Origin of the sequence: Actinoplanes sp. NPDC051859, assembly GCF_044452725.1 — a bacterium.
Taxonomy (GTDB): Bacteria; Actinomycetota; Actinomycetes; order Mycobacteriales; family Micromonosporaceae; genus Actinoplanes.
In genome coordinates, this window is record NZ_JBITBX010000012.1 from 57,672 (window position 1) to 113,472 (window position 55,801).

The window sequence follows — 55,801 nt, forward strand, 5'->3', positions numbered from 1 at the left end:
GTTGCTCATCCAGCGGTTCGGCCATGCTCCCGACCCTAGCTCCTTCAAATTTTAAGCAAAAGAGCCAGTTCTCGAAGATCTTTGATTCGTACGTCCGCAGCAAGCCCCTTGAGCCCCGCGACCACGGCTCCCGCAGCCCGGCCGGCGACCACCCCCACCTCGGCGTCTTCGACCACGAGGCAGCGTTCCGGCGGCACCCCGAGCAGGGCCGCGCCCCGCAGGTAACCCGCAGGATCCGGCTTACCTGCCGGGACGTCCTCGACCGTGACCAGCACCGGCGCGGCAATGCCGGCCGCACCGAGGCGGGCTTTGGCGAGACGGACATCCGCACTCGTCACCACCGCCCACGGCAGGGTCAGCCTCGCGAGGAGCTCGTCCGCACCGGGCGCCGCGACGACATCGGACAGATCGTCGTACTGCAGGGCGAGCTGGCGTTCGGCCGCATCGGCCACCGCGGCATCGTCCAGGTCTGGGCGGATCAAGCGCACCGTGCGCTCAGCGGGGGCGCCGTGCGCAATGGCGATGACGGCGGCCGGGTCGACGCCGTACTCGGCGGACCAGACGCGCCAGGCCCGCTCGACCGCGGCGTCCGAGTCGACGAGCGTGCCGTCCATGTCGAACAGCACGCCGGCGAGCTGACGGAGATCAAGCGCGGACACGACGCCGAGGATAAGCCGTGGTCCTGAGAGGTGCCTGCGAAGACGTCAGGAACGGTGGTAGACGCGGACCTCGTAACCGGTGCGGGTGGGGTGCCAGCCGAGGTCGTCGACGTCGAGCAGCTCGGGTCGCCCCGCCAGCCAGTTCGCTGCCATGCCCAGCGTCTCGGCCGGGGTGGCCCCGCGGAATGTCATGCAGTGCGTGGCGGTGTCGCCTGCTGCGGGCGCGTGCCGGGGGAATGTCTCGGCCGTCATGGTCGGCTCCGGGCCGGTGACGACAGCGGTCGCGCCGATCGCCTGCCCGTCGCGGACGCCCTGGACAAACCAGTCGTTGATGGTTTCGTCGTGCTCGACGGTCCAGCCGCTCACCGGGCCGACGTCCGCCGCGATGGCGTGCTTGGCGTTATCGAGGGCGGCATCCAGAGTGGCGAGCTCGATGTCCTCGCCGTTGTACTCGACCCGGTACGTCATGCCGCCCCCGATACCCGCCTACCAGGGATTTCAGTCCTAGGGCACGGGCGCGTGCAGGGACCGGACGAGGTCGGCGCGCAGCTCTGCGGTGTCGACGCCGCGATCGGTGAGGAGTTGGGCGCCCAGCCCGCGGCCTTCGCGCAGGACGCCGAGCATGATGTGCTCGGGCGCGATGAAGGAGTGTTTGAGGCGGATAGCCTCCCGGAGCGACAGCTCCAGCACCTTCTTGGCCTGGGGCGAGAACGGGATGTGCGCGTCGCCGGTGAGCCGCCGGAAGAGTCCTTTGCGCTTCGGTGCCGCGCGGGGCAGTTCGAGTGCGCCCGGCCCGAAGTTTTCCTCGATGGCGCGGCGGACCGCGTCGAGGTCGATGCCGATGGCGCGGAGCGCCTCCCGGTCGGCGGCGTCGGCATCGGCGCCCGGACTGGCCGTGCCGGTGCCGGAGCGGCGCGTGATCTCGGCGCGGGCGTACGCGGCGTCGACCTGCTTGGCGCGCAGTGCCGGCACTTCGGCGAGGGGGCCGGTGAGCAGGGCCAGCAGGACGTGTTCCGTGCCGATCGGCGTGTGGCCGAGGTCGCGGGCTTCGGCCTGGGCGCGGACGACAACTTCGCGGGCGGGGCGGGTGAATCGTTCGAACATGTCAGTCCTCCCGGGGGTCCTGTGCCGGCACACGGCCTGCGTGCTTTTTGTGTACGCCCTGGCGGGTCACCTCGAGGGCGTCCGCGATTTCCTGCCAGGACCAGCCTTTCCTGCGTGCGTTTGCCACCTGGAGGTGCTCGAGGCCCTCCAGGAGACGGCGCAGCGCGACCACGGCACGCAGTCCGACCCGAGGATCGGTGCTGCCGGCGGCGGCGGCGAGATCGGTCGCTTCGGTCATGCTGTCAACCTACGTTGACACGACCGTACTGTCAACCCGGGTTGACACGGCGGGCACAAGAAAGCCCGGGCGGTGCCCGGGCTTTCTTGAGAAGGGGATCAGCGGCCGCGGCCGGTCTTCTCCTGCAGTTCGTCGATTCGCTCGGACGCTTCCGCCTTGGTCAGCCCCTCGGGCGCGTCCTCATGCGCCTCCGCGGCGAGCGTGTGCAGGTAGGACTCTTGCGCTCCGGTGGCCGGTTCGTCGCCGGTCGTCCAGTCCGCCGGGTCCTTGATCGTGTTGGAAGCCGTATCCATGGCGCCCCTCCTCGAAGTCATTCGAACAGGCGTACCCCTACCCGCCGAAGGTCAGCTCCATGCCTCGACTGCGGGTGATTGACATGGTGAGCTCGATCGGGATCGCCGCGGGGGAGGCGATCGAGAACGGCACGCCGGCCGGGTCGAGCAGCTCCGCATACGTGCCGAAGCCCAGGTCGCGGGCCCGGGAGACGACGGTGGCGCCATAGGCCCGGGCGTCTTCGAGCGTCTCGACGCAGTCGGCGACGTGGAAGGCGGCCCGCCACCAGCTGCCGCCCCGGCTCGGCGCGAGGCCGGCCATCGCGTCGTGAGCGGTGGTGATCCATTCGCCGCGGGTGCCGTCGCTGCCGAACTCGTCGCGCAGCAGCCAGCCGAATGCCTGGCCGTAGAACTTGGCCGCGGCAACCGCGTCGTCGGAGAGCAGCTCCGGGAAGGTCATTGTGCCGGCCTCGCCGCCGACCTGCGCGCCGGTGAAACCGCGAGGTTCCCAGATGCCCAAGCGGGCGCCAGCCGGGTCGGCGATCACGGCACTGCGGCCGCCGTTCGCGTCGGCCGGCGGGCTGACCACCGAGCCGCCGGCCTCCTGCACTCGCAGAAGGGACGCCTCGACGTTGTGCTCGGTGAGGTACGTCATCCAGCCCACCGGGCGCTCGGCGTGCACGCTGGTGAACCCGGCGACGGCTTCGCCGCCCAGCGTGAACCGGTCACCGGCGGTCTCCCAGCCGAAGAGGCGGGTGTAGAAGTCCGCCGACCGGGCGGGATCCGCACTTGCCAGCTCAACCCAGCAGGGTGTCCCCGGCGCAAAACCCCGTAGACGCATCGGCCGCACCTTTCGTCGTTCCAACGTGGAATGAGGGTCGTCGGCGCACCCTCACCGTCGACCTGGGGGGAGGTGCCAGCCACCTTACTGCCATGAATACGCTCCGCCACCATACGCGGGTTCAATGTCCTCAATAAACCACGATTTTGCGGAGGACTTGATTACTCGGCGTGAAGTCGATTACTGAGCGTGTCGCTCTTCCGGGGTACGCGACCGTTCGTTGTATCGGTCTAGAAGCCGCATCACGGGCGTGACCGCAACGCCGTGCAACAGCACGCTCACCAGAACGACAAAGCCTGCTGTCGCCCATACGACATCCACGTTCGGAAACGTGGCGTGACTCATTGCATACGCGAGGTAATAGAAGGTGCCGATGCCGCGGATGCCGAAGGCCGCGATCACCCAGTGCTCAGCCGGATGGCCGGGAGCGCCGCGCAGCGACAGGAATCCGGACAGGGGTCGCACCACGAAGACCAGCGCGAGGCCCACCGCCGCGGCAGGCCAGGTCAATGGTCCGAGCAGGCCGCCCACGATGGCACCACCCAGCAAGAGGAGCAGCAACACCGTGAGCAGCCGCTCGATCTGCTCGGCGAAATCGTGCAATACCTGGTGATATTCATGCGATCGTTGTGCCGCTCGGATGCCGCGGGCCGCAACAAACACCGCCAGGAAGCCGTAACCGCCGGCCACCTCCACTAATCCGTACGCAAGAAAGGTCGCCGCCAGGGCAAGAAAGCCCTCGGAATGGTGCGCAAGCCGCAGTTTGCGGTTTCTCGCGCGAAAGAACAGCATGCCGAGCAGCTTGCCGATCAGCCAGCCGCCGGCGAGCCCGATGACGACTTTGTAGAAGGCGTCGACCAGAAGCCACTCGCCGAACCAGCTCGTCGATGTCGTGGCGGCCGCGGCCATGGCGATTGCCGCGTACACAAAAGGAAAAGCCAGACCGTCGTTGAGCCCGGCTTCCGAGGTCAGCGCGAAGCGCACCTCGTCCTCGGAATTCTCCTCGTCGGTCGGCTCACCCACCTGGACATCCGAGGCCAGCACCGGGTCGGTCGGGGCGAGGGCCGCACCCAACAACAGCGCCGCCGCCGGCACCAGCCCGGCCCACCACCAGCCGAGCACCGCGACGGCCGCGATGGTGACCGGCATGGCAATGGCAAGCAACCGCCAGGTCGACGTCCACCGCCGCCCGCTGAGCGGGCGGTCCAGCTTCAGCCCGGCGCCCATCAGAGCGACGATCACACACACCTCGGTGAGGTGCTGCGTCAGCTCCAGGTGGGCGAGGGGATCAGCTTCCGGCAACCCGATGGGTACGGCGAACAGCACCATGCCCAGCGCCAGGAAGACGATCGGCATGGAAAGCGGGCGGCGCTCGAGGAGTCGGGGCAGGATGCCCGCGAGGAGGGCGCCCACCCCGAAGATCGCGAAGAGGAGATCGGGCGTTTGCACGCGCCCTCACTGCCCCCGGCCGACCGAATCCATGCCGCTCAGTCGAGGAGTTTCTTGATCACCGATCGGTCCAGGGCGGCCAGCAGCGCCGCCGGGTCCGGATACGTCTCGACCGCACCGGCCGCGGCCAGCTCGTCGGCGCTGGTGCCGCCGCAGGCGAGGCCGATGCACGGTATCCCCAGTTTCCCGGCCGCCTTGACGTCCCACACCGCGTCACCCACGAAGACGCTGTGCTCGGGGTCGACGCCGGACTGGTCCAGCGCGGCCTGCAGGATGTCGGGTGCCGGCTTGCTTTCCGCCGCGTCCGCCGACGAGGTAGCCGCGGTGATGACGTCGTCGGCGTCGATGACCTTGCGGAGTTTGCCCAGTTCCGCGCCCTGTGCCGACGAGGCCAGCACCACCGCGAGGCCGCGGTCGGCGCACGCCCGCAGCAGATCCGCGGCGCCGGGCAGCGGGCGCAGCCGCTCCCACCAGGCGCCGTAGAGCACGTCGTGCGCGGTGGACATGCGCTCGTCGTCGGAGGTGTCGCGGTCGCCGCCGAGCAGGTGATCGAGCAGCTTGTCGGAACCCATCCCGATCGCCCGGTGGATCTGAGCCATCGGTACGTCCTCGTCGTGCTGCCGCAACGCCTCCCACCACGCGACCGCGTGCAGGTAGGTGGTGTCGACCAGGGTCCCGTCGACGTCGAAGAGCACTCCGCGCTTGGCTGTCATGCGTCCCGGATACCCCGTTATGCCGGGGGTATGACCATCTCGAACCAGACCGTGGAGCCGCGGACGGAGGGGTCGGTGCCCCACGCGTCGCTCAGCTCCTCGATCAAGCCCAGGCCGCGGCCCCGGCTGCTCATCGTGTCCGTGTGGGCGCGGGTGACACTGCCCCGGGTGCCCGTATCGGCTACCGACACCAGCAGCCGCTCGGGGCTCAGGTCGATGTGCACCTGCGCCGGCGTGCCCGCATGCAGCAGCGCATTGGTGGTCAGCTCGCTGGTGCACAAGATCGCCGCGCCGATCACCGGCTCCGGGACCGCCCACTCGCGCAGCCGGGCCGACATCCATTGCCGGACCCGGCTCGGTCCGGTCGGCTCCGCCGGGACCTGCATCGTTGCTGCCCGGCTCTGCGCCATGGCCCGCTCGACGGCCAAAACCGCGACGTCGTCATCCGTACGCCCGGGCACGGCCGACGTCGCCAGCGAGCACAGGTTGCGCGGATCGCCGCCCGGCGCCGCGGCAGCCGCCGCCACCAGATCGGCCAGGCCGGCGCTCAGGGTGCGACCCCGGCGCTCGACCACGCCGTCGCTGAACATGAGGATCGTGTCGCCCGGCTCGAGGACGATCGTGCTGGTCTGCCAGGAACCGCCCAGCCCCAGCGGTGCCCCTGGCGGCACGGCGACCAGGTCGGCCGTCGGCCCGTCCCGCCCGGCCCGGCGCAACACCGGCGGGGGATGGCCCGCGCTCGCCAGCGTGATCGTGCCGTCGCTCTGGTCCAACACGCCGTACACGACGGTCACGAAGATTTCTTCGTTGCGCGACTCCGCGCCGAGCGAACCCACGAGCCGGTCCAGCCCCGCCAGCACCGTGCCGGGCGCCGGTTCGGTGAGCGCCAGCGCTCGCAGCGCCGCGCGGACCTGGCCCATCACGGCTGCCGCCCGGACATCGTGGCCGGCCACGTCGCCGAGGACCATGGCAAGCCGACCACCGGACAGCTCGAACGCGTCGTAGAAGTCGCCGCCCGCGGCGTTGCCGTCCACGCCGACGTCGTAGCGCGCGGCGATCCGGAACCGGTCCAGCTCGGGCAGGTGCTCCGGAAGCATGCTGCGCTGCAGCAGCTGGGCGGTGCCGTGCTGGGCCTCGAAGCGTCGCGCTCGTTCCGCCGCCTGGGCGACCAGCTCGGCGGCGGCGTACAGCAGGGCGCGCTCGGCGGGCAGCCAGGTGTGCGCGGCGCGGTAGCCCATGGTCAGGGCGCCGTGCAGGGACGGGGTGCGCAGCGGCATCGCGGCGAGGGCCCGGACCCGGCGTTCGTGTCGGTCCGTCGCCACGTGCTGCAGCGGCGCGCCGTCGGACTGGAACGAGGGGCGGCCGGTTTGCGCGGCGACCACCATCGGGGCCTGCGGGTCGTCGCCGATGCGTTTCCACAGCGGGGGCAGCCGCTCGTCGACCTCGTCTACCATTTCGCCGCGGATACGCCGGACGTAGCGGAACTCTGCGCCGTCGTCGACCGCGAACACGCAGTGGTCCACGTCGAAGGAGTCCATGGCGTACGCCAGCACGACCCGCGCCACGTCGTCGATGGTGAGGGTGGCGGCCAGCCGGGCGGTCAGCTCGCCCAAGCTCTGCAGCCGTCGGGTGACCTGGGTGGTCTCGGCCGCCACGGTGAGGACGCCGACGACGGTGCCGCTGCGGTCGCGGACCACGGAGTGCCCTCGGGTGAAAGAGGCCTGTTCGACCTGGGCCCCGCGGGGGACGGCCACCTGGGCCTCGGCCTCGAGGAAGGGGCGTCCGGTGCGGTAGACGCCGTCGATCACGCCGCCGATGCCGGGTGCGTGCCACTGGTCGCCGAAGACGTGTGCCGCAGGGCAGCCCAGCGCTGCCGGGTGTTTGGCGCCGATGACCTCGGCGTACCCGTCGTTGTAGATCAGGAGGTGGTCGTCGCCGTAGGCCAGTGCCATCGGGACGGGGGAGGAGAGCACGACCTCGACGGTGGCTCGGACGACCGGATCCCAGCTCGCCATCGGGCCGAGCGGGGTGCTCTCCCACGGGTGGGACCGGACGAGCTCGGCGCAGTCAGGGACGCTGGGCACCGTTTCTCCGCTCTGCGCGGGGAGCGCTGTCGCCGAAGGGCTGCCCATGCCAACCATGGGTTGAGCGTAGCCCGCCTCCGCCATTCGGACGATGGTGGCACTGTACGGACGTCCGACGCGCCTGGTACTCATGGGCGAGCGCCGGAGAATGACGAGGGCCGGCGCCAGATGCGGCGCCGGCCCGGAACGGTCGGTGTGGCCCTACGGAATGAGGCGAGCGGTCAGCGGGAGGCGGGCAGCGTGCGGGACAGCGTGCAGACCGCGAGCAGGCGGGTCAGCACCCAGTCGTCGCCGGCCCAGTCGATGTCGCCGACCGGCGGACGCCAGCCGTGCTTGAAGGCCGCGTCCCGGACACCCTCGGCGTACGCCGCCAGGATCACCGGGGTGAGCGGGCGCACGTCGGTCGAGAGGCTGTCGCGGATGCCCGCCTCGTGCTGGTCGACGGCGGCCAGCAGGCCGGGGGACTGCGCGACGGCGTCGAGGCCGCTGACGCCGACGGTGGTCATCAGCTCCGCGAGGCAGGCGTGAGCGGACTTGAGGGCAGCACGGGCGGCAGCGCCGCTGAACAGACCATTCATGAGAGGAAACGTTATGGAGCTTGGGGTAGCCGACGGGTCGCTCGCTGGTGCAGGTCGGTTGAACCCGGGCCGGGCGGGGAACTGGCCGGACATGACTGACGGTCCCGACGAGGCACACCGCCGCCCGCCCGGCTTGGACGGCGCGACGGTGGAAGCCCTCGGCAAGCTCAGCGAGGCCCTGGAGATGGTGGAACGGGTTCGCGGCCACCTCTACTCGGTGCACCAGCTCATCGGCGAGGCCGACTTCAAGCTCGACGATGCGGTGGCGCTGTTTGAGCGTGCGGGCCATCCCGAGTTCGCTCGGCGGATCCAGCACGAGCTCATCGGCCGCAACGTGCTGCCCGGCCGCTGGACTTTCCAGGTGGTGGAGGAGTTCGACGACGGCTATTACACCGAGTTCCGGGAGCTGGAAAGGGACGCCCGGGACGAGTTCGCCCAGGGGCGCCGCCATGTGTACGAGGCCGAGCTGAAGGAACTGCGCCGGACCCGAGGGCGGGCGGGGCACGAGGCCCTTCCGTGAGGGTGGCTACTCGACCTCGGCCTGCGGGCGCCGCCGCTGGGCGTCGTCGGCCATGATCACGGTGGCGACCAGGAGCGCCACCACGACCGCGAAGAGCCAGGAGGCGTCGTCGATGAGCGATGCCGCCACCGGTGCCTGGAACGCGGCAAGCAGAAAGCCCACCCAGGCGAGACGGCGCTGACGCTCGGAGAGGAAACCGGCAGATCGCATCCGGCCAGTCTGGCCGGATTCGGGCGGTTCGCCGTCACCCTTTCGGCCGATCAAGGGTTGTCCGATGGTGCCAACTGCGCAGCGTTTCCCCCGGTCCACAGTCGGTAGGTTCGACGTGTTTTCGCTGGTCACAGCGTTTTGTCTGGCGGGTTTTCGCCAGCTCGCCGCTGCGCTTCCCAAGGTCAAGAGTGCTTTGATGTTTTTTCTGGCGTTTATACCTTTCGTGGGTAAAACTCTAGGTTGGTCCGCCGCTACCTTCATCGTCCTGACGCTCGCCGCCTGCTCCCCGGCCACGACGCTCGGCGCCCGACAGGTCCCCGCCGACGACGGGCCGCAACCGCACGTTCAAGCCGGTCCGCTGCACGGCCGCGACGCGGCCTACCTCAGCGTGCGGGATGCGGCCTCCCGGGTGGAGGTACGGCTGACCGAGCTGCCGGGCCTGCTCTATCGCATCACCACTCCGGCCGACTCGGGCCTCGCCCCTCAGGTCACCGGCGCCCCCGGCCGGGTCCGGCTCGCCCTCGTGCCGACCGGGGCAGACGGCCCCGACACGGTGGAGGTCCTGCTGAACAGGCGAGTTCGCTGGGATCTGCGGCTCCCGGCCGGGGCGGGGGAGCAGCACCTGGACCTCGCGGCCGGCGACGTCCGCCGGCTCGAGCTGGGCTCGGGCGCCGGACTGGTCAGCGTGCGGCTTCCCGCCCCGAGCGGCGCAGTGCCCATCGCCTTGTCTGGCTCGGTCGGCGAACTGGCGGTTGCCGTACCCGCCGGAACGGCGGTCAAGCTGCGGCTGCGGCGCGGCGCGGACCTCGTCGCAGTCCCGTGGGCTGACCGCACCCGGGCTATGCCCGGAACCGCCGTCATCCCGCCCGGCTGGAGCGCCGCCCAGAACCGCTACCTGGTCGATGCGGAAGCAGCCGTGGGCAGCGTGACTGTCTGGGGCTAGGCACAGAAAAGCCGCCGGGCTACCGGCGGCTTTCTGCACGGCTGATCCGACCTGCCTACGGCTGCGGGCGGTCCACCTCGCCGCGCCAGGCGCCGGTCTCGACACCGCCGCGGCCCTCGATGTACTCCTTGAAGCGCTTCATGTCGCCCTTGACCTGGCGGTCGAGGAAGCCCAACAGGTCGCCGGCCTGCTCGACCATGCCGTCGGGCTCGAAGTCCATCTGGCAGGTGACCCTGGTGTGGGTCTCGTCAAGCCGGTGGAACGTCACGACGCCGGCCTGCTTGCTGCCCTCGATGGTGGTCCAAGCCACCCGCTCGTCCGGCAGCTGCTCGGTGATCTTGGCGTCGAACTCGCGCTTCACGCCGTCGATGTTCGTCTTCCAGTGGGTCGTCTTGTCGTCGATCTGGCGGATCTCCGTCACGCCGCCCATGAACCGGGGGAACTCCTCGAACTGGGTCCACTGGTTGTACGCGGTGCGTACCGGCACGTCGACGTCAACGGACTCGGTGACTGTACTCACGGTGTTTCCCTTCCTAGTGGCTTTCCCGCCTGAGCAAGGGGTTCCCGGAGCCTTGAGCGCTAAACCGCCCGGTCGTCGTCCGCGGGCTCCTTGGGCGGTAGCGCCGGCTCCGGATCGGGCTTGCCCGCCTGCAGCTGCCGACCGCGCTGCACCTCTGCGTTGATCTCCACACCCAGCATCAACGCGGAGTTGGACAGATAGAGCCACACCAGGAAGGCGATGACCGCGCCGAGGCTGCCGTACGTCTCGTCGTACGAGCCGAAGTTGGCGACGTACAGGCCGAAGCCGAAGGAGGCGAGGGCCCAGACCAGCAGGGCCACGACGCCGCCCAGAGTGAGCCAGCGAAACCGCGGCTGCTGGACGTTCGGAGCGATCCAGAACAACAGTGACAGCAACAGCATGAGGATCATCACCAGCACCGGCCAGCGGCCGATCGACCAGGCCAACCGGGCGGTGCTACCGGCGTGCAGGGCGTTGCCGACCGCGTCGACCACCGGTCCGCTCACCACCAGCCCCAGGGCAACCACCGCCATGAGGACCAGCGCCACAGCGCTCAAGCCGATCTGCAGTGGCCGCAACTTCCACACCGGGCGGCCCTCCTGGACCCCGTAGATGCGGTTCGAGGCACGGGTGAAGACGCCGACGAAGCCCGACGCCGACCACAGCGCGCCGACCAGACCGAAGCTCAGCAAGGTCTTGGGGGAGCCCTGGTCGATGATGATGGCGTCCAGGACGGCTTGGAAACTGTCGTTGCCGACCACCGAACCCGCGCCGAGATCCTCCAGGATGCCGATGATCGTGGTCACCGCAGTGCGGCCATCGGAGACCAGATTGACCAGGGCGACGACCACGATCGCCACCGGAAACACGGCCAGGACGGCGTTGTAGGTCAGTGCGGCGGCCAGATCGGCGCAGTCGTCGTCGAGGTAGCCGTTGACGCTGCGCCACAGCACGCCTCGCCAGGTGGACCAGCGCAGATCGCGAAAGCCGCGCGGCAACGGTGTCACATCCGGGCGGGTGGTGGCGGCAGTCATCGGCTCCGGGCTCCCATCCGTCACTGAATGCACATTGGTCACTACCCGAGGTGGGTTTGCCGCAAACGAGGACGGGTACCGGACGGCGCGTGGAACGAGCGGACGCGATCGTCATCGGAGCGGGTCACAACGGTCTCGTGGCAGCGAACCTGCTCGCCGACGCGGGCTGGGACGTGCAGGTGCTCGAAGCGACCCCGCATCCCGGCGGCGCGGTGCGGTCCGGATACGTCACCGCCCCCGGTTACCTCAGCGACCTGTTCAGCTCCTTCTACCCCCTGGGCTTCGCCTCGCCCGTGCTCCACGGGCTGGACCTGGGCGCGTACGGCCTGGACTGGACGCACGCCCCCGACGTGTTCACCCACCTGCTGCCGGACGGTCGGGCCGCCACGGTCAACCGTGACCTCGCCACGACCATGGCCTCGATGGAGCAGTTCGCGGCCGGCGACGGAGAACGCTGGAAGCACGCGTACGACGACTGGCGCGACGTCTCCGCCGACATGCTGAAGGTGCTCTTCACGCCGTTCCCGCCGGTGCGATCCGGGCTCGGCCTCGCCCGTACGCTCGGCGTGGGGGGTTCGCTGCGGCTGGCCCGGCGCCTGGTGCTGTCGGTCCGTGAACTCGGTGCCGAACTGTTCCGCGGCGAGGGCGCACAACTTGCCCTGGCCGGCTGCGCGCTGCACACCGACCTGTCACCCGAGGAAGCCGGCGGCGGTGTGTACGGCTGGCTGCTCGCCATGCTCGGCCAAGAGGTCGGCTGGCCGGTCCCCGTCGGCGGCGCCCAGCGCATCACGAGCGCGCTCGTCGACCGGCTCCTCGACCGCGGCGGGCGGATCGACTACGAAACCCCGGTGTCGCGGGTGCTGGTCGCGGGCGGGCGGGCGTTGGGCGTACGCAGCGCCGACGGCCGCAACTGGCGGGCCACCCGGGCGGTGCTCGCCGACGTGCCCGCCCCCTCGCTCTACCTCGACCTGGTCGGCAGCCGCTGGCTGCCCGCGCGCTTCGCCGAGGACCTGGAGTTCTTCCGCTGGGACGGTGCCACGGTCAAAGTGGACTGGGCGGTCGACGGCAAGGTGCCGTGGAAGAACCCGGCGGTGGCCGGCTCCGGCACCGTCCACCTGGGCGCAGACCTCAACGGCCTCACCCGGTACGCCGCACACCTCGCCACCAACGCCATGCCCGAGCACCCGTTCCTGCTGCTCGGGCAGATGACCACGGCCGACGCCTCGCACTCGCCGCCGGGGACGGAATCGGTGTGGGCGTACACCCACCTGCCGCACCGGGCGCACTGGGAAGCTGACGAGATCCAGGCCCACGTCGCTCGGATCGAGGCGGTGCTGGAGGAGCACGCTCCGGGCTTCGGGCGGCTGGTCGTCGGCCGCAACGTCTTTTCCCCGGCCGACCTGGAGGCCGAGAACCCGTCCCTGGTCGGCGGCGCGCTCGGCGGTGGCACGGCCGCCGCCTTCCAACAGCTGTTCCTGCGGCCGATCCCCGGGCTGGGCCGCGCGGACACGCCCGTTGACCGGCTGTTCCTGGCCAGCGCCTCGGCTCACCCGGGCGGTGGCGTGCACGGTGCGCCGGGCGCGAACGCGGCGCGTGCGGCGCTGTCCCGCAACCGCCGGGTGACCGGCCGCGCCTACCAGGCCGTGATCGACGCGGCGCACAACGCGATCTACCACTAGCAGGGGTTTCGTCAGCGGCGCCGCAGAACGCCGACCGCTGCCAGGCCTAGTCCCGCGCTCAGCGCGCCGGTTACCAGGGGCTTGTGCATGGTCGCCCAGAGCGCGAACGAACGCGTCCGGCTCTGGTCGTCGAAGATGCCGTGCGCCCCGAAGTCGCGGTGCTCGTCCACCGGCTTGTCGACGTTGTCCTGCCAGGTGGCCGGATCGATCCGCTCGTCGGTCTGCTGACCCTGATAGCCGCGCTTGTCCTTGGACAGCAGGCGGTCCAGGAAGCCGGGCGCGACGATGTTGCCCAGCCGCGTCTTGAGGGTCGGACCGCCCACGTTGACCTCGCGTTTGCCGGTGTCGGCGGCCCACAGCACGGCCCGGGCCACCACCTCCGGCTGATAGATCGGCGGCACCGGCTGCGGGTGGCGGGGCAGCCGGGTGCGAACCCAGGAGAACTGCGGGGTGTTCACCGCCGGAAGCTGCACCATCGACAGCTTGACCCGGTCGCCGTCGTGCAGCAGCTCCGCACGCAGCGAATCGTTGAAGCCCTGAATCGCGTGCTTCGACGCGCAATAGGCCGCCTGCAGCGGAATTCCCCGGTACGCCAACGCCGAGCCGATCTGGACAACGGCGCCGTGCCCAGCCGGACGCATATGGCGCAGGGCGGCCAGCGTGCCATGCACCGTACCCAGGAAGTTGACCTCGGAGACCCGGCGGTATTCGTCCGGAGTGATCTCCCAAGCCGGGGCGAACACCGAGGCCATCGCGTCGTTCACCCACACGTCGATGCCGCCCCAGGCGGCCACCACATCATCGGCGGCGTCCTGCACCCCGGACGCGTCCGCCACGTCGACCCGATAGGTACGGACGTCGCAGGCGCCGGCAGCACGGACCTCCAGCGAGGCACCCTCGAGACCGGCGCGCCCCCGGGCGATCAGCGCGATGCGGGCGCCCCTGCGGGCGTACGCCACAGCAATGGCCCGGCCGACGCCCGCGCTGGCGCCGGTGATCACGATGCGCTGGGTCACGCGTGGCTCTTCTCTCGGGTGGCGATATCGCACAGCCGCCGCAGCGACTCGATGTTGCGACGGTGCAGGACCAGGTCGTTCAGCTTGGTGTGCACCCAGCGCAGCGGCCCGGCGCGGAAGGTCTCCTCCATGGTGATCCGGGTTCTGCGACCGCCGTCGACCGGCTCGAGCAGCATCCGGACGTGCGCCTCGCCGAGTGGCCACAGCCCGGCCCGGATCGTCAACTCCCGCTCCGGCACGCAGGAAAGCACCTCGGAGCTCTCGTGCAGCGACAGCGGCCACGGCCCGGCCTTGTGGTGCAGCCGTGCGCCCGGATCCGGCCAGTTCGCGTCGACGTCGCGGATGTGCACGGTGCCGACAACCCAGTCGCTGTAACTCCAACCGTCGGCGAGGACGGCGAACACCTGATCCGGGCGGGCCGGGACGATACGCTGCACGATAGCCACGAGCCCGACATACCCCACCAGCCGATGTTTACGCTTGGGGGGCCCGGGCAACAAGGCTCCGCGTATCGCCCTCTCGACTCCGGTCTTCTCCCGGAACCACGATGTCGCCAGGAGGACCAGTTGCGTATCGCGATGATCTCCGAGCAGGCGAGCCCGCTGCCCGCGGGCGACGCTCCCGCCGGCGCTCAACGGCGCCACATCGCCGAGCTTTCCGCGGCGCTCGCGGAGCTCGGCCACGACGTCCGGGTCTACACCCGGCGCGACGACCCGAGCCTGCCCGCCGAGGTCGCGCTCCCGAGCGGCGTCCGGGTGCTGCACGTGCCCGCCGGCCCGCCCCACGCTCTGGCCGGCGCCGAACTGCTCCAGCACATGGGCGACTTCGCGAAATGGCTGCGGACCGACTGGCACGACACCGACTGGCTGCCCGACGTGGCGCACGCGCACTTCTGGACCAGCGGCCTCGCCGCCGTCACCGCCGCGAAGGAGATCGGCGTCCCCGTCGTCCAGTCCTTCCACGAAATCGCCGTGGGCGAGCAGCCCGGCGGCCCCGGCGCCTCCCGCACCGGCTACGAGCGGGCGCTCGGCCGGGCCGTCGACCGGGTGGTCGCGCAGAGCCAGGACGAGCTGCGCGGGCTGGTCCGGATCGGGGTGCCCCGGTCCCGGCTGACGGTCGTCCCCGCCGGCGTCGACAGCGACCGCTTCACCCCGGACGGCCCGGCGGCCGACCGCGATCCCGACCGCCCCCGCATCCTCAGCGTGGGCCGGCTGGTCGAACGCAAAGGCTTCGGCGACGTCATCGAAGCCCTCCGCTACGTGCCGGGCGCCGAATGCGTCGTCGTGGGCGGCCCGCCCGCAGCCCAACTCGACACCGACCCGCAGGCGAAGAAGTTGCGCGCCCTCGCCGAACGCTGCCAGGTCGCCGACCGGGTCCGGCTCGTCGGCGGCGTGCCTGCCACGGACATGCCCGGCTGGTATCGCTCCGCCGACCTGCTCGTCGCCGCACCCTGGCAAGAACAGTTCGAACTCGCCCCGCTGGAGGCCATGGCCTGCGGCGTTCCGGTGGTGGGCACCCCGGTGGGCGGCATCAACGAGACCATCGTGGACGGTCTCACCGGCGACCTCGTTCCGGCCCGCGACCCGCGCGCCCTCGGTAGCGCACTGCGCCGCCTGGTCAACGACAAAGTCCGCAGATTTGCGTACGCGACAGCGGCGCTCGACCGGGCCCGGCAGGCGTACTCCTGGAAGCGGGTCGCCTCCCAGGTCGGCGCGGTCTACGACACGGTGTCCGGCCGACGCACCTCCGAAGCGGAAGCCGTCGCCTGACCGCTGGGAGCCGTTCCCGCGGCGAAAGCCGTCGCCTGACCGCTGGGAGCCGTTCCCGCGGCGGAAGCCGTCGCCTGACCGCTGGGAGCCCTTCCCGCGGCGTGCTCGGGCACGCCGCGGGTCAAGCCCGTCAGCCTGCGAGAGCTTTCGCCAACTCGTCGCGGAATGCGCGCTCATTCTCGGTGACCTGGTCGCCGCCGATACCCAACACACCACCGGTCGAGGCGGCGCCGACCACACTCTCGGCAATTTCCACCAGCCAATGCTTGTACGTCTCGGCGTCGGCGGGCTGAGCCTTCGCGGCCAACAGCGCAGCCGCCTCCCCGGCCCGGGTGACCACGTCCTGGGCGTACCCGACCGGGTCGGCCGGCTCGATGGCGGGCAGTTCCTCGCCACGGTCCGGGTCGCCGGTCGCGTCGAGCACCGCACCCGCGACCGCGGTCACGAGCGGGCTCGCCGACGCGCGGGCATCGGCGATCTGGTCGAGGCCGGCGGCGGTCTCCTGCCGAGTCTTGCGGGCGCTGTCGTGGGTTGCCACGCTCGCCGCGGTCAGCACCGACTGGGGCAGGCCGACAAGCAACCCCCATTCGGCATCGGTGAACCCGAACTGGGCGTACAACGGTTCGTCCGTCACGAATGTCCTCGCTTCTCTGTCAGCGACCAGGTTCCCTCGACGAAGGGCACGCAGGGTCTATTACCCAACATCATCGAAGCGCACCCGAGCCCTGTCCCTCGCACGAGGGTCTGACGGCATCGATGTATGACGAATGGTCAGGGTGCAGTCGCGGACAGTCGCGCCGCGCGGTGGTCGACTATCGTTCGTGGGCGAAGCACGTGTCGACGGGGGAGTCATGCAACCAGAACTGGAAGTGGATGCGAGGCTGCTGCACAGCATCGCGGCAAAGGTGGAGGAAGCTGCCACCGCGTTGCGGCTCGCGGAGCAGGCCGCCGGCTCCGGGCTCGCACCGCCCCCACAACCCGGCTCCGCCGCCGCAGCGGCGGCACAGTCCGTGGCGCAGAGCTGGTCGACCGACTTGCGTCAGTTGCACCGGGAACTCGACGCCCTGGCGGTGAACCTCACCGGCGCGGCGAAGGACTACCAGGCCACTGATCAGGCCGGTGCCCGCGCACTCCGAGATGCCGGAAAGAGCCGGCCATCATGAGCGAACTGACCTTGCAGGATCTGCTCAGCGTGCAAGCCGCTCCCTGGCAGGCCGCCGCCGACACCTGGAAGCGCCTCGCCGACAGCATCGACCACACCGATGAACAACTGTTCCGCAGCACCCGCGACCTCCCGGAAGCGTGGCCCAGCGGCGCCGGCTCGCAGGCGGCGGTCGCGAAAGCCGGCACGCTGTGCACCCGCGTGAGCAGTGCCCACGGCCCGGTGAAAAGCATCGGCGACCAACTTCAGCTGCACGGGTACGCCATGGAAGCGCTGCGGCACCAGGCCGAACAGATCATCGCGTCGGCCCGGCAGGCCGGCTACACCGTGGACACCGCGGCCGGCACGATCACCGCGCCAGCATCGGCCTACACCGGCGGCAACCTTGATCGCACCGGCCGAGAGACCGGGGCGCTGCTCAACGACCTGCGTACGCTCGTGGAACGGGCCCGGGCCCAGGACGACCAGACGGCCGGAATCCTGAAAGCCGCCACCCCGTCGGCCCAGAACAGTGCCGGAGCCCGCCCCGCCGGCGCGATCTCCCGCGCCGAGGAACTGGCCCAGAAGCTCAAAGACCCGAACTATCAGCCCACCGCCGCGGAGCTCGACGAGCTGCGCGACCTGGTCACGTTGTACGGCAAGAACAAGGCCTTCGCCTTCGAGCTCCTCGACATGCTCGGGCCCCAGGGCTTGCTCCAGCTCAACGGCACCCTGGCGACCTACCAGCTCGACTTCGTCGGCAAGGAAGAAGACGGCTTCCTGTTCGACCGCGACACCGCCGACATGGTGCGCGACCTGCAGCTCGGCCTCGGCGTCATGCTGGACACCGCCACCGAGCCGAGCGGCACCAGAACCGGCCCGCGCGGCGACATGTACGTCCCCGGCCAGTACGAGCTGCCCAGCCAGTGGGTCGCCGATCTGATGGTCGCCGGCCGCAGCAAAATGGACATCGGTGACCCGTCCAGTCCCCGCCGCTATGTGGAAGACGTGTACGGCTACCAGCTGCTCGGCCCACTGCTGCACCACGGTGACTTCGACCCCAAGTTCATCTCCATGGTCGGCGGAGACATGATCGACTTCGAGATGCAGCAGGGCAAGAACAGCGCCCTCTGGACCGAAATGCGCAGCGAAGACCTCCGCCTGGACTGGACCCAAGGCCACGACGACAACACCACCCCGGCCGGCTACGACCCGGTGAACGCCCTCATGGACGGCCTGTCCCACAACGGCGCCGGCACCCAGGACCTCCTCACCAACACCAGAACCTTCGGCGGCGACTCCCCCGAAGGCGGTCGCTTGCCCCGGCTCGACTATTTGCTCACCGACCGCAACTGGGACCCGAAGGCCGACATCCCCGGCGGGCCGGCCTGGACAACCGAGCTGATGCAACACGGCGGCGACTACAAGAACGGCGCCCTCGAAAACTTCGGCAAAGCCCTCGAACACGCCACCACCGACCACCCCGGCGAAGACGCCCGCCGCCTCGTCGAAGCCATCGTCTACGAAACCAACGTCGACGAACAGGCCAAGGGCTACGCCAACGGCGAGCGCCCGCCCGGGGAGGGGGAAAAGGGCAGCAAGACCACCGACTTCACCAAGAGCGACCTTATTAAACCGGAGCTCCGCGACTCCATGGGCAACATCATGGCGGCGTACATCTCAGACGTGAACGCCAACCTTTCCCCTGGGCAGACAGTGGTCAGCGGACAGATTAGCGTCGACCAGACCCACCTCACCCGATTTATCGCTGACCTGGGCAAGGACGAGGGTGCACACCGGTCTGTCGCTACCGCAGAGGCGATTTATGCCGCCGGAATGTACGACCACGTCCTCTCTGGTCGGCAGAATCCGAACGACGACCTCGACGCCAACTTGCGCTCAATGGAAAACATCTCACACAACTACGGCAGCGTCCTGGGCGCCCTCGATCTCGGGGCAGCCGCGGCGCAGCATGCAACCAGCGCCGATCTGGATGAGAAGTACAACAAGGACATCGAGAACCGCTACAAGATCATCGGTCCGTTGGTCGAAGGAGCCGTGGGCGCGGCGACCGCGAAGGTTCCGGGCGGTAGCGACCTGGCTAACGGGTTCGTCGGCGACTTCATGGACGATCTCGAAAAGAATGCCAAAGTCGACAACCAGGGCCAGGTCAACTACGACGTCGGCACCATGCTCGGCGCCAGCCGCACCACCATGGTCGACCTCACCGAGGCTTCGCTCTATTACAGCGGCAAGCTTCCCGACTTACCCGAGCGGTTCATCCCGGACGGTCACCTCAAGCCTCTGACTGAGTGGAACGAGCGAGATATACAGGAGTGGCAACGCTACAAGGCCGAGCAGGGGCAGAGCACGGTGGAGAACGCCGCAACCCAAGCCGCAAACTCCTACAAGAATGGTCACGAGTGGGCGAGAAACCTCTTCTACTCGCAGTATGGGAAGGCTCCCGAATGAGGATGCTCGCGCCGACAGCTTTCGCCTTGGCGCTTGGGCTCATGGCGGCTGGCTGCACCAGTAATGAGCCGCCAGTCGTCAATCCCGTGCAGTCGGCAGCGCCGGCCAGCCCTACCGCGCCTGCCATGACCTTCGAAGAGGCGGTCCAGAAGCTGCCAATGAACGGGACCGATAAGCTGCCAATTACCTGGGACCAATCTGACGTCCGAGAGGCTGACGATGTCCTTGCGGCTCGGCGCGGTTTGGTCTTCCTCTACTGGGAGAGGAGCGCCACCGATTGGGTGACCATTATTCCAATCGGCCAGTTCGTCTATACGGAGCGGTTCTATAACGAGTTCTTGGCGCCGTTCGCGACGGCGACCCCGGACAATCCGTCGATTGGTCCGATCTGGGTCAAGGTTATGGGTGTCGAGAAGGCTGGCGCGGACCAGTCAACAGTGACGTTCTGCACCGACCTCGGCTATTGGAACGAAGCCGAGCAGAAGAATCCCCCGATTCGAGAAGGACGGGCAAACTTGGAGTCCTATGTCGTTGAGCATGTCCCGACCGCTGAGGGGGAAGGTCGGTGGCTAGCCGACCGGGTGATCGACAAGGACGGGAGTCGCGAGGGGCAATACGGCGCGGAGTGTAAGAAGTGGGCGCAGCACAAGCCCTGACGGGACAGCCGGTCATTGCGTGGTGAGCAGATTTTGTTCCACCACGACGGGGACGGAGAGGGTCTTGTAGCCGACCTCTTCGAAGAGGATGGTGACTCGGTCCTCCTCGTAGCCCATCACCATGCCGGGACCCCATTCCGGATGGCGGACGGTGCTGTGTACGGCGAACGGCTCGTCACCCGTGGCTTCTTCCACCTCTTCGGCGACACCCTCGACGCAGTTGTCGCAGTGTCCACACTGCTTCTTCACCTCCTCGCCGAAGTAGGCGAGCAGCGTCTGAGTCCGGCATGCGCGGGTCTCGGCGAGCCCGCGCATCATGTCGGTGCGGGAGCGTTGGACGACCTGCTGCCGCTCGTGCAGCGCGACTGCAGCCTCAGCCGCAGCGGCGGGCAGGGGCGCGAAGACCGGCACTGTCCACGTGTTGCCGCGACCCGCGGTGGCGGCGCCGACCTGTTCCAGCAGGCCGAGGAACTGGCCGAGCTTGCGGGGGCCGAGGCCGGTCTTTTCTTTGAGTGCGGTCTTGGTGGCTGGTCCGGCGCGGAGGGCCGCGGCTAGCTCGCGTAGTTCGGCGAGATCCGGGGCGCCGCCGGTGAAGAAGCGTTGGATGGCCTCGTCTTCGGCGCGCCAGAGCAGGAGGGCGCGGCCGGGTTCGCCGTCGCGGCCCATGCGGCCGATTTCCTGGAAGTAGCTGTCGGGGGAGTCGGGGAGGGCGACGTGGGCGACCCAGCGGATGTTGGGCTTGTCGATGCCCATGCCGAAGGCGGAGGTCGCCACCATGATCTCGATCTTGTCGTCGGTGAAGTCTTCGTGCCGCTGCTTGCGGACCCCGGCCGCCATGCCGCCGTGGTAGAACTCCGCCGCGTAGCCGGCGCTGGTAAGCCGGTCGGCCAGTTCCTCGGCGGCGCGCCGGGTGGCGACGTAGACGATGCCGGGCCGGGACACCTCGTCCAGCAGTGCGGTGAGCCGCCGCCACCGGTAGTCCTCGTCCGGGCAGTACGCGACCTCGAGGAACAGGTTGCGCCGGTCCAGTCCGGACACGTGGATCTCGGGCTTGCGCAGGCCCAGCCGTTCGATGATGTCGTCGCGCACCGGCGGGGAGGCGGTGGCGGTCAGGGCGAGCACTGGTGGGCGGCCGAGGCCTTTGACGAGGTGGCCCAGGGACAGGAAGTCGGGGCGGAAGTCGTGGCCCCACGCGGAGATGCAGTGTGCTTCGTCGATGGCGACCAGGCCGGGGCGGAGGGCTTTGACTTCGGCCAGCCGCTCCGGGTCCGCAAGTTGCTCGGGCGTGATGAAGAGGAACTCGGCGCGGCCCTCGCGGAGTTCCTGGATGGCTTCGCGTTGCTGCGCCGGCGTTTCGGCGCTGCTGACGCGTACGGCGCGCAGCTTGGGGTCGTTGCGGTCGTTGAGGGCGGCGATCTGGTCCTGCTGCAGGGCCAGCAGCGGTGAGATCACCACTGTCGGCCCGGGCAGCAGGACGGCGGGGATCTGGTAGATCGCCGATTTTCCGGCCCCGGTGGGCAGGACGACCAGGGCGTCCTTGCGGCGCAGGACGGCCCGCATGGGCTTGAACTGGCCGGGGCGCAGCGACGGCCAGCCGAAGTGTTTGCGGGCGACCCTGCGCAGGCGTGGCCCGTAGACGGGGATCTTCATCGAGCGGCCATGGTGCCTGGGCGGGTCGACACCGAAACGCCTACAGCTTCGGCAGGACGCTGTGGGCGTACATGTCGAAGAGGCCTTGGTAGTGCGGCCCGGAGTTGGCGACGTAGATCTCGTCGAAGCCGGCCTTGGCGTAGGTGTCGATCATCGCCAGGTGCGCTTCCGGGTCGTTGCCGCAGACGAAGGCCTTCTTGACCATGTCCTGGGTGACGAGTTGGGATGCCTGCTCGAAGTGCTTGGGCGAGGGCAACACCTGGGACAGTTCGCCGGGCACTCCCGCATTGGGCCACTTCTCGTACGCGATCCGCGCCCCCTCCTCCTCGCTGGTGGCGAACGCTGCCTTAAAGCCACCCTGGCAGGTACGGCTGTTGCCGCCGCCGGAGCGGAAGCGCTGCACCATCTCGGCGTCCGGCGCGACGCTGACGAAGCCTTCGCCGATGCGCGCGGCGAGGTCGACCGCCTTGGGTCCGAAGCCGGAGATCAGCACTTCGATCGGCTGTTCGGGCAGCGTGTAGACCCGGGCGTTTTCCACCGTGTAGTGCTTGCCGTGGTGGGAGACCACGCCGCCTTTCCACAGTTCGCGCATGATGTGGATGGCTTCTTCGAGCATGTCGAGGCGGATCTCGGCTTCGGGCCAGGCGTCGCCGAAGATGTGTTCGTTGAGGGCTTCGCCGGTGCCGACGCCGAGCCGGAACGTGCCGCCGGTGAGGACCGCGCTGGTGGCGGCGGCCTGGGCGATGACGGCCGGGTGGATGCGGACGGTCGGGCAGGTCACGGCGGTCGTGATGGGCAGGGTGGTGGCCTGGCTCAGCGCGCCGATGATCGACCAGACGAAGGCGCTCTGGCCTTGGGCGTCGACCCAGGGGTGGTAGTGGTCGGAGATCCACAGTGCCGAGAAGCCGGCGCGTTCGGCGCCTTTGGCCTGTTCGATGAGTTCGGCGGGGGTGTATTCCTCGCTGGACAGGAAGTATCCGATTCGCATGCCGGCGGGATACCCCGGTTACTTGCCGCCGAACATGCGTTTGATCGCCCAGAGCAGGATCAGCGCTCCGAGGGCGACCCCGAGTAGGCGTACGGCGTGCACCTCGGACCAATCGACTCCCGACACGGATCGGAGCGTACCGGGTGCAATAGGAAGGTTTGTTGACTGAATCGGGGATCCGGGAGACGATGGGTCCGTTGATCGTCACCGGAGGTATCCGCACTCATGCCGATTTCTGGCGAACTGCCCGAACTTGCCGCCACGGTGTTGCAGCCCGGTTTCACCGGCACCACGGCGCCCGACTGGGTGCGCCGCCGGCTCGCCGAAGGGCTGGGCGGTGTCGTGCTGTTCGCCCGCAACGTCGAGACGCCCGCGCAGGTGGCGGCCCTGACCGCGCAGCTGCGCGCCGAACGGCCCGACGTCATCGTGTCCATCGACGAGGAGGCCGGCGACGTCACCCGGCTCGAATCGCGGCACGGCAGCTCCCGGCCCGGCAACCTCGGACTCGGTGCCGTCGACGACCCGGACCTGACCGAGGCGGTCGCCCGCGACCTCGGGATCGAGCTGGCTCAGGCCGGCGTCACCCTGAACTACGCCCCGGACACCGACGTCAACAACAACCCCCACAACCCGGTCATCGGGGTACGCGCGTTCGGCGCCGACCCCCATCTGGTCGCCCGGCACGGCGCCGCCTGGATCCGCGGGTTGCAGTCCGCCGGGGTGGCGGCGTGCGCCAAACACTTCCCGGGCCACGGTGACACGGCCATCGACTCGCACCACGACGTTCCGGTGATCACCCATGACCACCAGCGTCTGGCGGAGTGCGAGCTGGTGCCGTTCCGTGCCGCCATCGCCGCTGGCGTGCAATCGATCATGACGGGTCACCTGGTGGTCCCGGCGTACGACCCGGATCAGCCTGCCACGGTGAGCCGGCGCATCCTGACCGGCCTCCTTCGCGAGGAACTCGGCTTCGCCGGGCTGATCGTCACCGACGGCATCGAGATGCAGGGTGTGCGTCGCGCCTACGGCCTCGAGGGCGCTACGGTCCGGGCTCTCGCCGCGGGAGCCGACGCCATCTGTGTGGGCGGCGACCACGCTGACGAGCGGACCGCCCTGCGTCTCCGCGACGCGATCGTCGCCGCGGTGCGGGCCGGTGAGCTGTCGGAGGAACGGCTGTGGGACGCGGCTGCGCGGGTCCGCGGGCTGGCCGCTTGGACAGCGGCCGGGTCGGGGCCGGCGGTGGGCAACCCCCGGTCCGGAGCGGGTGGCTCGCTCGTGGGACTGGCCGCGGCCCGGCGCGCCGTCAAGGTGACCACCACCCGGTACGCGCCAGAGCTTCCCCTCACCGTCGCGCCGCACGTCGTGGAGTTCGCGCCGCCCCGCAACATCGCGATCGGGGCCGAAACGCCGTGGGGCGTCGGTGCGCCACTGTCACGGCTGTTGCCGGGCACGACGTCGGTCCGGCTCGACGCCGCCTCTCTCGACGGCGTGCCCGACCCGGCCGCCCGGGTCCTGGCCGGGACCGCCGCCCGGCCGTTGGTCCTCGTGGTCCGCGATGCGCACCGGCACCCCTGGGTCACCGAGGCCCTGCGCCAGACCTTGGCCGTGCGGCCGGATGCGATTGTGGTCGAAATGGGCGTGCCGGTGGCGGTCAGCGGCGGTGTGCACGTCGCCACTCATGGCGCCACTCGAGCCTGCGGCGTCGCCGCGGCTGAGATCATTGCTGGACTACCCGTCGCCGACCGCACCGCACAGGCACTCGCTGCCTGATCGGCCGCGCGTCCCGCCCGGTCCCGGGGTGGGACGCGCGGCCCCTCTGCACTTGCGCGAAATGTGCCCGGGACCTGCGGGAATCCGGGCTCGCGCGGGCACCGTAGAATCGATCACGTGACGAAGACTGTGGGACGCCCGCTTGCCGCCCTGTTCACCGCCGCGTTCGGCCTGGCCCTGCTCACCGGGTGCAGCAGCGACAACGTCTCCTGCGGCCTGGACCAGTGCACCGTCACCATCGACCGCACCGTCAACGCCAGCGCCGAAGTGCTGGGCGTGGAGGCGAAGTTCGTCAGCGCCGACCAGAACACCGTCACCCTCGAGGTGGCCGGCGAACAGATCCAGCTCACCAAGGGCCAGCAGGCGATCGACGTCGGCGGCCTGCAGGTCTCCCTGGACAGCATCGGCGCCGACACGGTGAGCTTCCAGGTCGCCCGCTAGCACATCCGGCCCCGCCCGGGGCAGGTTTCAAAAAAGTCGTCGCCGGTCACATGTACGGCTATGACAGCCTCCTCACATGTGCGCAACACGGCCTCGCGCGCGGCCGAAAGCAAGCCCCTCGAATACCTGGCCCGCGGCGGCTTCGTCGCGTACGGAATCATCCATCTGATTTTTGCCTGGATCGCCCTGCAGCTCGCTTTCGGCGGGCGGTCCGGGGACGGCGACCAGTCGGGTGCCCTGCAGACGCTCGCGCAGCAGCCGATGGGCAAGACGCTCGTCGTCATCACCATCGTGGGCATGATCGGGCTGGCCTTGTGGCAGGCGTTCGAGGCGGCCATCGGGCAGAGTGGCGAGCAGGACAAGACCGCGATCGCCGAGCGCTTCATCTCCGGTTGCCGCACGATCCTCTACCTCTACTTCGCCTGGATCGGCATCAAGGTGCTGAGCGGCGCCAACGCCTCCAGCGGCGACAGCTCCCAGCAGAGCGCCTCCAGCCTGATGGACAGCTCCGGTGGCCGGTTCCTGGTGGGACTTGTCGGCGTCGTCGTTTTCGGCGTGGGCGTCGGGCTGGTGATCTACGGCGTCAAGAAGAAGTTCGAGAAGCACCTGAACACCCAGGAGATGAACGCCAAGGTGCGCAAGACCACCCAGCGGCTCGGCATTGCGGGCTACTCCAGCAAGGGTGTCGCGTACGCCATCTCGGGCGGCCTGATCGTGACCGCCGCGGTGAACTACGACCCCGAGAAGGCCCGCGGCCTCGACGCGGCGCTGAAGACGCTGGCCGGGCAGCCGTACGGCAAGTGGCTGCTGGCTCTGATCGCGCTCGGCATCGCTGCATTCGGCATCTACTGCTTCTTCCAGACCCGGTACCGCAAGGTGTGATGAAAGTCTGACCTATCCCGACGAGGGTTGAACCCAAGGGCGGGCGGGGCAAGCTGGATCGCTGGCAACGAACCCTGGTGAGGAGAGGGAACCGTGACCAGCCTTCTGAGCGCCCTGCTCGCCGTCGTCGTGGCGGCGGGTGCGGCCATTCTGCTCGTCGAGTCCGCCCATGCTGTGACGAAGCGCCTAGGTAGGCGCTCGGCTCTGCTGTGCGACCTGGCAACTACTGCGCATCGCCCGTTCCTGGCCACCGCCACGGTTTTTGCCGTGCAGGTGGCCGTTCGTGGTTTCGCGGGCAACTTCCCGGGCCGCAGCGCCGTCCTGCACACCCTGGTGATCCTGGTGATCGCCTCCGCGGCCTGGCTGGTCGGTGCGCTGCTGCTCGTGGTCGAGGACGTGGCGCTCGCCAAGTGGCGGATCGACGTGCCGGACAACATGAAGGCGCGCAGGCTCAAGACCCAGGTGCAGATGCTGCGCCGGGTCACCGTGGCCGCCATCGTAGTGATCACGCTCGGCGTGGTGCTGATGACCTTTCCGGGCGTACGGGCGCTCGGGGCCAGCGTGCTCGCCTCGGCCGGCCTGATCTCGGTGATCGCCGCGCTGGCCGCGCAGAGCACGCTGGGCAACGTGTTCGCCGGGCTCCAGCTTGCTTTCAGCGACGCGGTGCGGATCGACGACGTCGTGGTGGTCGAGGGCGAATGGGGTCGCATCGAGGAGTTGACCCTGACGTACGTGGCCGTGCAGATCTGGGACGATCGGCGGCTTATCCTGCCGACGTCGTACTTCACCACCAAGCCGTTCCAAAACTGGACTCGGACCGGTTCGGCCGTGCTGGGCACCGCGGAGATCGACGTGGACTGGTCGGCGCCGGTGGAATCGCTGCGCGCCGAGTTGCGGACGGTGTGTGAAGGCACTGAGCTGTGGGACGGCCGGGTCTGCGTGCTCCAGGTGACTGAGGCGGTCGGCGGCATGATCCGGCTACGGGCCCTGATGAGCGCGCACGACGCGGGCTCGCTGTGGGACCTGCGCTGCCTGGTGCGGGAGCGGTTGGTCGATTGGATCTTCGTGCACCGGCGCGACGCGCTGCCCCGGAATCGGGCCGACGTGGGCTTCGACCGTCAGGATCGGCGTCTTTCTGCGCGGCTCGACGGTGCTGCGGCGCACGATGCCGAGCCCGCCGACGACGCCCGAGTTTTCAGTGGGCCGGATGACGGGGACGAAAGGGCAGCGGCTTTCTCCGGACCGGACGACAATGAGCAGGATCCGGCCGCCGCTATGGAGCGTCCGGTGGCGGTCGTTCCTGCCCGCTGACCTGTCTGGCGAACCGAGGATTGATTCTCCCCTGGGCAGGGCATACAGCGGTTCAGGGAAAGGAGGACACCATGGCCGATGTCCTGAACGGTAGCCCGGCCCGTCCGGGGACCGACCAGTCCACCTCGGAACTGGTGCAGAAGGCGAGCGAGCAGATCTCCCGCCTCGTCCGGGACGAGATCGCACTCGCCAAGGCGGAGCTCGCGGAGAAGGGCAAGCACGCCGGCATCGGTGTGGGTCTGTTCGGCGGGGGTGGTGTGCTCGCCCTGTACGGCGTGGGCGCGCTCGTCGCCACTCTGATCGTCGTGCTGGACCTCTTCCTGCCGCTGTGGCTCGCTGCTCTGATCATCACCGTGGTGCTCTTCGCCGGTGCGGGCGTTCTGGCGCTGCTCGGCAAGAAGCAGGTGACCCAGGCGGTTCCTCCGGAGCCGAAGTCCGCCATCGAGAGTGCGAAGGCGGATGTCGACGAGGTTAAGCATGCGATCAGGAACGCGAGGAGCCGGGCATGAGCGACAAGAACGGTGGATCGGGGACCAAGCCCGACGTGGACGCACTTCGTGCGGACATCAAGCAGACCCGTGCGGAGCTGGGCGAGACGGTCCAGGCGCTCGCCGCGAAGGCGGACGTGAAGGCGCGGGCGAAGGAGCAGGTCGAGATCACCAAGGCGAAGGCGAAGGCTCAGGTGCACGAGGCGACCGAGAAGGTGCGCGACGCGGCGGCGACCGCTGCGGCCGTGGCATCTGACAAGGTGCGGTCAGCCACGGCACAGGCCGGTGACAAGGTCGCTCCCGCCATCGACAAGGTGCGCGAGACCGGCGCGATCGACAAGGCGTACGAGGCCCGTGATCAGGTGCAGCGCAACCCGATCCCGTTGGCGGCGGTGCTCGCCGCGGGCGTGGCGCTGGTCGGCGTCATCCTGATCGTGCGGGGGCGGCGCCGGTGAGCAGCAAGCTGCAGAAGGTCGCCTACAAGCCGGTGGGTCTGCTGCTGGGTGTCGGTGCTGGTGCTCTGGCTGGCTTCTTGTTCAAAGAGGTCTGGCGATTGGCCGCCGGGGACGACGACGCTCCTAACGCCACCGATGAGGACCGCGGTTGGGGTGAGGTGCTCGCTGCCGCGGCCCTGCAGGGCGCGATCTTCGCGACGGTGAAGGCGCTCGTCGATCGGGGCGGGGCCGCGGGAGTCCGCAAGATTACCGGCTCCTGGCCGGACTGAACCGAGTCGACTGTATCGACATCCATCGAGGCCCCCGGCGTTGTCGGGGGCCTTTTGGACGTGGGTAGCGGTCAATGGGATTTCGGTCAAGGGGAAGCTTTCCAGGCCCTTCTTCGGGTACAGTGTGCCCAGTTTTCATGTACGTGGTTCAGGTGGTAGGTCTTCTGCCGGAGACCGCTCCTTCTGAAAGGCCGTTCGCGGCACCGCTGCTCGAAAACGACCATCGGCCCCGCATCACCGGGCCGGCATTTTCAGAAGGAGAGTTCAGCATGGCGCAAGGAACCGTGAAGTGGTTCAACGCAGACAAGGGCTTCGGCTTCATCACCGTCGACGGCGGGGGTGCTGACGTGTTCGTCCACTTCTCGGCCATCCAGACGAGCGGCTACCGCACTCTGGAAGAGAACCAGCGGGTCGAGTTCGAGATCGCCCAGGGCCAGAAGGGCCCGCAGGCGGAGCAGGTTCGCCCCCTCTGAGACCTACCGGCCGGCTGTTGCCGGCAGCCGATCGCCTGGCCGGAGATCGGCTCTAGAGAGAAGACCCCGCGTTCTGGTTCCTCAGGACGCGGGGTCGACTTCTATGTCGACGTTCCCTTGTGGGCAGTGCGCTTCGCGTGGGCGCGGATCCGCACCCCGAGTACCAGGGCGGCGAGGCCCGCTGCCGCTACGGCCGGACCGATCAGGGCCATGGCGAAGACGTCGCTGAGGACGCTGTCGTGGGTCAGATCCAGACCCTGTGCCGTCCAGAGGACGCCCACCACGAGGGCGAGCAGTCCGCCGGTGAGCCAGGGCCAGCCCGGCATCGGCGTCCCCGAGTCCGCTTGTTCTTCCACATCGTCAGCCTAACCGTCCGGTGGTACGCTTCCAAAAAAAGACGTACGTACGGTTTGGAGGAAACCAATGTGGGATCCCGCCGTTTACCACCGCTTCGACACCGAGCGGTCCCGTCCGTTCGTCGACCTGATCTCCCGGGTCGGCACTGAGCACCCGCGCGCCGTCGCCGACCTCGGCTGCGGCTCCGGCGAGCTCACCGAAACCCTCGCCACCCGCTGGCCCGCCGCCCGGATCACCGGCCTCGACTCCTCCGTAGAGATGATCGCCAATGCCGCCGCGCAGGGCACCCGAGTCGACTACCACCTCGGTGACCTCGCCCAGTGGCAACCCGAGCCGGACACCGACGTCATCGTCACCAACGCCGCCCTGCAATGGGTCCCCGGCCACGAAGAACTCATCACCCGGTGGGCTCGCGCGCTGCCGCCCGGCGCCTGGTTCGCCATGCAGGTCCCCGGCAACTTCGCCGCCCCCTCGCACCGACTGCTCCGCGAAGTCGCCGCCACCGAGCCGTACGCCGCGGTGCTCGGTGACATCGTGCGGGAGGCGCCGGTCGACGACGCCGGCGGATATGCGGCCCGTCTCCTCGCCGAGGGCGCGCGGGTGGACGCGTGGGAAACGACGTACGTGCACCTGCTCGCCGCGGACGGCGCCGACCACCCGGTCCTGCGGTGGATGGAGGGCACCGCCCTGCGCCCCGTCAAGGCCGCACTCGACGACACGGCGTGGCGCTCCTTCCGGGCCACACTCGATGCGAAGCTGGCAGCGGTCTACCCTGCCCGGAGCGGACGGGTGGCATTCCCCTTCCGCCGCATCTTCGTCGTGGCCCAACTCCAGGAGGAAACGTGACCGAGCTGGCCTCGTTCATCGCCGGCCTGCCGAAGGCCGAGCTGCACGTGCACCACGTCGGCTCGGCCTCGCCGCGCATCGTCGCCGAGTTGGCGGCCCGGCACGAGGGCGACTCGCCCGTCCCGGCCGATCCCGGCGCGCTCGCCGACTACTTCGCGTTCCGCGACTTCGCCCACTTCATCGAGGTCTACCTCAGCGTCGTCGACCTCGTCCGCGACGACGAAGACGTGCGCACGCTCACCTACGAGGTCGCCCGGGAACTGGCCCGCCAGCAGGTCCGGTACGCCGAACTGACCGTCACGCCGTACTCGCATGTGAAGCGCGGCATCCCGGCTCCGGCACTGTGCGCGGCCATCGAGGACGCTCGCGCCGCGGCGGCCCGCGACTTCGGCATCGACCTCGCCTGGTGCTTCGACATCCCCGGCGAGGCCGGCCTCGCCGCCGCGGAGGAGACGCTGCGGATCGCGCTCGAGGAGCGGCCGGACGGGCTGGTCAGCTTCGGGCTGGGCGGGCCGGAGATCGGGGTGCCGCGGCCGCAGTTCAAGCCATACTTCGACAAGGCACGGGCGGCCGGGCTGCACAGCGTTCCGCACGCCGGCGAGACCACCGGCCCAGGCACCATCTGGGACGCGCTGCGCGACCTCGGCGCCGAGCGGATCGGCCACGGCATCGCCGCCGCGCAGGACCCGCAGCTCATGGCCTACCTCGCCGACCACCGGATCACGCTCGAGGTGTGCCCCACGTCGAACGTCCGGACCCGGGCGGTGGCATCGATCGAGGAACACCCGCTGCCGGCCCTGGTCGCCGCCGGAGTGCCAGTCACCATCAACTCGGATGACCCGCCGATGTTCGGCACCACACTCGAAGAGGAATACGCCGTCGCGGCGCACCTGCTCGACCTCGACGCGGCCGGCGTGGCAGACCTCGCGAAGACGGCGGTCAGCGCGTCGTTCCTGCCGCACGCGGCCAAGGAGAAGCTGCTCGCGGAGATCGGCGACTACACCGCTGCCAACGCCTGACCTGCCTGTCGTACGCGTCGGACAGCGCCGGCGCGTACGGCACGGTCAGAAGCGGTCCGCGTAGAGCGGGTCCTGCCAGATCGCCAACACCGCGAGGATGCCGATCGTCAGGATCGCCACCACGCGGACGGCACGGCGCCGATTGAACGGCTTGCGCTCGTCCTCGTCCGTCTCCGGCCGGGTCCGTACGTCTGTATCGAGCATCGTCTCTCCCTCGCCCCGGCCCTAGCCGGGCACCGCCGTCCAACTCTGGTGCCGGGCCTGCTCCGGGGGTTGCAGCACGAGCAGCCGGGCCGCACCGAAGCGCTGAGCGCCCACCCCGGCGGTCAGATCACCCGCAATGGTCCGCAGGCTGAAGCCGTAGTCGGCGGCGAACAACTTCCACCGGCCGGGACCCGCGCAGTCGCCCTGCACCAGCGGCGCCCCGGCAACCGGGTTGCCGCCGAGCGGGACGACACACTTGTTCGTCGCCCGCGACTGCAGCGAGTACGTGTCTGTTCCAGCGGGGATGAGTTTCCACTGCTGCTGCGAGCCGCCGTCCGCGCCGCCAAGAGTGACCGGGGTGCCGTCCGCGGTGCGGGCCGCGTACAGGTCGGCGGCCCCGCCGGTCAGCGAGTTCCGCAGCACGAACCAGGTGTTGGCCGCCGGGCGGGCCGCCGGCGCCGACTGAGCGACGGCCTTGGCGGCGTAACCGGCGGTACTGCGGATGGTCACCTCGTACTTGGTGTCCGGCCGCAACCCGATCAGCCGCGCCCGGGTTGCCCCCGTGGTCGCGACCTTCTTACCGTCGACCTCCACGTCGTACTGCGCTTGCGGTGCCGCCGCGCTCCAGGTGAGCCGCACCGAGGTACTGGACGGCTCGCGGACTTCGAGCACGGCTTGCACGGCCCGGGCGGCCGCCTGGTTCGCGGTCCGGATGATCGGCGCGGACACCGGCACCTGCGCGACCGGCGCGTCGCCGCCACCGTCTGACTCGTCGCCGCCGGTCGCCGGGGTCTCGGTGACCGCGGCGGAGACCCGGGACTGCGGGGTCTCGGGCGCCGTCGTGGCGGCCGGAGTCGCGGGTGCCTTGGTGGCGGCGTCCGGGGCACCCGTCGGCTCGTCGCCGCCGTCACTGCGCAGGAGGAACTCGCTCTGCGCCACGTTCCAGTTCTTGGCGAGGTAGCTGTTCGGCTTCGGATCGGTGCTGAAGTAGTCGTCGTGCCCGCAGTCGAGGCGGATCTCCGGCCGCTCCGGGCACACCGTCCGCATCGCCTTGCCGGAGCGGTCGGGATAGCAGAGCGGATCGTGGCCGTCGGTGCAGCTGCCCACGCCGGTCGAGTTGGGGGAGTCACGCAGCAGTGCGCCCAGCATGTGGGTCGTCTCGACGGCGGCCACCGTGGAACTCCAGCAGCCCGAGTCGACCCGGCCGTACGACGGTCCGCCGTTGTTGCGGTTGCCGAGTCCCGGCCGGTTGTCGGCGATGTACGTGCCGATGCCGCAGTACACGTTGGTGTCCGCGAAGATCAGATATTTGCGGTCGTTGCGGTTGTAGCCGAGTTTCTGCAGCTCGGCGATGGTCTGCGGGAAGGTCGTGAGTCCGCCCGCGGGAAGTTGCACCTCGGCGACGTCGACCTGGCACTGCGGCGTGGTCACGTACCGGAGGTGTCGCGAGCCGCCCGTCTCGGCAGCGCTGGCGTCGAAGATCCCGTCGGCGCCGGCCGCCCAGGCGCGCAGCGAGTCCAGATACTCCGCAAAGCGGCTCGGGGTGCCGAACTCGTGCAGGTACAGCGGCTGGATGCGGTTGCCGGAGCGGCCGTCGCCGTCGCAGGCCACGCCGTGCGTACCCATGATGAAGTCGGCCTGGCCCGGTGCGGCGTCGGGGATCAGCGCGGGCGCGCCCGCGGTGAGGGAGTTGCCGCCTTCGTCTCGGACGATGTCCGCGTCCTGCGGCACCGCGGCGGTCTCGCGTTGGGGTTGCTGCGGCTCCACCCACTTGCCGGTCACCGGGTTGACATCCCGGGCGACCGTCAGCCAGGTGGGTGCCGGATCCGGCCCGTGGGTGCAGGTCTCGTCGTCGATCTCGAACGTGCCCGCGCAGAGCGCGTCCGGCCGGGCGGGGACCAGGCCGACATAGACCATGCCGCGGCTGGGATCGGTGGCCGGCAGCGAGGTGTAGGTGAGCGGGTCGCGGTTGTCGTCGGCCGAGAACAGGGTCGGGACGACGACGCCGCCCACACCGAGCAGGGTGACGCCCAACAACACCAGCAGAAGCCGGCGCGAGGTCGTCGGCCCTTTCCGGCGGCCGCGGCCGGGGGCTGAGCGCCGCCGGGTCGGCGCCTCCCCGGGCGTCGCGGGCCGTCGGTGCGCGGGCAAACCGCCTCCTCGTGCTTCGGGAGCGCGATGGGAGGGGGTCACGGGTTTACCACCTCCCACCGCCAAGGGCTGCGCCGGTCGGCAAGCCGGATGGGATCGGGCTCGAGCCTGACAGACCGATTCGTCCGGCGGAACGCCCTTAATGCAGATCTAAGCAATACTTCTACCCTCCGGGGTAACCGCTGGTCGCGGTTCCGCCGGGGCCGTTTCACGCGTCATCCGTACGCTGATGCGGCCATTTGCGCTTCGCCGGGTCGCGTTCCCGAGACAGCCGACCCACCAGCCCGAACCGACTCGCCTGCTTGGGCGGCGCGTCGGCGTCGGCGAGCAGCATCACCACGCTGGCCCCGCCGAGACCGGCCCGGGCCAGGCTGACCGAGCCGCCCGCGGCCTGCGCGGCCCGCCGGGCGATGTCCAGGCCCAGCCCGGTCGAACCCTGCTCACTCTGCCCGCGCTGCATGGCCTTCTCGGGATCGTCGATGCCGGCGCCGGCATCGTCGATCCGCAGCGCCACCCAGCCGTCGCGGCGCGACAGGCTGACCTCGAACGCGGTGCCCTGCGGGGTGTACCGGAAGACGTTGCCCAACACCGCGTCCAGAGCGGCCGCGAGTTCCGCGCGGGCCACCGGCACCGGGATGCGCAGTTGGGCGCCGACCACCCGGTATTGCCGATTCTGGTCGCCGGCCAGGGCAGACCAGAACACCATCCGGTCCCGGACCACCTCGGCGGCGTCGGACAGGCCCTCTTCTGGTGCGTCCGCCACCTGCGCCGCGACCGCGGCCCGCGTGGTGTTGATCAGCTGGTCGACCTCGCCTTCCAGGGTGACGATCGCCTGGCGGATGCGCCGAATGCCGCGCCGGCGGTCCAGCTCTGCTGCCGAGAACTCCCCGATGTGGGTGTCGTCCGGGTCCAGTGCCTCGGCGTCGAGGCGCAGCACGGTCAGCGGCGTCCGCAGCCGGTGCGACAGGTCGGCGACCAGCTCCCGCTCGCTGGTGCGGGAGGTGACCAGGCGGTCGGCCATCCGGTTGAAGGCGTACCCGGCCTCGGCCAACTCGCGCGGGCCGGACGGCTGGATGCGCACACCCAGGTCTCCGCCGCCCACGGCCATGGCGGCGTGCACCAGGTTGCGCACCGACGCGACAGCGCCGCGGGCCAGTCGGTCCACCACGATCACCGAGCCGGCGACCAGGCCCAGCATGATGCCGAGCAGGATCCACCAGCCCTTGGCGGTGCCGGCGGCCAGCTCGGCGTCGGGCACGAACACTTCGACGACCGAGGTCTTACCGGCCACGGTCACCGGCTGTAACAACACGACGCCGCCGTCCACACCGGCCTCGGTCGTTCCCTTGGCGCGACCGGCGGCGCCCAGCTCCTCCGCGGAGACCCGGCTGTTCTGGGTGGTGCCGGGCGGATGCACCACCACGCCCCCGGCCGCCTTGGCCGCCGCGTCGATGCCCTTCTTCGGGGCACTCGCGGCGATGGCACCCGCCACTGCCGCGCTGCGCTGTCCGGCGGCGGCGATGGCGGCTTCCCGGTGGTTTCCGCGCAGCTCCCAGCCCAGTGGGATGAGGAACGCGAGCGCGGCGACGGCGGTGGTAGCGGCCGTGACGCAGGCCAGGCGGGCCCTTAGTCCGGGGCCACCAACCTGAATCCGACCCCCCGCACGGTGCGCAGGTAGCGAGGTTTCGCCGCGGACTCGCCCAGTTTCCGACGGAGCCAGTACAGATGCACGTCGATCGTCTGGTCCTCGCCGACTGACGGCTGTCGCCATACCTCCTCCAACAGCTCACGACGGGAGACCACCCGGCCCGGGCGCGCGGCCAGGTAGGCCAGCAGGTCGAATTCCTTACGAGTCAGGCTCAGCTGCTCGTCGGCAAGGGTGGCGCTGCGCTCGCCGACATCCACGCGCAGGTCGCCGACCTCGTGCACGGCGGGCTGCGCGGTACGGCTAGCCCGGCCGACCCGACGCAGCACCGTGGTGATCCGCGCGTCGAGGTGGGCGCCGGTGAACGGCTTGACCATGTAGTCGTCGGCGCCGGCCCGCAGGAGCTTCACGACGGTCTGCTCGTCGTCGCGGGCGGTCGCGATGATGATCGGCACGTCGGTGATGCCGCGCAGCATCCGCAGCGCGTCCGAGCCGTCGAGGTCAGGCAGGCCGAGGTCGAGCACGACCAGGTCCGGGGTCTCCGCGGCCACCCGGCGCAGGGCGTCGAGCGCCGTCCCAACGGCGTGCACGGCGTGTCCCCGATCGGCCAGCGATCGGAGCATCGCACCGCGCACGACGTGGTCGTCCTCGACGAGCAACACCGTGGCCATGCGAAGAAGGTACTGCCCCTGGCAAGGGTTACCGAATTCCTCATTCAACGGCATCGCTTGCCTACTCAGAGTGACCGGGAATCCGCCAGGAACGACGCAGGTCACCACGCCGACCGGCAATCCCGGCACGGGGAACGGGACCGCCGGATCGGGTGACCGCGTCGTGTGAGGGTGCGGAAACGGACCTACTAGCATCGAGGGCGAATCTGCTCGTCAACTGAAGGAGAACCACCGTGTCCGCAGCTCTGGTCGTGCCGGCGGGGACGACGGCGGCCGACGCGGTGGCAGCCGCCGGTCTTCCGCAGTCCGGTCCCAAGGCGATCGTCGTGGTCCGGGAGGGTGACGGCCGGCTGCGCGACCTGGACTGGACGCCCGGCGCCGACGCTGAGGTGACCGCTGTCGCGATGGACGAGCCGGACGGGCTGGACGTGCTGCGGCACTCGGCCGCGCACGTGCTCGCGCAGGCCGTGCAGGACGTGTTCCCGGAGGCGAAGCTGGGCATCGGCCCGCCGATCCGGGACGGCTTCTACTACGACTTCGACGTCGAGAAGCCGTTCCAGCCGGAGGACCTGACGAAGCTTGAAAAGCGGATGCAGGAGATCGTCAAGGCGGGGCAGACGTTCCGGCGCCGCGAGTACGGCTCGCTCGACGAGGCGAAGGCGGAGCTGGACAAGGAGCCGTACAAGCTGGAACTTGTCGACATCAAGGGTGATGTGGACGCGGAGGCCGCGGCGGTCGGCGCCGGGGAGCTGACTCACTACGACAACATCAACAAGGACGGCGAGCGGGTGTGGGGCGACCTGTGCCGCGGGCCGCACCTGCCGAGCACCCGGATGATCCCGGCCTTCAAGCTGATGCGCTCAGCCGCCGCTTACTGGCGGGGGAGTGAGAAGAACCCGCAGCTCCAGCGGGTGTACGGCACCGCGTGGCCGAGCCGCGACGAGCTGAAGGCGTACCTGAACCGGCTCGCCGAGGCCGAGCGCCGCGACCACCGCAAGCTGGGCACCGAGCTGGACCTGTTCTCGTTCCCGGACGAGATCGGCAGCGGCCTGGTGGTGTTCCACCCCAAGGGCGGCGTGATCAAGCGCGAGATGGAGGACTACGTCCGCGCGCGACACATCGAAGAGGGCTTCCAGTACGTCGGCACGCCGCACATCACCAAGGAGGCCCTGTTCCAGACGTCGGGTCACCTGCCGTACTACGCGGACACCATGTTCCCGCCCATGCACATGGAGGGCGCGGACTACTACCTCAAGGCCATGAACTGCCCGATGCACAACCTGATCTTCAGGTCGCGCGGGCGGTCCTACCGTGAGCTGCCGTTGCGCCTGTTCGAGTTCGGCTCGGTCTACCGTTACGAGAAGTCCGGTGTGGTGCACGGCCTGACCCGGGTGCGCGGCCTGACCCAGGACGACTCGCACTCCTACGTCACCCCCGAGGACGCCCCGGGTGAGATCAAGCACCTGCTGAACTTCGTGCTGTCGCTGCTGCGCGACTTCGGCCTCGACGACTTCTACCTGGAGCTGTCCACGCGCGACCCGAAGAGCGACAAGTTCATCGGTACGGACGAGCAGTGGGAGACCGGCACCCGGGTCCTCGCCGAGGTGGCGCGGGAGTCCGGCCTGGAGCTGGTGGACGACCCGGGCGGCGCGGCGTTCTACGGTCCGAAGATCAGCGTGCAGGCGCGCGACGCGATCGGCCGGACCTGGCAGATGTCGACCATCCAGTACGACTTCAACATGCCCGCCCGGTTCGGCCTGGAGTTCCAGGCCGCCGACGGCACCCGGCAGGAGCCGGTAATGATCCACTCGGCGAAGTTCGGCTCCCTGGAGCGGTTCTTCGGCGTGCTGGTCGAGCACTACGCGGGTGCGTTCCCGGCCTGGCTGGCGCCGGTGCAGGTGGTCGGCATCCCGATCCGCGACGACCACGCCGGCTACCTGGAAGAGTTCGTCACCAAGCTGCGCAAGGAAGGCATCCGGGCGGAGGTCGACCACTCCACCGACCGAATGCAGAAGAAGATCCGCACCGCCCAGCAGCAGAAGATCCCGTTCATGGCGATCGCCGGGGACGACGACGTGCAGGGCGGCACGGTCTCCTTCCGCTACCGCGACGGTTCGCAGCGCAACGGCATGGCGATCGACGAGGCCGTGGCCCACGTGGTCGAGGTCGTGCGCTCCCGGGTCAACACGGGACCGTCTGCCGCCTAAGGTGAACGGGTGACTGACGTAGGGGAACCGGACGGTCTCGAGCGGCTCTGGACTCCGCACCGGATGGCGTACATCTCCGGTGCGGACCGGCCCGAGGGCGGCTACGAGCAACCGTCCGGCTGCCCGTTCTGCGTGGCACCCGGGCTGCCGGACGACCAGACCCTGGTGGTGGCGCGGGGCGAGACGGTGTTCGTGGTGCTCAACCTGTACCCGTACAACCCGGGACATCTGCTGGTCTGCCCGTACCGGCACGTGGCCGACTACACGGACCTGACCGGGCCGGAGACCGCCGAGGTGGCCGCGTTCACCCAGCGGGCGATGCGGACCATCCGGAAAGCCAGCAGCCCGCACGGCTTCAACCTCGGCATGAACCAGGGCGCGGTGGCCGGTGCCGGCATCGCCGCCCACCTGCACCAGCACGTGGTGCCGCGGTGGGGCGGCGACGGCAACTTCATGCCGGTGATCGGCCGCACCAAGGTGCTGCCGCAGCTGCTCGGCGACACCCGCGAGCTGCTCGCCAAGGCCTGGGCCTCGACGAGCTGACACGGCCTACCTCGCGGCGGCGTGCTCCTTGCGGACCGCTTCGGCCAGGTGGGCCGGCATCGGCTCGTGTCGTGCGTACGCCCGCGTGAACGTCCCTGAGCCCGAGGTCAGCGCGCGCAGCTCGACGGCGTACCGCAGCAGCTCGGTCGCCGGGACCTCGGCACGGACCAGGCTGTGCTCGCCGTCGTCGTCGGTGTCGCTGCCCATCGGGCGCCCGCGCCGGCCGGAGAGGTCGCTCATCACGGCGCCCACGTAGGTGTCGGGCACCCGGACCACGATCTCGTCCACCGGCTCCAACAGCGTCATCTGCCCCTGCTCGGCGGCCTCTTTCAGGGCGATCGCACCGGCGGTCTGGAAGGCGGCGTCGGAGGAGTCGACGCTGTGCGCCTTGCCGTCCACCAGGGTCACCCGCAGGTCGACCACGGGGAAGCCCGCGACGATGCCCTTCTCGAGCTGGGCGCGGACGCCCTTCTCCACCGAGGGAATGTAGTTGTGCGGGACGGCGCCGCCGACGACCTTGTCTACGAACTCGAAGCCGGAGCCGCGGGGCAGTGGTGTCACCTCGATGTCGCAGACGGCGTACTGGCCGTGGCCGCCGGACTGCTTCACGTGCCGGCCGTGGCCCTTCGACGCGGCGCCGAAGGTCTCCTTGAGCGGGACCTTCACCGGCTCGGTGTCGAGGTCGACGCCGCCTGCGCGGAGCCGGTCCAGCACCACGTCGGCGTGCGCTTCGCCCATGCACCAGAGGACGAGCTGGTGGGTGATCGGGTTGCGTTCCAGGCGCAGCGTCGGATCGCCGGCGACCAACCGGGCCAGGTTCTTGGCTAGGGCGTCCTCGTCGGAGCGGGTCTTGGCGACCACGGCGATGGGCAGCAGCGGCTCGGGCATGGTCCACGGCTGCATGAGCAGCGGCTGGTCCTTGCCGGACAGCGTGTCGCCGGTCTCGGCGCTGCCCGACTTGGTGATCGCGCAGATGTCCCCGGCGGCGCAGGCGGGCACCTCGCGCAGCTGCGCGCCCAGCGGCGCGTACACGTGGGCGATCCGTTCGTCGGCGTCGTGGTCGGGGTGGCCGCGCTCGGTCAGGCCGTGCCCGGAGACGTGCACGGTCAGCTCGGGCCGCAGGGTGCCGGAGAACACCCGGACCAGGGAGACCCGGCCCACGTGCCGGTCGATTGTGGTCTTGACCACCTCGGCGACGAGCGGGCCGGCCGGGTCGCAGGTCAATGGCGGGCGGGGGCTGCCGTCGATGCCGGTGACCACAGGCAGGTCGTGTTCCAGCGGGGAGGGTGCACTGGTAGCCAGGCCGTCGATCAGCGCGTCGAGGCCGACGCCGGTGGCCGCGCAGACGGGGACGACCGGATAGAAGTTGCCCCGGGCGACCGCTTTCTCCAGGTCGGGGATCAGGGTGTCGGTGCTGATCAGCTCGCCGGCGACGTACCGATCCATCAGGGTCTCGTCCTCGCTCTCGGCGATGATTCCCTCGATGAGCAGGTCGCGGTCGTCCTTGATCGGGTTGAGATGGGCCTGCTCCGCCTCGGCCTCGCGCGGCGGGTAACCCTGCGAGTAATCCAGGACCCGCAGGGTGACCAGGCCGATCAGGCCCTCGACGCTGGTGCCGTCATCGCCGAGCATCGGCTGATAGATCGGCATGACGTTCTCGCCGAACGCCTCCTGGCAGTCCTGCAAGGTGCCGTCGTAGTCGGCGCGCGGATGGTCGAGCCGGGTGATGGCGACCGCGCGGGGCATCCCGACGGCGGCGCATTCCTCCCAGAGCGCCGTGGTGGCGTCGTCCACTCCGTCGACCGCGGACACGACGAAGAGCGCGGCGTCCGCTGCTCGGAGCCCAGCGCGCAGTTCACCGACGAAGTCGGCGTACCCGGGAGTGTCCAGGAGGTTGATCTTGATCCCGTCGTGCACGACCGAGGCGCAGGCGAGCGAGACGGACCGCTGCTGGCGTACGGCCGCCGGATCGTGATCGCAGACCGTGGTGCCATCGGTCACCGTGCCGGCGCGCGGAATCGTGCCGGTCGCCGCGAGCAGCGCCTCGACCAGCGTTGTCTTGCCCGCGCCGGAGTGGCCCACCAGCACCACGTTGCGTACTCTGCCGGGCTCGGTCACCACCGGCCCTGTCGCGTTGTCCTGGTTCTTCTGCGCCATCTCTGCCGCACCTCCTCGTCGCCCCGGGTCGGCGCGCCGCACCACCCGGCCGTGCCGAAGGTGAGTTTCCCGGCTGTTACGACGCTGTCCTTGGATCTGACACCCACCGCAGTCGCCTGCGCAACCCCCCGTAATCGGGCGGGTACCTGACCAGCATCCCCTGTGACGATTCGGCGTCGCGTGACCGGGGCCGTACCGCGCGTCGCCGGGCGCCGTTATGGTGGGACGGCCATGGCAAAGATCGTCAACGTTACCGCCCGTGCCGTCGTCGCGTACGGGGTCGACCCGACCGCGCGTTTCCTGCTGCGCTGCGGCGTCACGCCCAACGCCGTCACCGTCGCCGGCACCCTCGGCGTGTTCGTCGGCGCTTGGTTCGGCGCCCAGGGCATGCTCTTCTGGGGCACGGTGATCGTCACCGCGTGTGCGCTGACCGACGCCCTCGACGGCACGATGGCCCGCATGCGCGGCCCCGCGGGCAAGTTCGGCGCCCTGCTCGACTCGTCAATGGACCGACTCGCCGACGGTGCGGTCTTCGGCGCGGTCGTCTACTACCTCGCCACCGAGGGCAACCCGTACGGCGGGGTCTGGGCGGCGCTGATCAGCCTCGTCGGCGGCCAGGTCGTGTCGTACGTGAAGGCCCGCGCGCAGAGCCTCGGCCTCAACGCCGACGTCGGCATCGCGGAACGCCTCGAACGGCTCCTCATCCTCGGCGTGGGCGGTCTGCTCGGCAGCGCCGGCCTCGAGTGGGGCCTGCCGGCCGCGCTCTGGGTGCTGTCGGCGCTGTCACTGATCACCGTCTTCCAGCGGCTCATCCACGCCGCCCGCTCGGACCGCCCGGACGCCGAGCCGACGGGCGATGCCGCGTGAAGGACCGGCTCACCGAGCTCGGGTACGCCGCCGGGTGGCGGCTCGTGCGGATGCTGCCACTGTCCGCCGCTCGGGCGGTCTTCAACACAGCGGCCGACCGGGCTGCGCGCGGCAACGGGCCGGGCACCCAACGGCTGCGCCGCAACCTGCGCCAGGTGGTCGGACCGGAGCTGGGCGACGCCGAGCTCGACGAGCTGGTCCGGGCCGGGCTGCGCTCGTACGCCCGGTACTGGATGGAGGCCTTCCGGCTACCTTCGCAGTCTCGGGAACAGTTCCTGGACGGCTTCGACCTGATCAACGAGGACGAGCTGCACGCGGCCATGGCGGACGGTAACGGTGCGATCCTCGCGCTTCCGCACGTCGCCAACTGGGACGCGGCCGCGGCCTGGCTCGTGTCCAGCGGCCACAAAATGATCACCGTCGCGGAGCGGCTGCGACCCGAGGGGCTCTTCGAGCGCTTCGTGGCCTACCGCGAACAGCTCGGGATGGAGGTCCTCCCGCTGACCGGCGGCGAACGGCCCCCGCTCGACGTGCTGGCCGAGCGGCTGCAGCAGGGCTGGGCGGTGGCGCTGCTCGCCGACCGCGACCTGTCCGCCCGCGGGGTCGAGGTGCAGTTCTTCGGCGGTCGCACCCGGATGCCGCCCGGCCCGGCGTTGCTCGCGCTGCGAACCGGTGCCCCGCTCTTCGCCGTCGACCTGTGGTTCGCGCCGGAGCGCACCATGGCCCGGGTCCGCCGGATCGAGCCGCCCGCCGAGGGAGCGCTGGACATCCGGGTGAAGGCCATGACCCAGTTGCTCGCCGACGCGTTCGCGACCGGTATCGCCGAGCACCCGCAGGACTGGCACATGCTGCAGAAACTGTGGCTCGACCAGAGCGCCCGGGTCTGAGGGGCGGGTCGACGTGCGGATCGGGATCGTCTCGCCGTACTCCTTCGACGTGCCGGGGGGCGTGCAGAACCACATCGTCGACCTCGCCGAGGCGCTGATCGGGCTGGGCCACGAGGTCAGCGTGCTGGCGCCCGCCGACGAGGACGCCGAGCTGCCGCCCTACGTCGTGCCGGCGGGGCGGGCGGTGCCGCTGCCCTACAACGGGTCGGTCGCCCGGATCGCCTTCGGCCCGGTCTCGACCGCACGGGTACGCCGGTGGCTCGCGCGGGGCCGGTTCGACGTCCTGCACGTGCACGAGCCGATGACGTTGAGCCTGTCGCTGCTGGCCGTACTGTCCGCCCGCGGACCGGTCGTCGCCACCTTCCACACCGCTATGACCCGGTCGCGGGCGCTGTCCGCCGCGCAGGGGCTGCTGCAGCTGGTGGTCGAGAAGATCACTGCCCGGATCGCGGTCAGCGAGCTTGCCCGCAAGGTGCAGGTCGAACACCTGGGCGGCGGCGCGGTGGAGATTCCCAACGGCGTCGCGGTGGCGAAGTTCGCCACCGCGGAACCACTGCCAGGCTGGCCCGGCGAGGGCGGGACGCTGGGCTTCCTGGGCCGCTTCACCGAGCCGCGCAAAGGCTTCGACCTGTTGCGTACGGCGTTTGTCACGCTGGCCCGTCAGCGGCCCGGCCTGCGCCTGTTGGTGGCCGGGCCGGGCGACCGTGCCGACCTGTTCTCCGACATTCCGCCCGACCTGCACGACCGGGTCGAGTTCCTCGGTCTGGTCAGCGAGGCGGACAAGGCGCGGATGCTGCGCAGCGTCGATGTGTATGTGGCGCCGAACACGGGCGGCGAATCGTTCGGGATGATCCTGACCGAGGCGATGGCCGCCGGTGCCACGATCGCGGCGAGCGACCTGGATGCGTTTCGCCGGGTCCTGGACGGCGGGCGGGCCGGTGCGCTCTTCCCGAACGGCGATGCGGACGCGCTGAGCACGCTGCTCGGCGAGTTGCTGGACGACCCAGATCGTCGCGCTGAGTTAATTACGTGTGCACGGAGTGTAGTCACTATTTTCGACTGGCCCAGCGTCGCCCAGCGCGTACTCGAGGTATATGCCACCGCGATAGAGGCAACCGACGGACGAGTCCTCGACGAAGAGTGGGCGGAACCACGCCAAGGTACGTAACTCTCCGACACCTCCAGGCACTACGATCCCCGGAATGTGGTGGCTCCTGGGTGCGCTCGCGGTGGTGGCTGTGCTGGCGTACCTCGCCTGGACCGACCACCGGGTGGAACGCGTCCACGTCCGGGCCCAGTCAGGTGCGCGCGCTCTCGACGCCCACCTGCTGCGCCGCGCCGCCGCGGCCGCCGTGGTCGGTGAACACCTCGACTCCGTCGAGCTGTACGCCGCCGCGCGCCTCGCTCTCGACGCCGGGCCGGACGAGCGCGAAGCGGCCGAGAACGACCTCACGAGGCAGTTGCAGGCCGCACCGCTGAACGGCACCGACCCCGCCACCGTCATGCTGATCGCCACCAGCCGCCGGGTCGTCCTCGCCCGCCAGGTGCACACCGACCTGGTCCGCGACGCCCTGACCGCCCGCCGTCGTCTGCTCGTCCGCGCCCTGCGGCTGGCCCGCCGCTTCGAACGCCCCCGCTACTTCGACATCGTCGACCCGACCCTGCTGGTGCCGGTCACGCCCCGCCCCGCGGAACCCGCCGACCTGCGCATCCCCGCCGCCTGAGGCTGCTGCGCCGGGATGTGCCCGGTGGATACCGGTGCAGGCCACCGGGGGGTCGATTGGACATCGGACGGCAACCGCCCGGTGCGTAAAATTCTCGCGAATCCGCAAAACCTCGTGAGGAGCCCAGCACCGTGTCCGAGAGCGCGCCCGACAGCCAGCCCACCACCGGTACCGCCCGCGTGAAGCGCGGTATGGCCGAAATGCTCAAGGGTGGTGTGATCATGGACGTGGTCACGCCGGAGCAGGCCAAGATCGCCGAGGACGCCGGCGCGGTCGCCGTCATGGCCCTCGAACGGGTCCCCGCCGACATCCGCGCCCAGGGCGGCGTGTCCCGGATGAGCGACCCGGACATGATCGACGGCATCATCAGCGCCGTCTCCATCCCGGTCATGGCGAAGGCCCGGATCGGCCACTTCGTCGAAGCCCAGGTGCTCATGTCGCTCGGCGTCGACTACATCGACGAGTCCGAGGTCCTGACCCCGGCCGACTACGCCAACCACATCGACAAGTGGCAGTTCACCGTGCCCTTCGTCTGCGGTGCCACCAACCTCGGCGAGGCGCTGCGCCGGATCACCGAGGGCGCAGCCATGATCCGCTCCAAGGGTGAGGCCGGCACCGGGGACGTCTCCAACGCCACCACCCACATGCGCACCATCCGGGGCGAGATCCGTCGCCTGACCTCGCTGTCCGAGGACGAGCTCTACGTCGCCGCGAAGGAGCTGCAGGCGCCGTACGACCTGGTCAAGGAGGTCGCGGCCACCGGCAAGCTGCCCGTCGTCATGTTCACCGCCGGCGGCATCGCCACCCCGGCCGACGCGGCCATGATGATGCAGCTCGGCGCCGAAGGCGTCTTCGTCGGCTCCGGCATCTTCAAGTCCGGCAACCCGGCCCAGCGCGCCGAGGCCATCGTCAAGGCCACCACCTTCCACGACGACCCCGACGTCATCGCCAAGGTCTCCCGCGGCCTCGGCGAAGCCATGGTCGGCATCAACGTCGAAGAAATCCCCCAGCCCCACCGCCTCGCCGAACGCGGCTGGTAACAGCTCTCTGAACGCCGCGCCGGTCCACGACCGGCGCGGCGTTGTGTCCCACGACGCGAAGCGCCTGGCAGGGCGTTCTGGAGCAGGATCAGCCCTGGCGGCGGCGCAACCAGATCCCGCGCTCCTGTCGGAACGATCGCCGCGTGCCCGCGCCGAGGTCGGCGCACTGGTTGGTGGCGCGCGCTCAGACCGGGCTGCGGCGGGTTTTCCCATTCACTCAGAATGAAGGGTGCGAAGGTCCGTTCCGGAGCCGCCAGGCGACTGGTCCTTCGCGCCCGGCTCGGCGGGAGCTGCGATCTGCACCACCCACTCAGGCACGACATCCAGCTTTTGATCTTGACTTTGAAGGAAGCCATGAACATCGGAGTTCTCGCCCTGCAAGGCGACGTCCGTGAGCACCTGGCCGCGCTGGCCGAGTGTGACGCGCTGGCCCGCCCGGTGCGGCGGCCCGAGGAGCTTGACGAGATCGACGCCCTCGTCATTCCCGGCGGCGAGTCGACCACGATGAGCAAGCTGGCGATCACCTTCGGGCTGCTCGATCCGATCCGCAAGCGGATCGCCGACGGCATGCCCGTCTACGGCTCCTGCGCCGGAATGATCATGTTGGCGAGCACCGTGCTGGACGGGCGACCGGACCAGGAGTCGTTTGCCGGGATCGACATGACCGTGCGGCGCAACGCTTTTGGTCGGCAGGTGGACTCGTTCGAAGCCGCTGTACGGATGGACGACGTCGAGGGCGGCGATTTCCACGCCGTGTTCATCCGGGCGCCGTGGGTCGAGGAAGTCGGCGGCGACGTGCGGGTGCTGGGCCGCGTCGAAGGCGGACCCGCCGCCGGTAGGATTGTCGCCGTTCGGCAGGGGAACCTGCTCGCCACGGCTTTCCACCCGGAGCTGACCGGCGACCTTCGCGTCCACCGGTACTTCGTCGAGATGGTCCGCCACGCCGCAGACGCACGGTAAGCGAGACACGGAGGTTACGCATGTCCGGCCACTCCAAGTGGGCGACGACCAAGCACAAGAAGGCCGTCATCGACGCCAAGCGCGGCAAGATGTTCGCCAAGCTGATCAAGAACGTCGAGGTGGCGGCCCGTGTTGGCGGTGGCGACCCGGCTGGTAACCCCACGCTCTACGACGCCATCCAGAAGGCGAAGAAGAGCTCGGTCCCGAACGACAACATCGACCGGGCGGTCAAGCGTGGCTCCGGCCTCGAAGCCGGCGGCGCCGACTGGCAGACGATCATGTATGAGGGCTACGGCCCCAACGGTGTCGCTCTGTTGATCGAATGCCTCACCGACAACCGCAACCGCGCGGCCACCGAGGTGCGCACCGCGCTGACCCGCAACGGCGGCACGTTCGCCGACGCCGGCTCGGTGTCCTACCTGTTCAACCGCAAGGGCGTCGTGATCGTCCCCAAGGGCGAGCAGTCCGAGGACGACGTCATGCTGGCCGTGCTCGATGCGGGTGCCGAGGAGATCAACGACCACGGCGAGTCGTTCGAGGTCGTCAGCGAGCCCGGCGACCTGGTCGCCGTCCGCACCGCCCTGCAGGACGCCGGCATCGACTACGACTCGGCCGAATCCTCCCTGGTGCCGACGATGACCGTCGAAGTCGATGAGGAAGCCGCCCGCAAGGTCCTCAAGCTGATCGACGTGCTCGAGGACTGCGACGACGTGCAGAACATCTTCGCGAACTTCGACATCAGCGACGACGTCCTGGCGAAGCTCGACGCCTGATCTTGCTGCTCACGGCCGCCCGGGGTTTCCCCGGGCGGCCGATGTGTGTGTCGGCCGAGGCTCCTGAGCGGGGGAGTACTAGGGTTGTCGAACACACGTCCGAGGAGAGGGGGCGCGCATGCGGGTGCTCGGCATCGACCCCGGCCTTACCCGGTGCGGTGTGGGGGTGGTCGAAGGACAGCCCGGCCGCCCGGGAAAGCTCGTCGGCTACTACGTCGTCTACACCGAGCCGGACGATGACATCGCCCTGCGGCTGCTGCACCTCGACCGCGCGCTCGGCGAACTGGTCGCCGAGCACCGGCCCGAAAGCGTCGCTGTCGAGCGGGTCTTCAGTCAACACAACACCCAGACCATCACGGGTACGGCCCAAGCCAGCGGCATCGCCATCCTCGCGGGAGCGCGCGCGGGCCTGCCCGTTCAGACGTACACGCCCAGCGAGGTCAAGGCCGCGGTCACCGGCTCCGGCACGGCCGGCAAAGCCCAGGTGACCAGCATGGTGACCCGCCTGCTGGGCCTCGACGGGCCGCCCCGCCCGGCCGATGCCGCCGATGCCCTCGCCATCGCCATCTGCCACATCTGGCGTGGTGGCACCCGCGCCCGGTTGCAGGCCGCCGCGCTGAAAGCCGCCCGATCTTCCGCACCCGCCGCCCGCAGACCAGGAGTTCGCCGATGATCGCCAGCGTGCGCGGTGTGGTCGCCGCCATCGCCCCGGACAGCGCCGTCATCGAGGTCGGCGGCGTCGGCCTGGCCGTCCAGTGCGCCCCGGGCACGCTGGCCGGCCTCAAGACCGGGGCCGAAGCCCGCCTCGCCACCAGCCTCGTCGTCCGCGAGGACTCGCTCACCCTGTACGGCTTCGCCGACGACGACGAAAAGCACCTCTTCGAACTGCTCCAGACCGCCAGCGGCATCGGACCTCGCATCGCGCAGGCCGTCCTCGCCGTCCACCCGCCCGAGGCGGTGCGCCGTGCCGTTTCGTCCGGCGACATTGCCGCCCTGACTCGGGTGCCCGGCATCGGCAAGAAAGGCGCCGAACGCCTCGTCCTCGAACTTCGTGACCGCATCGGCGCTGTCTCCACCGGCCCGGACGGGGTCGCCGGCGCGCTGGCGGGCGCCTGGCAGGAGCAGGTTCGCCAGGGGGTCGTGGCCCTCGGCTGGTCCAATCAGCAAGCGGACCAGGCCGTCGCCGCGGTCGCCGAGTCGCTCGACGGCGGTGAGACGCCTCCGGTGCCGATTCTGCTGCGCCAGGCCATTCGCCTGCTGGGCCGCACCCGATGAGTGTCTCCCCGTACGCGGAGGACGAGGACCTCGACGCCGAGGCCAGTGTCCGACCCCGCCGCCTCGCCGACTTCATCGCCCAGCACCGCGTCCGCGACCAGCTCGAACTGCTGCTCAAGGGCGCGATGGGCCGCGGCAGCCCGCCCGACCACATCCTGCTTTCGGGCCCGCCTGGCCTCGGTAAGACCACGTTGGCCAATATCGTCGCGGCGGAGTTGGGGACGGGGATTCGGACGACGAGTGGGCCGGTGATCGAACGGTCGGGGGATCTCGCCGCGATCCTGACCGGGCTCACCGAGGGCGACGTGCTGTTCATCGACGAGATCCACCGGATTGCGAAGCCCGCCGAGGAGCTGCTCTACAGCGCCATGGAGGACTTCCGGGTGGACGTCGTCGTGGGCAAGGGGCCCGGGGCGACCGCGATTCCGCTCGATGTGGAGCCGTTCACGCTGGTCGGTGCGACGACGCGGGCCGGGTTGCTGTCCGGTCCGATGCGCGACCGGTTCGGGTTCGTGGCCCATCTGGACTTTTACTCGCCGGCCGATCTGGACGCTCTGCTGCACCGGTCGGCGCGGATCCTCGGGGTGCCGATCACGCCCGAGGGGGCCGCGGAGATCGCCGGACGTTCGCGGGGGACGCCCCGAATCGCGAACCGGCTGCTGCGGCGGGTCCGGGACTATGCCGAGGTGCGGGGCGAGGGGATCGTGGACGAGGCGACCGCGAAGGCCGCCCTCACCGTGTACGACGTGGACCAGCTCGGTCTGGACCGGCTGGACCGCGCTGTGCTGCGCGCGCTCGTCGAGTCGTTCCGGGGCGGTCCGGTCGGCCTGTCCACGCTGGCGGTGGCGGTGGGGGAGCAGTCCGACACCGTCGAGGAGATGTGCGAGCCGTTCCTGGTGCGGGCCGGGCTGCTGGCGCGTACGCCGCGGGGGCGGGTGGCGACCGATGCCGGCTGGCAGCATCTGGGGAAGACGCCGCCGGAGGGCCGGGGTGCCCTGCCGCATCAGCCGGATTTGTTCGCCCGGGATACGGATTCCGCTCCGTAATGTGAACGTGACGTGTGCCGCGCCCGGATCTCCCAGGAAGAAGGATTAGACTCGCCGCCGTCCAGCGGGATGTATATCTCGCCCCGCCGCGCGTCCGATCCCGCGGTGGTGGCCCCACGGAAGGTTCTTCCTCGTGTCTTTCGCAGCTCAGGCGGAGGGTGGCAGCAGTTTCATGCCGCTTCTGCTGATTGTCCTGCTTTTTGGCGTCATGTACTTCATGATGATCCGTCCGCAGCAGAAGCGGCGCCGGGAGGCGCAGGCCATGCAGGCGGCGCTCGGCCCGGGCGACGAGATCGTGACCATCGGCGGCCTGCACGCCACCGTCGTCGCGGCCGACGATGAGGTCGTCACGGTCGAGCTTTCGCCGGGAGTCACCGCCCGGTACGCCCGCCCGGCCATCGCGCGAGTGATCAAGTCGGAGTCCGCGACTACCGCCGAGGAGCCCGTCGCCGCCGAGCCGGCCGCTGACGAGCCTGCCCAGAGCCCGATCGTGGAGACCCGCAAAAACGACTGAATTCGCCGTCGCGGCCCGCACCTCGCGGGCCGCGACTTTGCGATGATCCAAGACGGGCCGCGGGGCGGGGCACCCGATCGGCCCATTGTTGTGAATAATCGTCGCCGGGCATTCCGGCCGGAACGCCGCGTCCGGTCCGACGCGGCCTGCCCCGCTCTTTCCCCACCTGCGGCCGCGCTCCCGCGGCAGCTCTGAAGTACGAGGAGATCGACAGTCGTGGCACGACCACCACAGGGACAACCGCATCCCGGGCGGCAACTCGCCGTGCTCGGTCTCCTCTTCGCCATCCTCTATGCGCTGGTGTTCTGGGGTCCGGGCACCAAGGACCTGAGCTACCAGGAGCGCCTGGAGCCCCGGCTCGGCCTCGACCTGATCGGCGGCACGCAGGCCACCTACGTCGCCTCGCTCGCCGGCGGCCAGGTGCCCAGCCGGGAGAGCATGGAAGAATCCCGGCGGATCATCGACCAGCGGGTCAACGCGCTCGGTGTGAGCGAGGCCGAGGTCGTCGTCGAGGGCGACCAGAACATCGTGGTGTCCGTCGCCGGCGAGGCCAACGACCAGCTCAAGAACGTCGGCCAGGCGGCGCAGATGCGCTTCCGCAAGGTCCTCAAGGTGGCCGGCGACACCGCCGAGATCGCGCTCAACCCGCCGACCGCCGCGCCCAGCACGGCGCCGAGCGGTGCCCCGACACCGAGCGGTGCGGCTAAGCCGAGCGCTACGGCGAAGGCGCCGGCCGCGACGACGAGTGCCGTCCCGTCGGCGTCTGCCGGCCAGGGTGGGGGCACCGGCGGTCAGGGCGGCGGCGAGCGTGCTCCCGCGCCCAGCGCCAGCGCCTCCGCGCCGGCTCCGGCCCCGTCGGCCTCCGCATCGGCCCCGGCTCCGGCACCCGCGCCGATCTCTACGGAGATCAAGGACCAGCGTGCCGCCGTCGAGAAGAAGGTCGGCGCCGCGGCGTGGGCCGCGGCCAGCAAGCTCACCGACCCGGTCGACCTGTCGACCGACGTGAAGGCGGGCGAGCCGTTCAAGGCGTTCGGCACGCTTTCGGGCGCCGAGGTCAACGCGTTGACGCCGGAGATGCAGTTCAACGTCCCGACGATCGGCTGCAAGCAGCTGGACGCGCGGCCCGCCGGTGCGATCGACGAGATCAACTCGAAGGTCGTGTCCTGCCAGAGCGGCGCGAAGATGTACCTCGACGTCGCCAAGGTCATCGGCACCGACATCGACACCGCGTCGCCGCAGATGGACCAGACGACCGGCCAGTGGGTCGTCTCGCTGGACTTCACCTCGACCGGCCAGACCAAGTGGACCGAGCTGACCCGTGAGGCGTTCCGGCCGGCCGCCAACGACTCCTGCCTGACCGCCGCCCAGGCGTTCTCCAGCAGCTCCACGCACTGCCTCGTGGCCGTGGTGCTCGACAAGGAGGTCATCTCGGCGCCGGAGATCCAGGACGTGCTGACCGGCCAGTCGCAGATCACCGGACAGTTCAACCCGGCCTCGGCGCGGGAGTTGGCCGACAAGATCAAGTACGGCGCGCTGCCCGTTACCTTCGAAGCGGGCACCACCCAGACCGTCTCCGCGACGCTGGGTATCGCGCAGCTGCACGCCGGCCTCATCGCCGCCGCGATCGGCATGGGCCTGGTGGCGATCTACTCGTTCTTCTACTACCGCCTGCTCGGCTCGGTGATCTTCCTGAGCCTGCTGCTGTCCGGTCTGCTGACCTTCGGCGCACTGGTGGTGCTCGGCCGGACCACGGGCTTCACGCTGACGCTCGCCGGCATCGCAGGTTTCATCGTGTCACTAGGTGTGGCAGCAGACTCGTTCGTCATCTACTTCGAACGTCTGAAAGACGAGATTCACGAGGGTCGCAGTCCGCGTAGTGCGGTACCGCGGGCCTGGGCCCGGGCGCGGCGTACCATCATCTCGGCCAACACCATCACCATCATGGCGGCCGTGGTGCTCTACATCGTGTCGATCGGCGCGGTGAAGGGCTTCGCCTTCGCGCTGGGCCTGTCGACGATCCTCGACCTCGTCGTGGTGTTCCTCTTCCGGCACCCGATCATGACGATGTTCGCGAACACGAAGGCGTTCCTGTCGCCGCGGGTCAGCGGCCTCGGCCGTGCCCTGAAGCGCGCTCCGACCGAGAAGGAGGCCTGACATGGCCAAGGGCTTTGCCGAACGCCTCTACATGGGCGAGGCGAACCTCAACATCGTCGGTCGCCGCAAGATGTGGTTCGCGATCGCGGGCGCACTGATCCTGATCGCCGTCGGCAGCTTCTTCATCAAGGGCTTCCACCAGGGCATCGAGTTCTCCGGCGGCACCCAGTTCGTGCTGCCCGCCAGCGTCGGCTCCGCCGAAGGGGCGCGGAGCGCGGTCGAGCGTGCGGTGGAAACCGCCGGCATCGACGAGGCGAACGTCCACACGGCGCAGGAGGTCGGTGGCGGTGGCACCACGACCTACAACGTCCGTACCGCCGAGATGGACCAGGCTGAGGCCACCAAGGTCAAGGAAGCGCTGGTCGCCGACCTGAAGGTTGCGCCCACCGACATCAGCGACGACCGGGTCTCTGAGGCATGGGGCAGCCAGGTCACCGAGCAGGCGATCCTGGGCCTCGTCATCTTCCTGGTGCTAGTGCTCGCCTACCTGGTGATCCGCTTCGAGTGGCGGATGGCCGTCGCGGCGGTCTCGTCGCTGATCCTCGACCTGCTGCTGACGGCCGGCGTCTACTCACTGGTCGGTTTCGAGGTCACTCCGTCCACGGTCATCGGCTTCCTCACCATCCTAGGCTTCTCCCTGTACGACGTCGTGGTCGTGTTCGACAAGGTGCAGGAGAACACTCGAGGGATCACCGCGGGCAGTTCCCGGACCTACAGCGAGGCGGCCAACCTGGCCGTCAACCAGACCCTCATGCGCTCGATCAACACCGGTCTGGTGGCGCTGCTGCCGGTCGGCGGCCTGCTCTTCATCGGCGCCGGCCTGCTGGACGCGGGCACCCTGAAGGACCTCGGTCTGGTGCTCTTCGTCGGTATGGGCCTGGGCGTGCTCTCGTCGATCGTCTTCGCGGCGCCGGTGCTCGCCACGCTCAAGGACATGGACCCGAAGATCAAGGCGCACAACGCCCGGGTGCTGGCCCGCCGCTCGTCGCGGTCCAGCGACGTCGCCCGCGGTGAGCGCACCCGCACCGCCGGGTCGGCCGAGTCCGACGACGTGCCGGCGCTCGCCGGATCGAACCCCGGCGCCACGCCGCGGCCCGGCGCCCGCCCGGTCGCCAAGCGCACCACCAACCGCGGCGGTGGCGCGGGCAACCGCCCGAGCGGCGGCCAGAAGCGCCGCTGATCCGTTCGCCGAACCGGCCCGCCACCCTTGGGTGGCGGGCCGTTCTGCGCTGTCCAGGGTGCGTCTTACGGATCATGACGACGCCGAGACGGAGTCCAGGTTTCGTCTCGCAAGTGGGCCGGGCGGTCGAATACCGGTGTTGTATCGGCCGTTCGGACCGCGCCGCGAGGCGGAAGCTGGGCCCGGCGCAGGCCGTCATGATCCGTAAGACGTGCCCTAGGCTGGGGCGCGTGACGGAAACTGCTGCACAGGTACGCGGGGACAGCGGCCCCGAGGTCGCCGCGCTGGTCGCCGGCCGGGTCGTGGACGTGCCGGACTTCCCCCAGCCCGGCATCGCCTTCAAGGACCTGACTCCGCTGTTCGCCGACGGGCCGGCCTTCCGCGAGATCACCGACCGGATCATCGCCCACCACGGCGCCGACTCGTTCGACGTGGTGGCCGGCATCGAGGCGCGGGGGTTCGTGCTCGCCGCCGCCATCGCGTACGCGATCGGCAAAGGTGTCGTGCCGATCCGCAAAGCCGGCAAGCTGCCTCGCGACACCTACGCCGCCTCGTACGCCCTGGAGTACGGCGAGGCCACCCTGGAGGTGCACCGGGACTCGTTCGCCGGGGGACAGCGGGTGCTCGTGGTGGACGACGTCCTCGCCACCGGCGGCACCGCGCGCGCCGCGCTGGACCTGGTCGAACGGGCCGGCGGCACCGTCGCGGGATTCACCGTCGTCATGGAGCTGGGCTTCCTTCCGGGGCGGGAGCGACTCGGCTCCCGCACGGTCCATGCCCTGCTGACCGTTTGATGCTTTTTGCCCTGCGCGGCGGTAGTCTTTCGGTGCTTCGGCCGGGGCCTACCGGTAACTGCGGGCGGGTACGATGGCTTTTTCCAACCAGGTGAGCAGTAGCGACGTGAGGAGGCCGGTGTCCAGCGACGTCGCCCCTCCCTCGGAGGGCACGGTGCAGCCGACCGACGCAACCAAGGCTTCCACGCCGCCGAGCGATCCGGCGGGGCCGGCGAAGCCTGACGGAGCCACGCCTCCGAAGCCCGCCAAAGCCGCCGCCGACACCCCGGCGCCTGATCCGGAGACGACCCAGCCGTTGTCGCCCGGCGACGAGCCCACCGTCGGTTTCGGGCTGGCCAGCGCGCCGACCGGCCGTCGGGTGCGCGCCCGGCTCGCCCGGTTCAATGCGCCGTGGCAGAGCACGCAGGTCAGCGAGGTGCTGGAGCCGCTGATTGCGACCCACCGGTCCAGCCATCCGAAGGCTGACGGGCGGGCCTTGCAGCGGGCCTTCGACGTGGCCGCCCGGTGGCATTCGGGGCAGTACCGCAAGTCGGGCGACCCGTACATCACACACCCGCTGGCTGTGGCGACGATCCTGGCGAACCTCGGCATGGACACCACGACGCTGGTGGCTGCGCTGCTGCACGACACGATCGAGGACACCGATTACGGCCTCGACCAGATGAAGACCGACTTCGGTCCCGAGGTGGCGCTGCTGGTCGACGGCGTGACCAAGCTCGACCGGGTCAAGCTGGGCGACGCCGCCAAGGCCGAGACGATCCGCAAGATGGTCGTGGCGATGGCGAAGGACCCGCGGGTGCTGGTCATCAAGCTGGCCGACCGGCTGCACAACATGCGTACCCTGACGTTCCTGCCCCGCGCGAAGCAGGAGCAGAAGGCCAAGGAGACGCTGGAGATCCTGGCCCCGCTGGCCCACCGCCTCGGTATGAACACGATCAAGTGGGAGCTCGAGGACCTCGCCTTCGGGACCCTGTTCCCGAAGCGCTTCGAGGAGATCAACCGGCTGATCGGCGAGCACCAGCCGCAGCGGGAGGCGCTGCTGCGCCAGGTCACCAACCGGGTCCAGCTCGACCTGAAGTCCGCGAAGATCAAGGCCGAGGTCACCGGCCGGCCGAAGCACCTCTATTCGATCTATCAGAAGATGATCGTGCGGGGCCGCGACTTCAACGACATCTACGACCTGGTCGGCGTGCGCATCCTGGTCGACACGGTCCGCGACTGCTACGCCGCGTTGGGCGTCATCCACGCGAACTGGCAGCCGGTGCCGGGCCGGTTCAAGGACTACATCGCGATGCCGAAGTTCAACATGTACCAGTCGTTGCACACGACGGTCATCGGCCCGACCGGCAAGCCGGTGGAAATGCAGATCCGGACCTTCGCCATGCACCGTACGGCGGAGTTCGGCATCGCCGCGCACTGGAAGTACAAGGAGCAGAAGGGCGCGACCATCGTCGGCCCGCCCGCGCACATCGACGAGATGACGTGGCTGCGCCAGCTGCTGGACTGGCAACGGGAGGCGAGCGACCCGAGCGAGTTCCTCGACGCGCTGCGCTTCGACCTGTCCAGCCAGGAGGTCTACGTCTTCACGCCCAAGGGCGACGTGATCCCGCTGCCCACCGGATCCACGCCGGTCGACTTTGCGTACGCCGTGCACACCGAAGTGGGCCACAAGACGATCGGTGCCCGGGTCAACGGCAAGCTCGTGCCGTTGGAGTCGACGCTGTCCAACGGCGACGTCATCGAGATATTCACCTCGAAGTCGGCGACCGCCGGTCCGACGCAGGACTGGCTCGGCTTCGTCAAGAGCCCGCGCGCTCGGACCAAAATCCGGCAGTACTTCAACAAGGAACGTCGCGAGGAGGCGATCGAGGCCGGTAAGGAGGCGATCGTCAAGGCGATGCGTAAGCAGGGCCTGCCCCTGCAGCGCATGCTGACCAGCGACAACCTCACCACGATCGCCCGCGACCTGCACCTGGCTGACGTCTCGTCGCTCTACGCCGCGGTCGGCGAAAGCACGGTCTCGGCCCAGTCGGTCGTGCAGAAGCTCGTCGCCGGTTTCGGCGGCGAGGAGGGCGCGGTCGAGGACATTGCCGAGACGGCCGTCGCGACCCGTCCGCCGCGCAACCGCAGCACCTCGCAGGATCCGGGCGTGGTGGTCAAGG

General features: G+C 69.7%; 59 protein-coding genes (2 of these 59 only partly in view). 34 read left to right on the top strand and 25 right to left on the bottom strand.

Annotation, left to right across the window (positions count from 1 at the left end):
* The 11 genes from ACIA1L_RS26820 to ACIA1L_RS26870 form a co-directional block, all read right to left on the bottom strand.
* A protein-coding gene (locus ACIA1L_RS26820) for a MarR family winged helix-turn-helix transcriptional regulator (RefSeq protein ID WP_396075727.1) crosses the window boundary here: on the bottom strand, positions 1–25 show its 5' portion. The gene continues 449 nt to the left of window position 1, outside the view; the window shows 25 of its 474 coding nt (coding positions 1–25); it begins with the start codon at positions 23–25; its stop codon lies beyond the left edge, outside the window.
* A 19-nt stretch (positions 26–44) separates the two neighbouring features.
* Positions 45–659 carry an HAD-IA family hydrolase gene (locus ACIA1L_RS26825; RefSeq protein WP_396075728.1) on the bottom strand — a complete coding sequence of 205 codons (615 nt, stop codon included), beginning with the start codon at positions 657–659 and terminating at the stop codon, positions 45–47.
* Between the two features lie 45 nt (positions 660–704).
* Positions 705–1,127: a hypothetical protein gene (locus ACIA1L_RS26830; RefSeq protein ID WP_396075729.1), complete on the bottom strand. Its 423-nt coding sequence runs from the start codon at positions 1,125–1,127 to the stop codon at positions 705–707.
* 36 nt (positions 1,128–1,163) lie between these two features.
* Positions 1,164–1,763: a Clp protease N-terminal domain-containing protein gene (locus tag ACIA1L_RS26835; protein ID WP_396075730.1), complete on the bottom strand. Its 600-nt coding sequence runs from the start codon at positions 1,761–1,763 to the stop codon at positions 1,164–1,166.
* Position 1,764: 1 nt separating this feature from the next.
* On the bottom strand, positions 1,765–2,001 hold the full coding sequence (locus ACIA1L_RS26840) for a helix-turn-helix domain-containing protein (RefSeq protein ID WP_396075731.1): 237 nt from the start codon (positions 1,999–2,001) through the stop codon (positions 1,765–1,767).
* A gap of 98 nt (positions 2,002–2,099) precedes the next feature.
* Positions 2,100–2,294, bottom strand: a complete 195-nt coding sequence (locus tag ACIA1L_RS26845) for a DUF3072 domain-containing protein (RefSeq protein ID WP_396075733.1) — start codon at positions 2,292–2,294, stop codon at positions 2,100–2,102.
* Positions 2,295–2,331: 37 nt separating this feature from the next.
* On the bottom strand, positions 2,332–3,114 hold the full coding sequence (locus ACIA1L_RS26850; RefSeq protein WP_396075734.1) for a VOC family protein: 783 nt from the start codon (positions 3,112–3,114) through the stop codon (positions 2,332–2,334).
* Between the two features lie 180 nt (positions 3,115–3,294).
* Positions 3,295–4,563 carry a cation:proton antiporter gene (locus ACIA1L_RS26855; RefSeq protein ID WP_396075735.1) on the bottom strand — a complete coding sequence of 423 codons (1,269 nt, stop codon included), beginning with the start codon at positions 4,561–4,563 and terminating at the stop codon, positions 3,295–3,297.
* Between the two features lie 38 nt (positions 4,564–4,601).
* Positions 4,602–5,276, bottom strand: a complete 675-nt coding sequence (locus ACIA1L_RS26860) for an HAD family hydrolase (RefSeq protein ID WP_396075736.1) — start codon at positions 5,274–5,276, stop codon at positions 4,602–4,604.
* A gap of 17 nt (positions 5,277–5,293) precedes the next feature.
* Positions 5,294–7,417, bottom strand: coding sequence for a SpoIIE family protein phosphatase (locus ACIA1L_RS26865; protein WP_396075737.1), 2,124 nt, complete (start codon positions 7,415–7,417; stop codon positions 5,294–5,296).
* Between the two features lie 164 nt (positions 7,418–7,581).
* Entirely contained in the window at positions 7,582–7,938 is a 357-nt protein-coding gene (locus ACIA1L_RS26870; protein ID WP_396075738.1) for a DUF6401 family natural product biosynthesis protein, read from the bottom strand.
* A gap of 91 nt (positions 7,939–8,029) precedes the next feature.
* On the opposite strand from ACIA1L_RS26870, the gene ACIA1L_RS26875 reads away from it, so the two are divergent.
* A complete protein-coding gene (locus ACIA1L_RS26875; protein WP_396075739.1) occupies positions 8,030–8,458 on the top strand; it encodes a hypothetical protein in 429 nt (142 codons plus the stop codon).
* 6 nt (positions 8,459–8,464) lie between these two features.
* Here the strand turns inward: ACIA1L_RS26875 and ACIA1L_RS26880 are convergent, their stop codons facing one another.
* On the bottom strand, positions 8,465–8,668 hold the full coding sequence (locus ACIA1L_RS26880) for a hypothetical protein (protein WP_396075740.1): 204 nt from the start codon (positions 8,666–8,668) through the stop codon (positions 8,465–8,467).
* Positions 8,669–8,891: 223 nt separating this feature from the next.
* Between ACIA1L_RS26880 and ACIA1L_RS26885 the strand changes: the two genes are divergently transcribed.
* Positions 8,892–9,611: a hypothetical protein gene (locus ACIA1L_RS26885; protein WP_396075742.1), complete on the top strand. Its 720-nt coding sequence runs from the start codon at positions 8,892–8,894 to the stop codon at positions 9,609–9,611.
* Positions 9,612–9,666: 55 nt separating this feature from the next.
* On the opposite strand, the gene ACIA1L_RS26890 is transcribed toward ACIA1L_RS26885, so the two are convergent.
* Both ACIA1L_RS26890 and ACIA1L_RS26895 read right to left on the bottom strand, forming a co-directional pair.
* On the bottom strand, positions 9,667–10,131 hold the full coding sequence (locus tag ACIA1L_RS26890; RefSeq protein ID WP_396075743.1) for an SRPBCC family protein: 465 nt from the start codon (positions 10,129–10,131) through the stop codon (positions 9,667–9,669).
* A gap of 59 nt (positions 10,132–10,190) precedes the next feature.
* Positions 10,191–11,165 (bottom strand): YihY/virulence factor BrkB family protein, encoded by a 975-nt coding sequence (locus ACIA1L_RS26895; RefSeq protein WP_396075744.1) that lies wholly within the window; start codon positions 11,163–11,165, stop codon positions 10,191–10,193.
* A gap of 89 nt (positions 11,166–11,254) precedes the next feature.
* Here ACIA1L_RS26895 and ACIA1L_RS26900 point away from each other — a divergent pair, with 89 nt between their 5' ends.
* Positions 11,255–12,844, top strand: coding sequence for a phytoene desaturase family protein (locus ACIA1L_RS26900; protein WP_396075745.1), 1,590 nt, complete (start codon positions 11,255–11,257; stop codon positions 12,842–12,844).
* Positions 12,845–12,855: 11 nt separating this feature from the next.
* On the opposite strand, the gene ACIA1L_RS26905 is transcribed toward ACIA1L_RS26900, so the two are convergent.
* Positions 12,856–13,860, bottom strand: a complete 1,005-nt coding sequence (locus ACIA1L_RS26905; protein ID WP_396075746.1) for an SDR family oxidoreductase — start codon at positions 13,858–13,860, stop codon at positions 12,856–12,858.
* A complete protein-coding gene (locus ACIA1L_RS26910) occupies positions 13,857–14,306 on the bottom strand; it encodes an SRPBCC family protein (protein ID WP_396075747.1) in 450 nt (149 codons plus the stop codon). Before ACIA1L_RS26910 ends, ACIA1L_RS26905 begins: the two co-directional genes overlap by 4 nt.
* Positions 14,307–14,426: 120 nt before the next feature.
* Here ACIA1L_RS26910 and ACIA1L_RS26915 point away from each other — a divergent pair, with 120 nt between their 5' ends.
* Positions 14,427–15,629, top strand: coding sequence for a glycosyltransferase (locus tag ACIA1L_RS26915; protein ID WP_396075748.1), 1,203 nt, complete (start codon positions 14,427–14,429; stop codon positions 15,627–15,629).
* A 130-nt stretch (positions 15,630–15,759) separates the two neighbouring features.
* Here ACIA1L_RS26915 and ACIA1L_RS26920 read toward each other — a convergent pair whose 3' ends face one another.
* A complete protein-coding gene (locus ACIA1L_RS26920) occupies positions 15,760–16,263 on the bottom strand; it encodes a hypothetical protein (protein WP_396075749.1) in 504 nt (167 codons plus the stop codon).
* Between the two features lie 217 nt (positions 16,264–16,480).
* Here ACIA1L_RS26920 and ACIA1L_RS26925 point away from each other — a divergent pair, with 217 nt between their 5' ends.
* From ACIA1L_RS26925 to ACIA1L_RS26935, 3 genes are all read left to right on the top strand, one after another.
* Entirely contained in the window at positions 16,481–16,792 is a 312-nt protein-coding gene (locus tag ACIA1L_RS26925) for a type VII secretion target (protein WP_396075750.1), read from the top strand.
* On the top strand, positions 16,789–19,242 hold the full coding sequence (locus ACIA1L_RS26930; protein ID WP_396075751.1) for a hypothetical protein: 2,454 nt from the start codon (positions 16,789–16,791) through the stop codon (positions 19,240–19,242). The genes ACIA1L_RS26925 and ACIA1L_RS26930 overlap by 4 nt, the downstream gene beginning before the upstream one ends.
* A 125-nt stretch (positions 19,243–19,367) precedes the next feature.
* Positions 19,368–19,898 carry a hypothetical protein gene (locus ACIA1L_RS26935; protein ID WP_396075752.1) on the top strand — a complete coding sequence of 177 codons (531 nt, stop codon included), beginning with the start codon at positions 19,368–19,370 and terminating at the stop codon, positions 19,896–19,898.
* A gap of 12 nt (positions 19,899–19,910) precedes the next feature.
* On the opposite strand, the gene ACIA1L_RS26940 is transcribed toward ACIA1L_RS26935, so the two are convergent.
* Both ACIA1L_RS26940 and ACIA1L_RS26945 read right to left on the bottom strand, forming a co-directional pair.
* Positions 19,911–21,548, bottom strand: a complete 1,638-nt coding sequence (locus ACIA1L_RS26940; protein WP_396075753.1) for a RecQ family ATP-dependent DNA helicase — start codon at positions 21,546–21,548, stop codon at positions 19,911–19,913.
* A gap of 40 nt (positions 21,549–21,588) precedes the next feature.
* Complete coding sequence (locus tag ACIA1L_RS26945) at positions 21,589–22,536, bottom strand: TIGR03557 family F420-dependent LLM class oxidoreductase (protein ID WP_396075754.1); 948 nt, start codon at positions 22,534–22,536, stop codon at positions 21,589–21,591.
* Between the two features lie 225 nt (positions 22,537–22,761).
* Here ACIA1L_RS26945 and ACIA1L_RS26950 point away from each other — a divergent pair, with 225 nt between their 5' ends.
* The 8 genes from ACIA1L_RS26950 (at position 22,762) to ACIA1L_RS26985 (ending at position 28,625) form a co-directional block, all read left to right on the top strand.
* The gene (locus tag ACIA1L_RS26950; RefSeq protein WP_396075755.1) at positions 22,762–24,306 is read left to right on the top strand and encodes a glycoside hydrolase family 3 protein; all 1,545 of its coding nucleotides are present in this window, start codon (positions 22,762–22,764) and stop codon (positions 24,304–24,306) included.
* Positions 24,307–24,423: 117 nt separating this feature from the next.
* The gene (locus tag ACIA1L_RS26955; RefSeq protein ID WP_396075757.1) at positions 24,424–24,747 is read left to right on the top strand and encodes a hypothetical protein; all 324 of its coding nucleotides are present in this window, start codon (positions 24,424–24,426) and stop codon (positions 24,745–24,747) included.
* Positions 24,748–24,807: 60 nt separating this feature from the next.
* Positions 24,808–25,629 carry a DUF1206 domain-containing protein gene (locus ACIA1L_RS26960; RefSeq protein ID WP_396075758.1) on the top strand — a complete coding sequence of 274 codons (822 nt, stop codon included), beginning with the start codon at positions 24,808–24,810 and terminating at the stop codon, positions 25,627–25,629.
* 93 nt (positions 25,630–25,722) lie between these two features.
* A complete protein-coding gene (locus ACIA1L_RS26965; protein ID WP_396075759.1) occupies positions 25,723–26,940 on the top strand; it encodes a mechanosensitive ion channel family protein in 1,218 nt (405 codons plus the stop codon).
* Positions 26,941–27,011: 71 nt separating this feature from the next.
* Positions 27,012–27,449 (top strand): phage holin family protein, encoded by a 438-nt coding sequence (locus tag ACIA1L_RS26970; RefSeq protein WP_396075760.1) that lies wholly within the window; start codon positions 27,012–27,014, stop codon positions 27,447–27,449.
* Entirely contained in the window at positions 27,446–27,883 is a 438-nt protein-coding gene (locus ACIA1L_RS26975) for a DUF3618 domain-containing protein (RefSeq protein ID WP_396075761.1), read from the top strand. Before ACIA1L_RS26970 ends, ACIA1L_RS26975 begins: the two co-directional genes overlap by 4 nt.
* Entirely contained in the window at positions 27,880–28,152 is a 273-nt protein-coding gene (locus tag ACIA1L_RS26980) for a DUF4235 domain-containing protein (protein ID WP_396075762.1), read from the top strand. Before ACIA1L_RS26975 ends, ACIA1L_RS26980 begins: the two co-directional genes overlap by 4 nt.
* Before the next feature lie 269 nt (positions 28,153–28,421).
* On the top strand, positions 28,422–28,625 hold the full coding sequence (locus ACIA1L_RS26985) for a cold-shock protein (RefSeq protein WP_011905669.1): 204 nt from the start codon (positions 28,422–28,424) through the stop codon (positions 28,623–28,625).
* A gap of 101 nt (positions 28,626–28,726) precedes the next feature.
* On the opposite strand, the gene ACIA1L_RS26990 is transcribed toward ACIA1L_RS26985, so the two are convergent.
* The gene (locus ACIA1L_RS26990) at positions 28,727–28,981 is read right to left on the bottom strand and encodes a hypothetical protein (RefSeq protein ID WP_396075763.1); all 255 of its coding nucleotides are present in this window, start codon (positions 28,979–28,981) and stop codon (positions 28,727–28,729) included.
* 67 nt (positions 28,982–29,048) lie between these two features.
* Here ACIA1L_RS26990 and ACIA1L_RS26995 point away from each other — a divergent pair, with 67 nt between their 5' ends.
* Positions 29,049–29,828, top strand: coding sequence for a trans-aconitate 2-methyltransferase (locus ACIA1L_RS26995; RefSeq protein ID WP_396075764.1), 780 nt, complete (start codon positions 29,049–29,051; stop codon positions 29,826–29,828).
* Positions 29,825–30,847: an adenosine deaminase gene (locus tag ACIA1L_RS27000; RefSeq protein ID WP_396075765.1), complete on the top strand. Its 1,023-nt coding sequence runs from the start codon at positions 29,825–29,827 to the stop codon at positions 30,845–30,847. Before ACIA1L_RS26995 ends, ACIA1L_RS27000 begins: the two co-directional genes overlap by 4 nt.
* Positions 30,848–30,892: 45 nt before the next feature.
* On the opposite strand, the gene ACIA1L_RS27005 is transcribed toward ACIA1L_RS27000, so the two are convergent.
* The 4 genes from ACIA1L_RS27005 to ACIA1L_RS27020 all read right to left on the bottom strand — a co-directional run bounded on the left by ACIA1L_RS27005 (position 30,893) and on the right by ACIA1L_RS27020 (position 35,518).
* Positions 30,893–31,051, bottom strand: coding sequence for a hypothetical protein (locus ACIA1L_RS27005; RefSeq protein ID WP_396075766.1), 159 nt, complete (start codon positions 31,049–31,051; stop codon positions 30,893–30,895).
* A 21-nt stretch (positions 31,052–31,072) separates the two neighbouring features.
* Entirely contained in the window at positions 31,073–33,202 is a 2,130-nt protein-coding gene (locus ACIA1L_RS27010; protein WP_396075767.1) for an RICIN domain-containing protein, read from the bottom strand.
* 208 nt (positions 33,203–33,410) lie between these two features.
* Positions 33,411–34,820 carry an ATP-binding protein gene (locus ACIA1L_RS27015; protein WP_396075882.1) on the bottom strand — a complete coding sequence of 470 codons (1,410 nt, stop codon included), beginning with the start codon at positions 34,818–34,820 and terminating at the stop codon, positions 33,411–33,413.
* An 8-nt stretch (positions 34,821–34,828) separates the two neighbouring features.
* Positions 34,829–35,518 (bottom strand): response regulator transcription factor, encoded by a 690-nt coding sequence (locus ACIA1L_RS27020; RefSeq protein WP_396075768.1) that lies wholly within the window; start codon positions 35,516–35,518, stop codon positions 34,829–34,831.
* 233 nt (positions 35,519–35,751) lie between these two features.
* On the opposite strand from ACIA1L_RS27020, the gene thrS reads away from it, so the two are divergent.
* Together thrS and ACIA1L_RS27030 are read left to right on the top strand one after the other, a co-directional pair.
* Positions 35,752–37,725, top strand: coding sequence for a threonine--tRNA ligase (thrS, locus tag ACIA1L_RS27025; RefSeq protein ID WP_396075769.1), 1,974 nt, complete (start codon positions 35,752–35,754; stop codon positions 37,723–37,725).
* A gap of 63 nt (positions 37,726–37,788) precedes the next feature.
* Positions 37,789–38,268 carry an HIT family protein gene (locus ACIA1L_RS27030; RefSeq protein ID WP_396075883.1) on the top strand — a complete coding sequence of 160 codons (480 nt, stop codon included), beginning with the start codon at positions 37,789–37,791 and terminating at the stop codon, positions 38,266–38,268.
* A gap of 6 nt (positions 38,269–38,274) precedes the next feature.
* Here ACIA1L_RS27030 and ACIA1L_RS27035 read toward each other — a convergent pair whose 3' ends face one another.
* Positions 38,275–40,425, bottom strand: coding sequence for an elongation factor G-like protein EF-G2 (locus ACIA1L_RS27035; protein ID WP_396075770.1), 2,151 nt, complete (start codon positions 40,423–40,425; stop codon positions 38,275–38,277).
* Between the two features lie 231 nt (positions 40,426–40,656).
* On the opposite strand from ACIA1L_RS27035, the gene pgsA reads away from it, so the two are divergent.
* The 15 genes from pgsA to ACIA1L_RS27110 form a co-directional block, all read left to right on the top strand.
* Complete coding sequence (gene pgsA / locus ACIA1L_RS27040; protein WP_396075771.1) at positions 40,657–41,292, top strand: phosphatidylinositol phosphate synthase; 636 nt, start codon at positions 40,657–40,659, stop codon at positions 41,290–41,292.
* A gap of 50 nt (positions 41,293–41,342) precedes the next feature.
* Positions 41,343–42,179 (top strand): phosphatidylinositol mannoside acyltransferase, encoded by an 837-nt coding sequence (locus ACIA1L_RS27045; protein ID WP_396075884.1) that lies wholly within the window; start codon positions 41,343–41,345, stop codon positions 42,177–42,179.
* A gap of 13 nt (positions 42,180–42,192) precedes the next feature.
* Positions 42,193–43,347: a glycosyltransferase family 4 protein gene (locus ACIA1L_RS27050; protein WP_396075772.1), complete on the top strand. Its 1,155-nt coding sequence runs from the start codon at positions 42,193–42,195 to the stop codon at positions 43,345–43,347.
* 25 nt (positions 43,348–43,372) lie between these two features.
* Entirely contained in the window at positions 43,373–43,903 is a 531-nt protein-coding gene (locus ACIA1L_RS27055; protein WP_396075885.1) for a hypothetical protein, read from the top strand.
* Positions 43,904–44,034: 131 nt separating this feature from the next.
* Entirely contained in the window at positions 44,035–44,943 is a 909-nt protein-coding gene (gene pdxS, locus ACIA1L_RS27060) for a pyridoxal 5'-phosphate synthase lyase subunit PdxS (RefSeq protein WP_396075773.1), read from the top strand.
* 354 nt (positions 44,944–45,297) lie between these two features.
* Complete coding sequence (gene pdxT, locus ACIA1L_RS27065) at positions 45,298–45,903, top strand: pyridoxal 5'-phosphate synthase glutaminase subunit PdxT (protein ID WP_396075886.1); 606 nt, start codon at positions 45,298–45,300, stop codon at positions 45,901–45,903.
* A gap of 20 nt (positions 45,904–45,923) precedes the next feature.
* Positions 45,924–46,676: a YebC/PmpR family DNA-binding transcriptional regulator gene (locus ACIA1L_RS27070; RefSeq protein ID WP_396075774.1), complete on the top strand. Its 753-nt coding sequence runs from the start codon at positions 45,924–45,926 to the stop codon at positions 46,674–46,676.
* Positions 46,677–46,794: 118 nt separating this feature from the next.
* A complete protein-coding gene (ruvC, locus tag ACIA1L_RS27075; protein ID WP_396075775.1) occupies positions 46,795–47,349 on the top strand; it encodes a crossover junction endodeoxyribonuclease RuvC in 555 nt (184 codons plus the stop codon).
* A complete protein-coding gene (gene ruvA / locus ACIA1L_RS27080) occupies positions 47,346–47,951 on the top strand; it encodes a Holliday junction branch migration protein RuvA (RefSeq protein WP_396075776.1) in 606 nt (201 codons plus the stop codon). Before ruvC ends, ruvA begins: the two co-directional genes overlap by 4 nt.
* Positions 47,948–48,997: a Holliday junction branch migration DNA helicase RuvB gene (gene ruvB / locus ACIA1L_RS27085; RefSeq protein ID WP_396075777.1), complete on the top strand. Its 1,050-nt coding sequence runs from the start codon at positions 47,948–47,950 to the stop codon at positions 48,995–48,997. The genes ruvA and ruvB overlap by 4 nt, the downstream gene beginning before the upstream one ends.
* Before the next feature lie 172 nt (positions 48,998–49,169).
* A complete protein-coding gene (gene yajC, locus ACIA1L_RS27090; protein WP_396075778.1) occupies positions 49,170–49,511 on the top strand; it encodes a preprotein translocase subunit YajC in 342 nt (113 codons plus the stop codon).
* A gap of 216 nt (positions 49,512–49,727) precedes the next feature.
* Positions 49,728–51,665, top strand: coding sequence for a protein translocase subunit SecD (secD, locus tag ACIA1L_RS27095; protein ID WP_396075779.1), 1,938 nt, complete (start codon positions 49,728–49,730; stop codon positions 51,663–51,665).
* A 1-nt stretch (position 51,666) separates the two neighbouring features.
* Positions 51,667–52,845 carry a protein translocase subunit SecF gene (gene secF / locus ACIA1L_RS27100; RefSeq protein WP_396075780.1) on the top strand — a complete coding sequence of 393 codons (1,179 nt, stop codon included), beginning with the start codon at positions 51,667–51,669 and terminating at the stop codon, positions 52,843–52,845.
* Between the two features lie 230 nt (positions 52,846–53,075).
* Entirely contained in the window at positions 53,076–53,639 is a 564-nt protein-coding gene (locus ACIA1L_RS27105) for an adenine phosphoribosyltransferase (protein WP_396075781.1), read from the top strand.
* A 118-nt stretch (positions 53,640–53,757) separates the two neighbouring features.
* On the top strand, positions 53,758–55,801 hold the 5' portion of the coding sequence (locus tag ACIA1L_RS27110) for a RelA/SpoT family protein (RefSeq protein ID WP_396075783.1). The gene runs 431 nt beyond the window's last position; 2,044 of the gene's 2,475 nt are visible here — the first part of the coding sequence; the start codon lies at positions 53,758–53,760; its stop codon lies off the right edge, out of view.

Bases quoted from the DNA above. Each gene is read 5' to 3' on its own strand.
- ACIA1L_RS26830 (WP_396075729.1), bottom strand. From the start codon at position 1,127: ATGACGTACCGGGTCGAGTACAACGGCGAGGACATCGAGCTCGCCACT.
- ACIA1L_RS26970 (WP_396075760.1), top strand. From the start codon at position 27,012: ATGGCCGATGTCCTGAACGGTAGCCCGGCCCGTCCGGGGACCGACCAG.
- ACIA1L_RS26945 (WP_396075754.1), bottom strand. From the start codon at position 22,536: ATGCGAATCGGATACTTCCTGTCCAGCGAGGAATACACCCCCGCCGAA.
- ruvB (WP_396075777.1), top strand. From the start codon at position 47,948: ATGAGTGTCTCCCCGTACGCGGAGGACGAGGACCTCGACGCCGAGGCC.
- ACIA1L_RS26880 (WP_396075740.1), bottom strand. From the start codon at position 8,668: ATGCGATCTGCCGGTTTCCTCTCCGAGCGTCAGCGCCGTCTCGCCTGG.
- ACIA1L_RS26875 (WP_396075739.1), top strand. From the start codon at position 8,030: ATGACTGACGGTCCCGACGAGGCACACCGCCGCCCGCCCGGCTTGGAC.
- ACIA1L_RS26960 (WP_396075758.1), top strand. From the start codon at position 24,808: ATGACAGCCTCCTCACATGTGCGCAACACGGCCTCGCGCGCGGCCGAA.
- ACIA1L_RS26865 (WP_396075737.1), bottom strand. From the start codon at position 7,417: ATGGTTGGCATGGGCAGCCCTTCGGCGACAGCGCTCCCCGCGCAGAGC.
- ACIA1L_RS26950 (WP_396075755.1), top strand. From the start codon at position 22,762: ATGCCGATTTCTGGCGAACTGCCCGAACTTGCCGCCACGGTGTTGCAG.
- ACIA1L_RS26895 (WP_396075744.1), bottom strand. From the start codon at position 11,165: ATGACTGCCGCCACCACCCGCCCGGATGTGACACCGTTGCCGCGCGGC.
- yajC (WP_396075778.1), top strand. From the start codon at position 49,170: ATGCCGCTTCTGCTGATTGTCCTGCTTTTTGGCGTCATGTACTTCATG.
- ACIA1L_RS27030 (WP_396075883.1), top strand. From the start codon at position 37,789: ATGGCGTACATCTCCGGTGCGGACCGGCCCGAGGGCGGCTACGAGCAA.
- ACIA1L_RS26845 (WP_396075733.1), bottom strand. From the start codon at position 2,294: ATGGATACGGCTTCCAACACGATCAAGGACCCGGCGGACTGGACGACC.
- pgsA (WP_396075771.1), top strand. From the start codon at position 40,657: ATGGCAAAGATCGTCAACGTTACCGCCCGTGCCGTCGTCGCGTACGGG.
- ACIA1L_RS26995 (WP_396075764.1), top strand. From the start codon at position 29,049: ATGTGGGATCCCGCCGTTTACCACCGCTTCGACACCGAGCGGTCCCGT.
- ACIA1L_RS26940 (WP_396075753.1), bottom strand. From the start codon at position 21,548: ATGAAGATCCCCGTCTACGGGCCACGCCTGCGCAGGGTCGCCCGCAAA.
- ACIA1L_RS27020 (WP_396075768.1), bottom strand. From the start codon at position 35,518: ATGGCCACGGTGTTGCTCGTCGAGGACGACCACGTCGTGCGCGGTGCG.
- ruvA (WP_396075776.1), top strand. From the start codon at position 47,346: ATGATCGCCAGCGTGCGCGGTGTGGTCGCCGCCATCGCCCCGGACAGC.
- secF (WP_396075780.1), top strand. From the start codon at position 51,667: ATGGCCAAGGGCTTTGCCGAACGCCTCTACATGGGCGAGGCGAACCTC.
- pdxT (WP_396075886.1), top strand. From the start codon at position 45,298: ATGAACATCGGAGTTCTCGCCCTGCAAGGCGACGTCCGTGAGCACCTG.
- ACIA1L_RS26840 (WP_396075731.1), bottom strand. From the start codon at position 2,001: ATGACCGAAGCGACCGATCTCGCCGCCGCCGCCGGCAGCACCGATCCT.
- ACIA1L_RS26925 (WP_396075750.1), top strand. From the start codon at position 16,481: ATGCAACCAGAACTGGAAGTGGATGCGAGGCTGCTGCACAGCATCGCG.
- ACIA1L_RS26860 (WP_396075736.1), bottom strand. From the start codon at position 5,276: ATGACAGCCAAGCGCGGAGTGCTCTTCGACGTCGACGGGACCCTGGTC.
- ACIA1L_RS26930 (WP_396075751.1), top strand. From the start codon at position 16,789: ATGAGCGAACTGACCTTGCAGGATCTGCTCAGCGTGCAAGCCGCTCCC.
- ACIA1L_RS27070 (WP_396075774.1), top strand. From the start codon at position 45,924: ATGTCCGGCCACTCCAAGTGGGCGACGACCAAGCACAAGAAGGCCGTC.
- ACIA1L_RS26850 (WP_396075734.1), bottom strand. From the start codon at position 3,114: ATGCGTCTACGGGGTTTTGCGCCGGGGACACCCTGCTGGGTTGAGCTG.
- ACIA1L_RS27045 (WP_396075884.1), top strand. From the start codon at position 41,343: ATGCTGCCACTGTCCGCCGCTCGGGCGGTCTTCAACACAGCGGCCGAC.
- ACIA1L_RS26935 (WP_396075752.1), top strand. From the start codon at position 19,368: ATGACCTTCGAAGAGGCGGTCCAGAAGCTGCCAATGAACGGGACCGAT.
- ACIA1L_RS26975 (WP_396075761.1), top strand. From the start codon at position 27,446: ATGAGCGACAAGAACGGTGGATCGGGGACCAAGCCCGACGTGGACGCA.
- ACIA1L_RS27035 (WP_396075770.1), bottom strand. From the start codon at position 40,425: ATGGCGCAGAAGAACCAGGACAACGCGACAGGGCCGGTGGTGACCGAG.
- ACIA1L_RS26985 (WP_011905669.1), top strand. From the start codon at position 28,422: ATGGCGCAAGGAACCGTGAAGTGGTTCAACGCAGACAAGGGCTTCGGC.
- ruvC (WP_396075775.1), top strand. From the start codon at position 46,795: ATGCGGGTGCTCGGCATCGACCCCGGCCTTACCCGGTGCGGTGTGGGG.
- ACIA1L_RS27005 (WP_396075766.1), bottom strand. From the start codon at position 31,051: ATGCTCGATACAGACGTACGGACCCGGCCGGAGACGGACGAGGACGAG.
- ACIA1L_RS26835 (WP_396075730.1), bottom strand. From the start codon at position 1,763: ATGTTCGAACGATTCACCCGCCCCGCCCGCGAAGTTGTCGTCCGCGCC.
- ACIA1L_RS26870 (WP_396075738.1), bottom strand. From the start codon at position 7,938: ATGAATGGTCTGTTCAGCGGCGCTGCCGCCCGTGCTGCCCTCAAGTCC.